This window comes from ANME-2 cluster archaeon (assembly GCA_019429385.1).
Lineage (GTDB): Archaea > Halobacteriota > Methanosarcinia > Methanosarcinales > Methanocomedenaceae > Methanocomedens_B.
Genome location: JAHYIS010000007.1, coordinates 1 through 57,671 on the forward strand (window position 1 = coordinate 1; position 57,671 = coordinate 57,671).

Sequence of the window (57,671 nt, forward strand, 5' to 3'; positions counted from 1 at the left end):
TCACGCTTAAGATCATAATAGGTTAGTTTTTCTTCCTTGCTTAACCAGGATAAAATAGACCTTACTTTCACAATCTCGTTCATCATACCCATCGGGAATGCACCCGAACCAACTGCCGGATCAACGATTTTTATATCTTTCAATAAATTGTCAATTTTGTCCCGGTTATTTTTAATAGAAACAGGGATGTATTTTTCATCAGCAACAGAATCAATGGTCAATTGCTGCGCATAATCCCCGTACTGGATAAATGTTTCAATATCAGTAACAGGAATATCCGTATTTGTTTCAAGATAATTGATCAGACTCTGCTGGCACATATAATGAACGATTTCCCTTGGCGTATAAAATGCGCCCCTGGACTTCCTGTCAGTTACATCCAGCAGGTTCTCAAACACTTTACCCAGCATTTCAGGGTCAACAGCCACCTCTTTATCTAACGGTTCGTCCTCTTTGACAGTGAAATTGAACCTGTCAAACGTATCCAGGATTTTTTCAAAAATAGAATTTTCCAACGGTATTTTGACGTTAACCCAGTCATAATCATTGATCGGCTCAAACAGACCGCCATTTAAAAAGGGAATCTTGCAGTTCAACTTGCTATAAAAATTATCATCATATTCTCTTGATAATGCTTCATAGAATAAAGGTTCAAGTATGTCATTAAAGAAATTTTCATACGGGACTATCTCTTTATTGAACAATTTACTGACGAACTTCTTAGGACCTTCTCCCCATTCCTCAAATTTGCCAGACTCTTTATCCTTGCCAACCCCGAGCCAGCCTTTTTTCTGGAGGAAATAAATAAAAACGATTTGACCTAACAACTTTTTTGAAAAATCTATCGTTGAAATACTCTTCTCATCAAATTCCACTCTCACATCAGGATCATTATCGATGATATCATCCAGCGATCCCTTTAATTCTAAAAATAATTCTTTATACGTCAAGAAGAATTCCTTGGTGACGTTATCAATACTGAAAGCATCTTCAATCTCATCAATTGAAGGGTTTTTATCTTCTTCAGTTATCAGGTCCAAAAATTGTCTTCTGCATGTGTGATTGGGTTCATTCACACCCACAAGATAAGAGTACCTTTTAGCAGGTGTCAGGTCTTCAACTGGCTTAATCTTTCCAGATTCTTCCCTCTCAAGGTGGTAATCCAATTTCACAAAAGAAAAACGCCAATCTTCCGGATCATCTCCGTAGAAAGCCACCAGTGCAGCATCTTTATGGTTATTACCTAAATATTTTGCAACAATATTTCTCTGCTTAGTCCTGGCTTTATCCTTGTAGACGGTTTCCTTTTTGAGTTTAACAACAAGCACATCAATTGCCTTTTTTGAATTATCTATGTAATTCCCCATGCGTTGATAGGAATCAATATAATTTAAATAATCCTTACTGACATGCAAGCTAACAGGTGCTATTTCAATTTTATTGAATATTTCTTTAATAAATTTTTTGAATCTAGCCTCGTCAAAATTGGTATTAAACGTTTCATCCAATAAATTCTCTGCACGTTGTTTATCCATATTATTCCCCTTTATGCAAATACTCTGAAAGAATCACTTCTCTTTTTCCTCTTGTATCAGCCGAACTGGTAACAAATGCTGACTGGAAGAACTCATCAGGAATGCCGGATTTAATTTTTGCATAAATTTTGAAAGGATTTATTTCATTCTTTGTTTCATCGATTATCTTTTTGATTGTCGCCTTTGGCAAACTTCCATCACGCAAAAGAGATAATACATCCCTGAGATAATCATTTTCTATACCAGTAAACTCTGGACTATCCTCGATAGCACGGATTGTTTTAATGAGTTTGGCTTTATTCCCCTTGCTTCCTGCTGGCTTAAGCGATTCAGATTCTTTTATGAATACATCTGCAAACTCCTTTTTGTTTAACTCAAGATGGTTATAAAATTCAGGCTCGATTTTTTCCCGTTTTGTATCAATACCAGCTTCAAATATTTCAGCAGCCTTTTCAAAATCAATTTCTTCCGAGCAGATTCCAGAAACATTCCCTGTGGTTTTAAAAATCTTCCTGACCTTTCCTTTTCTAAGAAAGGTCACAGTAGACGTATAATCCTCAATATATTTCTTTGCACTTCTTGCTTTTTTCGGGAGCTTCTTTATTTTATTAAACAACTCCTTATCAGTATCCCTGAGTTTTCTCAAAAATGTCAGGTGCCTGAGTTCAGGGTCGTCTTCATCCTCTCCAATAATAGACTCCCTGGAAGTTAATCGCTTATACAGGTCATGAGATTTTATCTCTTCATCAGTCAACAATCTTGCATCATTGCCAAGCATCTCAATGAAAGCCTCGATTTTCGCTTCGGCTGCTTCCTGTAAACTGATATTTTCATTAATAGGCCCTGCCGGGAAGAAATTATACGTATATATCCTATCAAATTTCGAATCCACACGATTTATACGTCCAACTCTTTGCATCATCCGTGTGGGATTCCATGGAATATCATAATTTATGACAACATTTGAACGATGCAGATTAACACCCTCAGCTAAAATCTCAGTTGAAATCACGATGCGTATATCATCCTTTTGATTCCTTGCATTTGCATCAAAATTATCAATGACCTCTGTTCTTTCAGCCGGTGACGAAAAACTGGAAAATGCCCTCACTTTGTTGTCAAATACAGGATTTAGCATCTCTTCAAGGTAGTGCGCCGTTTCCTTTGATTCAGTAAAAACAATCAATTTATTATTCGCCAGAACAGAATCGCTTTTCAATAGTTCGATAAATGTCTCAAGTTTAGGGTCATTTTTTACTTTACTCCATAAACCCTGAATTTTCTTCAAAGCCTTTAAATCATCCTTTAAGTCCACAATAAATTCATCGTAAAAATTATCGGATGCATATGTTGTGGCTTTATCTTCATCTATTAACTTCTGGATAGATTCGTCATCATCATTGTCCAGATATTCAAATATCTTGTTTATGTGCTTTTTGCTGACATACACATTCCCTTTTTGGTATTGCTCTATGAATTTTTCATATGAATAAATGAATCTCGAAATAGATTTATTAAACGCAAATATACTACTTTCCAGTCTTTTTAACAATAAAACCCTCATAAAAGCTTGCATGTTACGCTGTGAAATTTCCTCTATATTTGTAAGGCTCTTTTTGAGATATAGTATCGGAGTGTATCTTGCATATTTAAACTGATTGACAATTATATCAACAGTATCAGTAAAAATACTTTCCAGTTCCTCATCAAAATTGTATAAAATTGGCTCAGGGTCACCAACCTCAGGGAACGATAACTTCTGTTTCTTCAAATCCGCTCCATAATTTTCCATAATGGCAGACCTCGTGCGCCTAACCATTAAATCTTTAAGAACATTTTTCCGAATATCTTCTGCATTTTCCCTAACTACTGAAAGATATTCTTCTTTATCATGTTGCCTGTCAAGCCCATTTAACTTACTTTGCAGTCCCTTAAAATACCTCTCTAAATCCTTTACTTTTGGACTTCGTAGAGTGGATTTATGTGCATCCTGGAATAATTTGATCTGGCTTAAAATGTCAAATGGAGTATTATTAAGAGGTGTTGCAGAAACTAAAATCACCCTTTTACCTCTGCAAATTTGAGCTAATTTCTCATAAGATTGAGTTGATTCGTTCCTGAAACTGTGGGCTTCATCTATTATTACATTTTTATATTTCTCAGTCCCTCTCTTGGTAATATCCTCAAGTTTTCCCCGTGATTCGATATACGCCTGCCGAATTCCAAAATCTTCAAAAACATTTGTCCATGACCCTGGATTATCCCTGTCAACCAAAACAGGTGGTGCAATTACTATTGTTCTGCCATCTAACTGCTGGGCTAACATTGTGGCAATAAATGTTTTACCAAGACCTACAACATCAGAGATGAATACTCCGCCGAATTCTTCGAGCTTCAGTTTCGCATCCTGTACAGCATCTCTCTGATATTCTAAATCCATAAAATTCGGTGGACGGTAAAAATCCTTTACATCTTCTAAATCTAGATTTATTCGTTCTTCGAGATATTCATAAAGGAATTTTAGATATAACTCATAAGGCGTAATTTCATCGTTTAACCACGTTTTTGCCTTAATAGTCTCAACATATTCATCAGAAACATCAACTGATTTATCCCACAACTTATTGAATTGGTCTAATGCAAATTTATGATCCGAACGATTCTTCAATTCAACATTAAATTCCAGATTATTCCTCAATCCTGATTCGGTAAAATTGCTTGACCCCGTAATCACTCTTCCAGTATCACGATCTCCCTCTTTGAAGGTCATTATATAGAGCTTTGAATGTATTTTTTCAGCCGGATATACTCGAATCTCTAATTTGCCAGATGTAATCCATTCAATGAATTTAGATGCGCCATCTGCCACTTCAATTGTATCATCAGAATCTTCCAGTTCTGTTATGACTTTGTTTGAAAAATCCTCTTTTGTTTCTTTATGCGATAATTGTAATTCCGTTTGAACTGAATGTTTTGATTCCTGGATTAAATTATAAGTTTCCTTGTTGGTGCTGATACCAATTAATATTCTGATTTTCTCAGTATTTTCTAATGACTTGTATATTGAATGAAATCCACTTGTATAGAAATATCCAACCAGACAATCAAAATACTGGGAATCTTTAATAAGAGCGGCAAATCTATCTACCAACTTATTATTTTCCTCGTTTGTAATGAATGTTAAATCGGTAGTCATAATAAACCAACATTTTTTAACAATTTAACTCAGGTTTAAAATTGGTTTCCATTTATCAGACTATTTCTTCCTATATATGTTCAATCCGATTTTGATATCTTCCTTATCAGGAATAAGTTAGTTACCTTCAGTCGATGCAATAATTATAGTTTTGCCAGAAGATGATGGGCCAAACTCTTTCGACAAATCAACTTTAATAGTTAATATGTCTCCATCTTGTGTCATTTCAACATTCTTCATATCGTAGCACATCTCCCTATATTTTTCAACTAAATAGTCATCAATTTCGTCAGAACATCTCAGAAAAGAATAACCATTTTCTAAGACTATTATTATCTTGAAAGGTTGAATTGGTTTAAATGTTTTGTTATAATCCCAATATATAATTTATGCAGTGGTTAAAACCACAAAGAAAGCAAAGCCAAATTAGCAAAATCCTTTGCGATGAACCAAATAATGAAACCTGCCCCCATCCCTTCTTCAACTCTCATGCCGCCCCTTAGTCTTCACTTTACAGGGTGCCCCTCCCGGTATGTTCCGCCTGCCCTTGTGGTGTGAGGGCTGGCAGGCGCTTTTCGCTTATTCCTGCGGGCTTTGGGTGCCAGATATGAATATGTCCATGGTATATACAAAATTTCTGCATAATATTTAAAACAAAACAATTTTATTGAATCACAATTTATAGTAGTACAATAAATGAGGTGCCGAAAATGGCAGAGTTTTTAACGACTACCGGAATATCCTATAATCTTGAAAAATTAATTAAAAATTCAGAAGAAAAACTTTTTTTAATTAGTCCTTATCTACAAATAGCAGACAGTCTCAAACATCTAATAACAGAGAGAGATTTACGAAAAATCGACATAAGAGTGGTTTATAGGAAGGATAATAAAATAAATGCCGAAGATATGAGTTTCTTGCAAGAATTAACTAGTGTTAAAATTTCGGCTCATGAAAATCTTCACGCAAAATGTTATTTAAATGAAAATACAGCAATTATAGCTTCCATGAACCTGTATCAATATTCCCAGCAAAATAATCGTGAAATGGGTATTCAAGTTGAGAAAGAAACGGAACCTGAATTATATAATGATATTTTCAAAGAGGTAATGACAATTATACAAACAAGTCAGGAACCGGAATTTTCAGTGAAAAAATTGAAAACAGGAAAACCTGCAGTTTCCAACAACGTCCCTATAAAAAATAAACAATCACAAAATGATAGAGGTTTTTGTATTCGCTGTGGAAATGACTTAAAACTTAATCATGAAAAACCTCTTTGTTACAATTGTTTCAACATTTGGAAAGAATATAGTAATCCAAATTATAAAGAGAAATTTTGCCATGCTTGTGGAACTAAATATAACAGTACTGTTGAAAAACCTATTTGCATTGACTGCTATAAGAAATTGGCAAAATAATAATTGGAACATATTCAATTTCTAAATCATGTTAACATAGCAGTATGATCTTATCCTCATTCCTCCCTTCTTCCCCTTTCCTGCTGCCCCTTTTGGTTCACTTATGCAGGGTGCCCCTCCCGCTCTGCTCAGCCTGCCCTTGTGGTGTGAGGGCTGGCAGGCGCTTTTCGCTTATTCCTGCGGGCTTTGGGTGCGAAGTGGGGAGGGATGCCTGGGTGGAGGGTTGCAAGGTGGGGGGCTCGAAACTAAATTTCGAATTTACACTTCCAACCTTCGTTCTATTCACTACACTGATTTAAGTCTAAAACCAAGTATTTCGTATGATTTGGCACAGATCATCATTAAATGACAAATGGTTTTCCTGAAAATAAAGGAGTTTGAAGTGTCAAAATTGTTTACAATAAAAATCAGAATCATCAAATTCCATATCATTAGCGATATTAATAAAACCCATTTTGCATTTCTTAGCAAAATCTCTATCATCAAGGAAGAATTCAATTGGTTTTATATATTCAAGATTTGTCATCAATTCATGAAATATCCGTCCATCATTTGTGTCCTTAAAATGAATATCAGCAAGTGATCTTTTCACAATATTGAGCCTTTTATGATTTAATAACAATATTTCAAAGCCAGGATGGATCTCTTCGATTTTGAAAATGATCGAATTTGATAAATTTAATGACAGTTCTGATAAAAAATCAGGTAGATCGTCTATTTCATTGTCTTTAAAAAAAATTGAGATTTCATGATATACCAGATTTAGAAAATTAGATAGCCCTGGTTTTGCAGCTTTTAAGTTTTTGAACTGCTCTATTAAAAAAGCCTGGGAATCCAATGTACTGATACTGGAGCTCTGATAAATATCAGGTAGAAATCTGATAATATCAACCATAACTTCATTTATTTTATTTCTCAGTACGTTATGTGATTCCATAATTGCTGAATGACATAAATACAATTGTTCATTCCGTTTATCATCCATCAAAGCTATAGATGTTTCATGAAGTCGATCATTTGTATTAATTATTCCTAAAATGATATTAGTATCAAAAGAAAAATTCATTTTAAGCCTCTAAGACTTCAAAAACAGCATTATAATTTCTTGGAATTAATTCGTCATTAAAATTAGATAAGCTCAAATTAGTTACATCATCCTGAAGATCTTGAAAAGAAATCTTTCCCCTGTGAAAAGCCTCGATTCTAAGCAATGAAACATTAATCATTATCCAGATATCAACATCATCTACCTTTTTTAAGGATTTCTTTATTAATTCATGAATGTTAAAAAAGTATTGATATAGGACTAATAACTGATTGGTATTTTCAGCCTTGTCCCATATTTTAAATTTAATCTCTTCCCTAATGGATGAAATTCTTCCATTTAGTTTTCTTAAAGTTATTCTAAAAAGTTCCGTTTGCTGTCGAGGTTCTAAGTTTGTTGAAAACGATTTTAGTTTCTTGAAACTTTCATTGAAATCCTGGAGAATAGCAATTTGATCTTCTAGTTTATTTTCGATAGTTCCTAAGTCGTCTTCATAAATATTAATTGAAATAATATCTGTTAAAGCTTCCAATAATTTTTCTCTTGTTTCAAAGTCCAATTTCAAAATTTGGTCTAATTCCTTTTGAATCTGATAAAGTCTATGCATTGATCTTAGATAATCAACTGTGCCAATTACTGGTCGCATAACTAATGTAATACTCTCAAATATATCGGATGAAAAAACATCCAGAATATAGTTAATAGATTTAAATTGGCTGTTAGACGAATAATGAGCGTTCATGATAATATAATCCTATTAATGACTTAAATCCATTTATAATCTAGCTTATTTAAGTTTATTGTAAAGCTTCAAATGATGCCTGAAATGAAAAATCATCATTAACATTGTTGATGTCTTCAGCCCCCATCCCTTCTTCAACTCTCATGCCGCCCCTTAGTCTTCACTTTACAGGGTGCCCGTCCTGATCATCTCCGCTCGCCCTTGTGGTGAGGGGGGCTGGCAGGGGCTCGAATCGCATTAAAAAGCAGGCGTTTGGTGGGCTATTCAACTGACCCTGCCACCGCTGCCCTTCAAGGCGGCATGGTGGCAGCCAACATTATTGATACACAAATATCTGCATAATTGGAGTTGGAACATCTTTATAACATTTAGTGTTAATAGAATAATCAAAGTTAATCAAAATCTAACCAAGGTGATACTATTGGAAAGCATCGAAGCAATCAAAAAGCATTTGGATTACATGTCCCATGAAATTGTTGAAATGAAGAAGCTAATAGTTGGCCTGGAATCAGATAAACAAAAATCCAATAGAGCATGGGATGATTTAATGAGTGCATCAGACCAAATATCGGAAAAATGGATTGAAGTCTCAGCTGCAGATGAAATAAGATCACAACGAGAAAAGACGTGGTGAATCTGTGAATATTTGTCTGGATAGTTCTGTTATTGTAGCAGCATTAAGAAAGCAAGAAGTCCATCATGAAGCTGCTAGAAATTTATTGGAAAGTATTAAAGATGGAGAACATATTGCTATAGAACCTTACATTGTTTTAATTGAAATTGTTGCTGCCATAAAACGAAGAACAGGTTCAACAGAACTTGCCAACAGAGTGAAAAATGATTTTTTGGCTATAGACACCATAAATTTTATGGACCTTGAATCAACCAGGGCAAGTCATGCATCTGAAATTGCAGTGAATCTTGGGGTAAGGGGAATGGATGCTATTGTTATACAAATAGCAAAAGAGTTTAATGTCCCCCTCATTACATTGGACAAAGAAATGATCGAAAAGGCTAAATCCTTCGTCGATATCAGTGCTGTAGAAGATTTGTGAATTAGCTACGATTTGATTAAAACTATTGGGGAGACACTAAATTTTAGCCCTCTCTGTGCATCTGTCATATCAATGATTATTATTTAACATATCCATCCCCATCCTTTTTCAGTTCTCCTTCCGCCCCCTCGGTTTCACTTTTTAGGGTGCCCCCTCCCGCTCTGCTCAACCTGCCCTTGTGGTGATGGGTGCTGGCAGGCGCTTTTCGATTCTTCCTGCGGGCTTTTGGGTGCGAAGTCGGACTGATACTTAGGTGAGTGTTTGTAGGTATGGATTCTGTTGAAAACAATTATTAACAATTAAAGCATCCATTTAAATGAGGTAAAATATGGGTAATGTTAAGGACGAAGTAATAAAAATGATACATACAATGCCAAATGGTGTTTCAGTAGATGATATAATGGCTGAGTTATATTTTCGTCAAAAAGTGGATGCTGGTTTATATGCTCTTGATAGAGATCAAGGTATTGAACACGAGATAGTAAAAGAAAAACTTACTAAATGGCTAGAATAATCTGGTCTCCTAATGCATCAGATGATTTGGAGTCTATCTGTGAATTTATTGCGATAGATTCTGAGTACTATGCTCGATCGTTCGCAAAAGGAATTATTAAGGCTATAGAAAGACTCATTGTATTTCCTGAATCAGGTAGAATCGTCCCGGAATATAATTTGAATAATATTCGTGAAATAATTTATCAGAATTATCGAATTGTCTATAGGATCAAGTCAGATATTATTGAAATTGTAACTATAGTCCATGGTGCAAGATTGTTAGACCACTTTTAAGTTATCCTTTTTTGACTCGTTGAGCCAAATTTGTATATTTACACACTCCTTCCGCCCCTTCATCTTCACTTTACAGGGTGCCCCACTCGTTATGTTCCTCCTGTCCCTGTGATAAGGGTGCTAGTAGGCGCTTTTCGATTCTTCCTGCGGACTTTGGGTGCGAAGTGGGGATGGATGCTTTTGTGGGGGGTTGGAGGGGGGGCTCGATTTGCATTAAAAAGCAGGCATTTGGTGGGCTATTCAACTGACCCTGCCACCGCTGCCCTTCAGGGCGGCATGGTGGCAGCCAGCCGTGTTGATTCATATTGCCTGGGGTTTGGAGAGGCAAGAATATGAAACCGGATGCAGACTATGGATGTGATTCCTGTCGCACCTTGTTGGTTTACTCATACAGGGTACCCGACCTTTATCCGGCATATTGGAATAGGATATGTGGATTGAACATGTTTCCTTCAAAAAATGGCCAGATCACCGAACAAAAAGCAACGTATTCAGCATCCTCACATTACTTGTGCGTAAAATAAGCCACAACCCCACCATCAGCACTATCTATCCTCACATACCCGTACCGTTCGAACTGCACCACCCTGTCAACCTCAGTGGCAATACCAGCCTCGCCAATCCCTTCAACCTCACCATCAGGCGTCAGCACCTTCACAGGTATCCCGTCCACGGGAGCCCAGTGGATAATGCGGCCGCCCCCCTTCTTTACGGTCTCGATATCATGTCCTGCAAATTCGGCCGTGCCCTCGCCAGTGATCCTGATATTATACAGCTCTTTCAACCTGAACAGGTCACCCGGTTTTGCATTCCCGATATCCTGGTTGCATACCAGCACGCTGTGCTTCACCGTAATTTCCCTGGTACCCCTGGCCACAGTCGGGTGCAGCGAAGGTTTCACAACAGTGGGTTGTGTACCCGAGAGCTCAAGTTTCACCGGCTCCCACACAAAGAAATACCGGTTTGCGTCAGCATCGATCAACTTGCGGTTCTCGGCATACAGGTTATCCAGGCTCAGGCTCACATCGGTCTCGCCCACACCCATATCAACGAAGAACTTGCGCAGAGCTTCCGGCCTGAACCCACGGCGGCGAATGGCCCGAAGCGTCGGCAGCCGAGGGTCATCCCAGCCAGAATACTCGCCTGCCTCAATAGCCGCACGCAGTCCGCTGGTACTGAACTTGCCGAACTCGTGCATCTTCACACGGCCCCAGTGGGACGTGCGGGGATAGGTCCAGCCCAGGTAATCATAAACATACTTCTGCCGCAGCTCGCTGTCCATCAGGTCCTTGCCCCTGATGATATGGGTCATACCCAGCACGTGGTCTTCGATGGCCCCTTCAAAATCCAGCAAAGGCCAGACCACATACCTGTCACCCACTTCCGGGCGGGGATGCGGTGTCCTGATCACCCGGAATGCACCCCAGTCACGCAACGCGGGGTCCTTGTGCTTGATATCTGTCTTTATGCGCAACACCCCCGCCCGTTCCTCGTATTCACCAGCCAGCATCCGTTTCCATTCACGCAGGTGGTGTTCAGGCGCCGTGTCCCTGTGCGGGCATGCCTGTTTTGCATCCTTCAGCTGCTTGAACTCATCCTGGGTACAGGTACACACATAAGCATGCCCGGCCTTGATGAGCGTTTCTGCATATTCGTAATAGATAGGAAGCCTGTCCGATGCCATGACCACCTCATCCGGGTTGGCACCCAGCCATCTGCAATCTTCCAGGTACCAGTCATAGGCTTCCAGCATAGGCCGCTTGGTCACGGGGTCGGTGTCATCGAACCTGATAATGAACTTGCCCCCATATTTCTTCACGTACTCGCTATTGACCACGATACCACGGGTACTCCCAAGGGTGGGCGGACCGTTGGGGTTGGGCGCGAACCTCATAACTACGCCTCCTTTTGCATCCGGGAGTTCCTTTAACCCCTTATCCGGCTCCTTGCGCAGCGAAAGTTCAACTATTAACTCGGGAGCCATTGTTTCCAGTTCAGTCTGCCACTGTTCCAACGATCCGCTGGCAATATCTTTTAGTGCTTCGCCCAACAGGGGGCCTATTTCCTTAGCCCTCTGGCGCAGTTCGGGATGTTCCCCCATCAATTTGCCCATAACCGCACCCTGCTGCGGAGCTTTGCCGTATTTTACGGCATTCTGCAAAGCATATTTCTTAACGAGAATTTCAATATCTGCTTCCATATACCGTTCAAGATGTACTGGTAGCACATAATTATTTGCAAAAATTACCTGCCCTTTACAAAAGCATCCGCTGCCGCATACCCTGCCTTGACGGAGCCGTTCATGCTGCGCTCGGGATAATTTGCTTCCGAGAACATCCCGGCAAGGTACAGCCCATCGAGACTGGTCTTATACGGCAGTATCCTCTCAGCATACCCGGTTTCATACACGGGTGCGGTTCGGGCATCCCGGCCCAGTTCCCACCACAGTACAGCAGAGCGGTCAAACCCGGGATACATGCTCTCAAGACCATCCATGAACATCTTCATCACTTCAGCTTCGTCCAGTGCATACAGCGGGTCCTCGCGGTCCTGGAAGTATGACGCAATATAGAGCAGATGCTCACCTCCGTAATCCGATGCTGGCATGAAATTCGTATGCTCGATAAGTGCTCCGAACGGGACATTAGCCTTGATGTTGAGCCAATAGGTACCATCTGTCATCAACGGCTTTGACATACCAAGCAGGGCACAGCACGTACCCTGGTAATGAATGGCTGTGGGGTCAAAATCAAGTACATATGGTGCGAACATGGATGCAAGTGCCATGGGAGGTACCGTGGAGATCACCGTATCACACGACAAACTGCCTGCATTGAGCCGTACACCCGAAATCCGCCCCTCATCCAGCACTATCTGCTCCACACCATTACCCGTAATTATCCGCCCGCCTTTTTGGTGTATCGATTCTGCCAGTGCACTTATCAGATGCTGGAATCCATCCCTGATATACCCCAGTCTCTCCCCCTCAGCACCCCGGTTCGAGCGAATCTTGACCCTGCCGACCAGCCAGGCCGCACTGACCACGGCTGCGCTTGACCCGAACTTGCTGTTCAACAGCGGCTGGAAGAAATTGTTGAAAACTCCTTTCCCTGCTGTCTTGATTATCCACTCACCGGCCGTGATGGTATCGTATGACCTGACATCCTTGACAAGTTTGGTCCTCATCACCAGCAGCCCCAGCCTGAAAATATCCACGAACGACATAGGCGGGAATTTCAGGATCTCAAGGGGAGTGTTCATTGGATATGCCCTACCACCCCAGTAATAACCAGTGGTACCTTTTACCCACTTGATCCGTCCTGATAGCCCCAGTTCTGATATCAATTCCTTCAATTCGGTATCGCTGGAAAAAAAATGGTGGTAATATTTCTCTATATGATAACCAGCCACATGGTAGCTCTGTACCATCCCGCCCAGTTCACGGTCTTTCTCAACCACCGTAACGTCATGTTCATCACAAAGCCGGTAAGCTGCTGCAAGTCCGGCCAGTCCGCCGCCGATAATGACTATCTTGCTCATAGTTTTTAAATCCCCTTCATCGTATTATCTATAGAACAACACCACACCGTATTCACTTTGCGGTCTGTTCATCCAACGGTACAGTATGAAGTAATAATTAATATCCTCTGTCGAGTACCAGTACCATGCCATTTTGGCACTGTCAAGACGCTGGTATCTATCGCTTACTACCTGGTCCACATAATCTGCATCCGTATCATGGACGATGATGATGGGCGCGTCCAGTACCGGGTCAGTTTCCAGGTCTACTCTCCACTTTACATTTTTGTAGTGACGTAACTGCCATAATAACTGGGTCTCCATTTCCACATCCGTGACCTGTATCTCAGTGTAAAACCCTTTGTGCTGCTTTGCAGTCTCATGCAGGGTTGTAAGAAATTCCTGGTATTTCTGGGGCGGCTGGCTGGCCTGTATCAATGGCTCGGCTGGGTCTGAATAATTCTTATAGTTCAGGTTATAACTGGTATAGAGGAATAATGATGATGTGGATACCAGTATGACCACCAGGACCGCCTCAGCCCATCTTGGCCGGTGTTTAAGGGAAGGTACGATCTCACCAAGGTATGCGCCAGCTATCAATATTGCCGGAAGTAAGGGATGCAGTATCAACCAGGGTACTTTCTCACCTATATAGGCATAGGCTGCAAGGTTGACAGCCAGGAAATAGACAAGGAAGGCCATAATGGGATTTTCCCTGTTCTTTATGAACCGTACGGTATATTCTATGCTCCCTAAAAATGCGAACATGGCTATCGGAAGCTCGTACAGGAACAACAGCGGGAGATAATAATACGGCGGACCGCCGATACGCTCTACTTTATGCATCTCATACCAGTGAGAGAAAGCAGTGAATACCGCATCTTTTACTGCTTCAAAGTCCTTAAAAAAATAGGAATAAAAAACAACGTACATTGAAAGGAACACTACTACGAACAGACCGACATCCAGCAGGAACCTGAACATGTTCTTCTCAATGAATGCAATCGTGTCATGTTTCAAATGTCGGGTGCGAAATCCCTGCCATAGCCTGTACAATACATATATTCCAGCCGGAAAACCCAGCAGTGCCAGGGTAACATATGCATTCTCCTTGGCAGTGACCGAAAATGCCAGTGCGGCAGAGCCCAATGCCACATATATCAGCCTGTCGGGATTATTTCTTTGCTCAAGATATTTTGCCGCGCTCAGAATGGCTGTCAGCGTAAAGAAGGTGATGAATATATCATTGCGGTAGAACCGGGAATAGTACAGAAAGGAAGGTGAAAATGCAAAGAATGCAGCTGTAATAAGCCAGCCCGGGCGGCCCAGATAATGCCTGAAAGGATAAACCAAAAGCACCATACCCACGCCGGTCAGGGCAGGGACCAGCCTTGCTGCGAATTCAGTATCACCCATGATGTTGAACACAACCACAGTAAGGTAATAAAGAAAAGGTCCATGGAATACCGGATTATAGGTATAACTACCGCCGGTGAATAATTTGTACGCAAACGAGCCAACTGCGGCCTCATCATGGTGGAAAGGGCGTACATCGAGCTGGTACAGGCGGATGATCGTCGCTGTTATTACTATTGCACAGAAGATGAGGAGGTCAGGGTGGTTAAAAAATGGTCTTTTGCTTCTTGTTTCTGCCTCTATCATATGGTCTATGATTTTGCTGGATGGTATTTAAGCATATTCAAACATACCCATATTTTTATTATTAATACGAAATAGACATTGGCGACAGGTAATTACAATTGATTACATAAATTATAAATAGATGTAAGATGTGGTTACATTTTGAGTTGAGGTCTGAACCATGAATAAGACATTACTGAAAATTCTCCTGGTTATGTTCTTTGCGGCACTTTTTTCTGGTTGTATTCAGCCCGATGCCGAAGACGCGCCTGCAGGAACCATGATCCTTTCCACGACAACCTCTACATGTGATACCGGTTTGCTGGATGTATTGAATGCACGATTTGAAGAGGAAAATAATGTCAAAGTACTGACATTGTGCCAGGGTACAGGCAAGGCTATTGCCACAGGCGAGATGGGGGCAGCCGATGTGGTGCTGGTCCATGCACCGTCATCTGAACTGGAAGCCATAAAGCGGGGAAGTTTCATAGACCGCCAGTTTGTTATGTACAACTATTTCGTGATCATCGGCCCGGCCTCTGACCCGGCCAATGTGACGCACGCCACATCTGCCACCGATGCTTTTACCAGGATTGCTGATGCACAGGCTCCGTTCATTTCCCGGGGCGACAATTCAGGCACCCACGCAAAGGAACTGGGACTGTGGAACGAAATACATATCACGCCGCAGGGTGTCTGGTACCAGTCAGTAGGTAAGGGCATGGGCGACACTATTATTACGGCTGATATCAAGCAGGGGTATACCCTGTCGGACAGGGGCACCTACCTGGCCATGAAGGATAAAATTAACCTTGTGGCCCTCTTTGAGAACGACCAGGAATTCCTGTACAATCCATACCATGTCATGGCAGTCAGTCCTGAAAAGTTCCCTGATGTGAACTACGGTATGGCACTGAACTATATTGAATTCCTTACCTCAGGCGAGGGGCAGGGTTTGATACAGGACTTTGGATTGGAGGAATACGGCCAGCCGCTGTTCATACCTGCACACAATATAGATGAAGATGTTTGATACATGAACAGCACCGAATTTATTATCCAGGGGATTATCACAGCAATCGAACTGATCGCAGGAATGGACCCCTATATTTTGAGCATAGCAGGGGTATCATTGAAGGTATCAGGAACTGCCACCTTCTTGGCTGCCATGACAGCCATCCCCCTGTCATTCATCATTTCCCACAGGGAGTTTTGGGGCAAACAGACATTGCTCACCCTCATAAATACTGGCATGGGCCTGCCGTCGGTGTTCGTGGGACTGTTCGTATTCATCATGCTGGTACCTGCCGGCCCGCTGGGATTCCTGAAACTTATATTCACCCCGGAGGCCATGATCATTGCCCAGTACATCCTGGTCACACCCATCATCACCGGTATCTCCCTGGCAGCGATAAATGCCGTGCCTCCCGCCATCCGTGAGAATGCATATACCCTGGGAGGCAGTCACAGGGACATTGCCGTTGTCGTGCTTAAGGAAGCAAAGTTTGGTATCGTAACATCTGTACTTGCAGGTTTTGGGAGGGCCATCGCAGAGGTGGGTGCTATTCTCATCGTAGGCGGCAATATCGCCTATACGGGCAGTGTGGGGGGCATTGGTGAAGGACTGTCCTATACCAGGACGCTGACCACTGCCATCACATCCGAGACCAGCAGTGGCGATATATCAGTTGCTATCGCGCTGGGATTGATATTGATCACTATTAACCTGTCTGTCAATGCTGCAGCCAGCATGCTGCAAAGAAGGGGGGAAGTTAGTGGTACTGCTTGAGATTACCGGATTGAGGAAGACCTTTGGGGAGAAACAGGTACTCAGGGACATCAACCTGGAAGTGGAAAGGGGTGAGATATTCGCCATGATGGGTCCGAGCGGAACAGGCAAGACCACATTGCTGAGGATACTGGACCTGCTTGAAAAGCCGGATACCGGCCATATCAAACTGGACGGGATGGTCATGAACGGGGGACAGAATAATAACCGTACCGCAGCAAGGCAGCGGATATCTATGGTGTTCCAGTCTCCGGCCCTGTTCAATGATACCGTATATAACAATGTGGCATACAGCCTGAAGGTACGCGGGATGGATAACCATACCATTGAGCACAAGGTCAGCCAGAGCCTTGCCCTGGTGGGACTTGAAGGTTACGGGAACCGAAAGGCTAAGACACTCTCCGGCGGCGAGGAACAGCGCATAGCGTTTGCAAGGGCCGTGGTGTTCGGGCCTGACCTGCTGCTGCTGGACGAGCCCACAGCTAACCTGGACCCTGCCAATGTGGCAAAGATAGAGGAGGTTATCAGGACCATTAACCGCGAACTGGATACGACTATCATCATCGCCACTCATCATATGAACCAGGTACGGCGGCTGGCTGACAGGGTGGGGATGCTGCTGGAGGGGGAGTTGATAGAGACGGGCCGCGTGGAAGATGTGTTCGCGGGGGCGGCTGATGACCGGACACGGGCCTTTATAGAAGGGGAGATGGTGTGTTGAAGGGTGGGATTATGCTGAAATGAAGGATTTTTTGTTGGTTTGAATAAGCATAAAACAGTTTCAAAGCAATAAATCGTTTTGTTTATGTATACGAAGACAATGTACTGTCAGTACGGTAATAGTTATTGCTATCCGCGCTCATTCTCATGCTCCTGAAAGGCGATAGATTTCTAGAGCACCCTTAAAATCCAAAAATTCGGCGCCCTAAAAGCATTTGAACTAAACAAAGAAAGTAGATGACCATATGATAGAATGCAAAAATATAGATGAAGTTAGGGTAAATATAGACGTAATTGATCGAGAGATAGTAAAGTTGCTATCTGAAAGAAGCAAATATGTTAGACAGGCTGCAAAATTTAAGAAAAATACTGATGATGTACAAGCTCCAAAACGTGTAGAAGAAGTTATAGCAAAAGTAAGAAATCTTGCTTTGGAATATGGATTAAACCCTGAAATAATTGAGCAGATATATCGCACAATGATTGCATGCTTTATTGAGTTTGAAATGAAAGAGCATAGAAAATAAATTATCCTGGAAACCGATGAGTCAAGATAATAGGCATAAGGAATTTAAATATATACTTTAATAAAGAACAACATGCGATTTAAGGTAGTTATAGAAGAAGATGAAGAAGTCGGTGGTTATGTAGTTAGTTGTCCGAGCCTTCCAGGCTGTTTTTCACAGGGGGATACTATTGAAAAAGCCTTAGAAAATATAAAAGAAGCTATACAGGCATGCCTCGAGTCTCTTGCTGAAGATGAAATTCAATCGTATTTGACCAAACCCTCAACCCAAGTAATTGATATGGTTGCCTAATGCCAAAACTTCCAATAATTTCAGGAATAGAAGCTATTAAAGCATTTTCCAATGCGGGTTGGATTCCTCACCGACAAGTAGGGAGTCATGTTGTTCTAAGAAAAGAAGGATCCAAAGTTACGTTATCTGTCCCAAAACACAAGGAACTAAAGCCAGGTCTGTTGAGGCACTTAATTAAAGCTGCCGGGCTTACAGTTGAAGAATTTGAAAAATTGTTGTGATAAGTAATCCTGCGCCTGAATCGAAATATCTAGACCCATCGAGCCGATAGAAATGCTGAAGCCTTGAGCATCCACGCTAGGATGCTTCGCACCTTCCAGTGCAGAGTCCGTGACTTGGCGTGCCTTGAAGCACAGGAAACTCCCCTCATCCTATAATCCCGGTAACCATTAAGGTTCCACAAACCATTAACAGATAAGCAGCATGTTAGAAACCATTCCGCTTTACGCCAGTTTATTTTTCACCAGTTTCCTTGCTTCCACCATCTTTCCCCTTGGTTCAGAAGGGTTGGTAGTCTACCTTATCACGCAAGGCCACAACTTCGGGATCGTTGTTGGTACCGCTTCAATAGGAAATTATCTTGGTGCCTGCACCACGTATCTGCTGGGCTGGGTGGGGCGTGAAAAATATCTTGAAAAATACCTGCGAATGAAGCACAGTGAACTGGAACGAGGTGAATACATATTCGAAAAGTATGGCCCTCCAATATTATTGTTCACATGGGTACCGCTTGTCGGGGATGCCATAGCGGCAATGGGCGGTATCTTCAAGCTTAATTTTGCCGTCTTTTCAATATATGTATTCATAGGAAAATGTATGCGATATGTAGCTGTAGCATATCTGGCCGGATTGATATGAATCAAGTATCAGCCTCACGCCCCGTTGAGCGTAAACTCCTCCACCCACTCGAACCCGAACTCCTCCATATAATCACAGCACGCTTTCTCGAACTCCCTGCGCTTTTGTGTGAGTTTAACAGTATCACATTCAGGATTATCCCTTTCAGGCATACTGGATGGTATATCCCGGTCAGGAGATAAGATTAATTGAACCCTGCCCCCATACGAGAGGTCATGACAAAAGTACTCTTCCTGTGCGTGGGCAACTCCTGCCGCAGCCAGATGGCAGAAGGATTCGCACGCCATTATGGCTCAGATATCCTGGAAGCCCACAGTGCCGGCACCATGGCTGCATCTTTTGTAGCACCCAAATCAATAGAGGTCATGGCCGAGAAAGGAATCGATATCTCGCACCAGAGCCCAAAACAACTTGATCCGGCCAACCTGCCGGACTATGACATTCTCATATCCATGGGTTGCGGGGTCCAGGACACCTGCCCGGCCGATAACCTCAAGGACTTCACAGACTGGGGGCTGGATGACCCTATGGGACAGCCTGTTGAGAAGTACAGGGAAGTGAGGGATGAGATTGAAAAGCTGGTACTGGGATTGCTGGAAAAATGGGAGCCTGGCCTGAAATAATGAAAAGGTACGTTTTACCCGTGATAATACGTGGGCTCATCAGGCTTCTTTTCTTCCTGTTTGCCTTTGAAATTAATAGCCGGCAGCGGCACAGCAGGCGGCAGGCCCAGTGTCTTTGACATGGTCAAAGCCAGGGGTGCCAGATTGCTCACCATGGTATTGGCAATCTCATTTTGCACATTGGTCGGTGCAGATCCGCCGGTCCACTCTTTGTGCATCGCTTCCAGGTCACCCTCCTGGTAATAATCCGTGCTGCCTTCAAACCTGATATAACCGATATTCGGATTCAGGTAATTGATGGACATGGCATACTCCAGTTTTATGACCTGCTTTTTGCCAAACGGAGTGTTCTGCTCTACCAGCAAGGGATTTCTTATGTTGATATCAAAATTAATATTAATACTCTTGTGCTGCCTGGCACTTTCAGCACCGGCAAAAGATTTTGATTCTATCTGATTTACCTGAAAACCTATTATCATGCTTTTTCACCATACTAAAAATAAAGGGTAAGAATAATAAAGATTGGGTTACCACCCCAATCCTGTATCAATTTTTGGTCTGAAAAGACCTGCGGTATAAAAAACCGCCATAAAATCCCTAGTTGGTCAATACTATCTCTATGCTGATATCCTTGGGAACCTGTATACGCATGAGTTGCCGCAAGGCCCGCTCGTCTGCATCCAGATCAATAAGCCGCTTGTGTACCCTCATCTCCCAGTGGTCCCAGGTGGAAGTACCTTCTCCATCCGGACTCTTCAGAGTTGGTACCATCAGTTTCTTCGTAGGCATTGGTATTGGACCTGATATATTCACACCGGTCTTTATTGCAATACTTTTGACCTGTTCACATACATTATCCAGGGTTGACGGGATTGTCCCGGTTAATCGAATCCTTGCTTTTTGTGCCATTAATGAATCTCCAAAACATAAAAAAAGAGACGGGTGAGGCCTTATGGCCTCGCCTTAATACTAATGACCATACCAGCTGCAACGGTCTGTCCCATATCACGGATAGCGAAACGTCCCAACTGTGGAATTTCCTTCACATTCTCAATGACCAGTGGCCTGGTGGGCTTTACGGTCACGATAGCTGCATCACCAGCTTTGATGAAAGTGGGGTTCACTTCCTTCACTTCACCGGTCTTGGGGTCCAGTTTCTTGTCAATTGATATCAAGGTACATGCAGTCTGTGCCGTATGACAGTGGAACACAGGTGTGTAGCCAATTGAAATGGCAGACGGATGCTGCAATACAACGATCTGTGCAGTAAACTCTTCAGCCACGGTAGGTGGTTTGGATGCGGGTCCGCATACATCGCCCCTTCTTACATCATTCTTTCCAATACCCCTCACGTTCCAGCCGATATTATCGCCGGGCTTGGCCTGGGGCTGTTCTTCATGATGCATTTCAATGGACTTGACCTCACCTGTAGCACCGCTTGGACTAAAAGTGACAGAATCGCCTTTCTTCATAATACCGGTCTCGACACGACCTACCGGTACAGTACCGATACCGCTGATAGTATAAGCGTCCTGCACTGGGATACGCAGTGGCAGGGTTGTTGGCATCTCAGGTTCCTTCAGCCCGTTAAGTGCTTCCAGGATTGTTACTCCTTTATACCATTTGGTATTCTCGCTGTGGGTTGCAATATTGTCACCCTTGATCGCAGATGTTGGAATGAAGTGCATATCGGCAGGTTTGAATCCTACCATCTTAAGAAGCACGCTGACATCTTCCTTTGCCTTGTTGTATTTTGCTTCATCGTAGTTGACCTCATCCATCTTGTTGATCGCAATGACCAGCTGGGTGATACCCAGTGTCCTGGACAGGAACACGTGCTCTTTGGTCTGTGCCTGTACACTGTCCTTGCCGGAAACCACAAGAATCGCAGCATCTGCCTGTGATGCACCTGTGATCATGTTCTTGACAAAGTCACGGTGACCGGGACAATCCACGACGGTAAAATAATACTTATCAGTATCAAATCGCTGATGTGCGATATCAATGGTGATACCCCTTTCACGCTCTTCTTTAAGGGAGTCCATGACCCATGCAAAAGCAAAGGATTCCTTACCTTTTGCTTTGGCTTCTTCTCTATACTTTTCAATGACATGTGGCGCTACAGCGCCTGTATCGTACATCAGTCTGCCTACAAGGGTTGATTTCCCGTGATCGATATGACCGATGACTGCCAGATTCAAATGTGGTTTCGCTGCCATCTTTAATCCTCCAAACTATTGATTTTAATATAACTGAATTTTTGTCTCACTATATCTTTTACTGCTTTTAAACTTTGTGTCGTTGTAGGCTGATATATGTTCTTTCAACACCAACTTACAAACCCACGAAATCGCTGGGTTTTGGCATTTCAGCCTTTAATCCTTTCCGCTGCCGTATCTTAGTTACTACATCCTTTAATAAACTCATTGGAAGCGGTTCGAATCCGGCAAATTCCGTACTCCATGATGCCCGCCCTTCAGTTGCAGAGCGGATATCACCGGCAAATCCGAACAGTTCAGCCACCGGAGCCTTGCTTTCAATAATAGTCATGTCCCCTTCCTGGGTCATGTTACTGATAACACCTCTGCGTCCCTGTATCTCTGAAGTAGCGCCGCCCATATTGTTCTGCGGTGTCTGGATAAAGACCTGCTGGTAAGGTTCAAGCAGTGTATCATCTGCCGATAACATGGCTGCCTGTATTGCAGAGCGAACTGCAGGAATAACCTGTGCAGGACCCCTGTGCACTGCATCTTCATGGAGTTTTGCATCCACCAGTTTAATCTTTATTGCCTGACAGGGCTCCCTGCTAAGGGGTCCGCCTACCATAACCTCTTCAAAACCATCAATTACCAATTCCATGGTCTCGTTCAGGTACTGGATACCTTTGGTCATATCGATCAGGATATTCGTTTCATACATTGAAACAATACCTTTTGCTTCATCCTTATCGAAACCTACTCCCATGAACTTTTCACGCCGTTCCACTTCGGGCATACGCATTGATACCTCCCCCGATTTGATAAGGCTCACGACGTCATTGGAAAGGGGTTCAATCTCAATATAGAACCGATTATGCCGGTTTGGACTCTTACCTTCCACCGGACCTGCATGTTTCTGCACGGTCTCCCTGTACACCACAATGGGTGGACTGGTGATGATCTCCACACCTTTATCCCGTTCTATCCTGTGGGCAATGACCTCAAGATGGAGCTCGCCCATACCTGACATCAGGTGTTCTCCAGTCTCTTCATTGATAGTGATCTTAAGGGTATTGTCCTCTTTGGCCACCTGCCTGAGCACTTCTACCAGTTTTGGCAGGTCCTTCATATGCTTAGCTTCAACAGCAACAGTAACCACAGGTTCGCTGGCATGCTTGATGGACTCGAACGGGAGCATATCAGATTTGCTTGAAACGGTCGCACCCACATAAGCATCTTTCAGACCAGTAACGGCTGCGATGTTTCCTCCCGGTATCTTCTCAACTTCAAGTCGCTCCGGACCCATAAATATACCCACCTGCTGCAACCTGTTGGTCTTAGATGAGCCGGAAACGTACAGTTCCATACCTCTTTTCAGGGTACCGCTGAACAGTCTGCCTGTTGCGACCTCACCTGCGTGAGGGTCCATTGAGATATTAGTGACCATTAATGCCACGTCACCATCCTTATTGGCAGACATCATATCCTTGAATTCCGTGGACTCCTTATTACCGTGCCATATCACATTCACCCTGTCCTTCTGGGCTACCAGTGGATTGGGAAGGAACCTGATTACCGTATCATTCAATACTTCATGAAGGGGGCATTTCAGTGCCAGTTCCTTCATGTTTCCTTCTTTGCAGTAATTAAATACATCAACGAACCCTACTCCGGATTTTTTCATGTACGGTACACTGATGGCCCAGTTATACAGGGCAGAACCGAACACAACAGTACCCTCTGCAGCATCCATGCGCCATCCTGCTTTGTATTTCTGTTCGTTCATACCCTTTATAAGCTTGTTCACATGGTCAATGACCTTACCCAGCCGGATCTGCATCTCCTGGGCGTCTACCTGGAGTTCGTTTATCAGTCTGTCAACCTTGTTAACGAACAGCACGGGCTTTACATGTTCTTTTAGCGCCTGCCTGAGCACGGTCTCGGTCTGGGGCATAGTGCCTTCCACCGCATCCACTACAACCACGGCACCGTCCACGGCCCTCATGGCCCTGGTCACATCACCGCCAAAGTCCACGTGACCAGGTGTATCAATAAGATTAATAAGATATTCATCGCCCTCGAATTCATGTACCATGGATACACAGGCGGAGTCAATGGTTATGCCTCTCTCCTGTTCTTCTGCATCAGAATCAGTGAACAACTGTTTACCTGCCAGTTCCATTGAAATCATCCCGGCACCGGCAAGGATATTATCTGTAAGTGTAGTTTTACCGTGGTCAATATGTGCCACGATACCGATATTCCGGATATGTTCCGGGTCATTCATGAGCACGGTCACGCGCTCAACCATCTTTTTCCTTCGTCCCATCTCAATTTCCTCTGAAAAGTCTTAACATTTGAATAAATAAGAAAAATTTCACATACTTTCAATATGATTGTCTTAAAAAGCAATTGCGGCATACCTGAAATATGCCGCAGTATATCATCTACCGTGCAGCCTTTGCAACCCGTTCCTTTCCTTCCTTCTTATTGATGGAATAGGACTTGACATCGTAATTCGCTGCTGCAATTATCTCATTTGCCAGTGTCTCTTCAATGGAACGCCGGCTCTTAAAAGCTGACTTTTGTGCACCCTGGGCGATAAGTTTCAATGCAATATCCACCCTGCGCTGTGGAGCACTGTCCACTGCCTTTGGTACGGCAATACCCCCATATTTCAACCTTACCGTTTCTTCCCTGGGCCCGGCATTGATTACAGCATTGACCAATACCTGAATGGGATTACTCTTTGTCTTTTTATTGATAATATCAAAGGCACCGCCTACAATCTTGTACGTGGTCATTTTCTTGCCAGTGTTTTGCTCGCTCAACATCAACTTATTAATGAGCCTTTCCACAATGTGCTGGTTCGATTTGTTGAACTGCTGCCTGGCATGTTTTCCACCGGAATAAGGCAAAATAACAGGGGTAGTATTGATATATCTCTGGAGACTGATATCATTAACCTCCACTTCAGTTGAATCCCATTTACCAAATAATTTGTACATATATCTACCTCATTGGTTTTTCCTTACGGTTCATAACCATCTGTTTGAGTGGCACATTATTCACAGCAATCACTTTGAACCGGACACCGGGAATATCACCCATTGCACCGCCCATCCGACCGCCAATGCGCTCCACGGTAACCTCATCATGTTCATCGATAAAACTGATAGCGCCATCCCCCGGACAAAAAGCAGTAACCTGTCGCCCGTTCTTGATCAACTGTATCCTGACACATTTGCGTATTGCTGAGTTGGGCTGTTTTGCTTCAACACCCACTTTCTCAAGCACTATACCTCGTCCCATGGGTGCCCCTCCCATAGGGTCTGCTTTCACATTGAGCCGCAGTGCACGTCTAAAGTATGTCCGATCACTCCATCTGAAGTTTTCCCTGTCATTTTTCAATTTGCGAGCGGCGTATTTTCCATTTCCCATCTATGTTACTTCCTATAATATTCTAATATTGTATAATCCTATATATTATTGTCAAATGTATGTGGGCTACTTGATTGTAACATCATCTATATCATGATGTCGCTTAGCGAGTAACTTGACTTTCTCAATGTTACGTCCATTCCGTCCTATGGCAAGACCTTTCTCTTTGGTGCTTACTTCTACATAAGCTATGCGTCTGTCACCTTTATAGCCAATCTTCACATCACTGACATTAGCAGGCTGCAGGAGACCTTTGATGAACGTCTTGGGGTCATCGCTGTATTCCACCACTTCAACATGGCGGCCGATGTTCTTAACTACCCGATTGATATGTTCCCCATTTTTTCCGATGGCAATACCCATGTCACCTGGTTTTACGACAAAAATAACCCTGTTGTTCTCATCATCAACAAGACAATCCCTGGCAGTAGCTCCGGTCGTATTTTCGAACAGGGCTATATACCGTATTCCATCAGTGTTGATCTTGACTTCGCTCAAAAAAACCCCTTATCTTATGCTTTCAATACTGCCATAATATCTGATTCGCCCGACTCAACAACAGCCATTGCCACAATAGCAAAAGGCTTACTAAGCGTAGTTCCCAGTTCAACTCCCATTCCCGGGAAGTCAATGATCGGGACTTTCCCTGTTACCATCTTTCTCACTTCTTCAGGACAATTAGATGCAAGTACCACAGCCTTTGCCTGGTTACTTTCAACTGCCTTTTGTGTCCGTTTGGAACCGATAATTACCGTTCCGGTCTGTACAGCACTCCTGAGTACTTTGTTAAGGTCTACTTCCATAAATATCATCTCATTTCAATTTTTTCTTCCTACAGGATTTCATCGTTTAAGTCCTTTTTGTCGCCATGAGTTTGATGTGCCCGGTACCCAGCTTGATAGGCTGGCCTACTATGACGTTCTCTGTAACACCTTTGAGTTCATCCACATCTCCGCGCAGACCTGCATCCAACAGATGGCTCACAGTCACTTCGAAGGCAGCACGGGCAAGTACACTTGCCTTTTCTCCGGAAATACCATGTCTACCGATAGCTTTTACTTCACCATCGACAGTCATAATATCTGACACCAGCATGATATGCCTCACATCAACGGTCAAACCCTGTTCACGCAGGGTATCAGTGGCTTCCTTTATGATACTGTTGCGTGCAGCTTCAATGCCAAATACCTCGAATATCTCATTGACATTATTGGTACTGGTACGCGTGGTATCTATTCCATCGAATGCAAGTACCTGCTTCAGTGCCGAACCTTCAGTGTACAGCACATACTCACCAATAATATCATCTTTGCTTATGACCACTCGGTTGATTGCCTTGACACCCTTTATTATCACATTTTCCAGATTCTTGCTCAACTGCAAAAGTTCCCGGTAAGATTCATTTTCCGGCTTGATAATGAGAACATTATTCTCCGTTAAAACGGTCACACCTAATTCATCTTCCAGCTTTTCTGCAATCTCCCCGGCTGTCAGACCTCTCTGGATAATGGCCTTGTCATTGAGCTCAACTTCCAATAACATATCAGTGAGGTCAGTAGACAGACTGCCTACATGACTGATATGAGTGGCCTCGATATCCCATGCAAGTTTGCGGGCCATGTCACGGTCCTTGGCATACTCTTCAGTCAGGTATATGGTCATCATAGGCGTGGAAGGATTCTTCCTTGCATCCACAATCTCTATCAATCTTGGCAGACCAAGTGTAACGTTGATCTCAGCCACACCTGCATAGTGGAACGTTCTCATGGTCATCTGTGTACCGGGCTCACCGATACTCTGGGCTGATACTACACCTGCTGCTTCACAGGGTTCGATACGCGCATAATCATAACTTTCCCGTGCACGTTCTATAATATCTTCAAGCTGCTTCTTGGTCACATCAACCTTTTGCAGGTCATTTCTCAAGGCATCCACCAGGTTCTGGGGCAGTAGCAGGTTCTCAGTCATTTCATCAATGGTCTTTTTACTGACTGCCATTTATTCCACCTCCTTCCCGATGACATCCTCGATTATCCTTCGCATGGTCTGGGGTTTACTGTAATCGCTCTTCATGGGGTCCACACCGTCTTCTCCGTATTTGAACTGAACGACCATTCCCCTGGTATCCCTCACAGTACCGTCATACTGGACCTCAAGGTCCTGCAAGGCATTGACCAGCCTGCGCTGGAGATAACCACTTTGTGATGTCCTGACAGCCGTATCCACCAGTCCTTCCCTGCCACCAATGGCGTGGAAGAAGTATTCGGTAGGGGATAAGCCCTTTTTATAACTGCTCTTCACAAACCCGTGAGCAGCTGCACCGAGGTCACCATGATTGAAATTAGATAGGGTCCTGCCTGCATAACCACGGCGTATTCGCTCGCCTCTCACTGCCTGCTGGCCAACGCATCCTGCCATCTGGGTAAGGTTCAACATAGAACCCCTGGCCCCGGACACCGCCATAACCACAGCAGTATTATCAAGACCAAGATATTTACCCGCAATATCACCGGTAGCATCCCTTGCCTTACCCAATTCCTGCATTATCTTCAGTTCGAGTGTTTCTGCTACTGTCCTGCCAGGCAGAGGTTCCAGATTGTCTTCATTAAAAGCAATGATAAGGTCCATAACTCTTTTTTCGGCTTCCTCGAGCAGTTCAGATATCTGTGCGCTTGCTTCGTCCGGTATGTCTTCGTCATTGATACCGAAACTGAATCCAAAATGCATGATACTCCTGATAGCAAGCCTTGTCATATCATCAATGAACTGGAGAGCAACTGCCGGGCTGTAATCCTTAACAATACGGTCAAGTATCAAACCTTTGAACGCGCCTATAGCCTTTTCATCGATAGTGCCGCTGAGCAGTTGACCGTTCCTTATTGTCACGTAAGCATCACGGTTACATTCCTCTTTCTTACAGGTATCACAGTTCTCGCACAATAATGCTTTATAGGTCATGTTCAACCCGTCAGGCAGAATCTGGCTGAATACCTGTTTTCCTGTCCAGTAAGGTTTGCCGCCCTCTTCACCAGACGGCTCCACAATCTCTGTGACCCGTGATTTCCTTAACATTTCAAGGAAATCGTTCTTATCTAACCGTTTATCACCCTTGGTAAGCATGTACAAACCTGATATGTGGTCATGTATACCGCCAATAATTGGACCACCGAAACGGGGTGACAGGATGTTTTCCTGAACATGGATGAGCATCTTTGCTTCAGCTCTTGCCTCTTCGGTCTGGAGCACATGCATGTTCATCTCATCACCATCAAAATCGGCATTATATGGTGGACATACTGCAGGGTTCAGCCGGAACGTTTTATGTGGCAGCACCTTGACCTCATGAGCCATAATGCTCATCCTGTGCAGTGAAGGCTGCCTGTTGAACAGAATGGTATCTCCATCCTTCAACTGCCTGTCAACCTTCCATCCCACTTCAAGTGTTTCTGCTAATTCCTCGCAGTTCTTGTCTGTGACCTTGAGCCTGCGATTATCATCGCGTATCACATAATTCGCACCCGGATGATTGTCAGGACCTCTTCTGATATATTCACGTATTTCATTGAGATTACGTTTGGTCACATTGACAGGTATGCTCAATTCCATAGCCATAGATAATGGCACACCAACCTCACTTATACTCAGGTTAGGGTCAGGGGATATTACCGTCCTTGCACTGAAATTGACCCTTTTTCCTGAAAGACTGCCCCTGAACCTGCCTTCCTTACCTTTAAGTCGCTGTGACAGTGTTTTTAAAGGTCTGCCTGAACGGTGCCTTGCAGGGGGTACGCCAGAAACAGCGTTATCTATGAACGTGGTTACATGATATTGAAGAAGTTCCCACAGGTCTTCAATAATGAGCTGAGGCGCACCTGCTTCGCGGTTCTCCTGGAAACGCTGGTTGATCCTGATAATATCCACCAGTTTATGGGTAAGGTCATCCTCACTCCTTTGTCCTGACTCCAGAGTAATACTGGGGCGCATGGTCACAGGTGGTACGGGAAGCACCGTCATAATAGTCCATTCGGGCCTGGCTTTAGTGGGGTCTATACCCATGACCTCTATATCGTCGTTCGATATCTTTTCGAACCTGGCTCTGATATCGGACGGCATGAGCTTATGTTCATGAGTCCCATCCTTTTCTATATAAGTGGTGGGTTTTTCTACCTTCACTTCAAGTTGCTGGACACCGCAGTACTGGCAAACCTTAGGCTTTCTTGCCTCCTTGAAAGCTTCATTGGTAATGTCCTCAATAGGCTGTCCAATCTTCTTTAGCATCCGTATTTGCTCAAGATATTGTTTTTTCTGGTTTGAATCCAGAAGAAGCGCCCCGCAATCCCTGCACGTGGCCCTTAATATCTTGCGTATCAGTTTTGTAAATCCTACATGTATCACAGGTGCAATGAGCTCCACATGCCCAAAATGACCAGGACATTCACCTGCCCTGCCACCGCATGTCTTGCATCGAAGTCCCGGGTCAATGACACCCATCTTTGGGTCCATGAGACCCATCTCAATGGGAAAACCGTCATCATCATAGGTATCTGCTGTGATAACCCTGGTGACGCTCATCTTTCTGTATTCTTTGGGTGAAATAAGCCCGAACCGTATCTCTTTAATTCTTTTTGGAACTGTTGACATTATTAATACCCCCTACACTGCATCCTCAAGTACCATCCTGGGAGCTACACCCAGTGATTTTATCTCGTCCAGCAGCAACTTGAAGGCATAACTCATCTCCACCTTGAATATACCTATCTCGGCACCGCAGTTGGGACAGAATGTTACATTTCGTCTCTTGTCATTGGTAGCGATCATTCCGCATGTCGAGCAGACAAGTTGTTCTACTTTATCCGATTCGTCCAGTAACCGTTCCTTCAAGGCAAGGGATGCACCATGCCCGATGAGCACGTCCCGCTCCATCTCACCGAATCTCAGACCGCCTTCCCTGGCCCGCCCTTCAGTAGGCTGCCTGGTAAGCACCTGGACTGGACCCCTGCTCCTGGCATGTATCTTGGATGCTACCATGTGGTAGAGTTTCTGGTACAGGATAGCACCTACGAACACGTCGGCTTCGATGCGCTTACCTGTGATACCATCGTAGAACACTTCCTTGCCGGTATGAGAATAACCTGCACGTTTCAGGGCCAGTCTCAGGTCCTCCTCGGATTCACCGGAAAATGGAGTGCCGTTGACGCGCCTGCCTTCAAGACTGCCAACTTTTCCTCCTATCATTTCCAGAACATGGGCAACAGTCATCCTTGACGGAATGGCATGGGGATTGATTATGAGGTCTGGTACCATACCCGATTCATTGAAAGGCATATCATCAAAAGGCATGATAAGTCCAATAACACCTTTCTGCCCGTGCCTGGATGCAAACTTATCGCCCAGTTCAGGAATCCTCTGATCCCTTATCTTCACTTTTGTCAACCTGGCACCGTTCTCGCTCTCTGTAAGAATGACAGAGTCCACGATGCCCTGTTCATTAGAACGCATAGTAACACTTGACTCGCGCCTCTGCTGGCGACTCAGGCCCAGTTCCGTAGGTTCTTCAAGGAACCGGGGTGGGCTGGTCTTACCGACGAGCACATCATTGTGACCCACCACGATCTCGGGATTTACTATCCCATCCTCATCCAGCTGGGAATACACTTCCGGACCGCGTGCACCCCTCACTTCCTGGTCAGGTATTTCGAACTTATCCTCCTGGCCGCCCGGGTAACGTCTTTCTTCTCCGTCCATGGTCCTGAAGAAATGGCTCCTTCCCAGGCCACGCTCTATACTACCTTTATTGATGACCAGGGCATCCTCAATATTATACCCTTCATAGGAAAGTACTGCCACGATAAAATTCTGGCCTGCCGGTCTGTCATCAAAACCGATCACATCACATGTCTGGGTATGCACCAGCGCTTTTTGCGGGTAATGCAGCAAATGTCCCCTGGTATCCGGCCTGAGTTTCATATTTACCATGGGTACGCCAAGGCACTGCTTTACCATACCTGCACCCATGGTGCATCTTGGCGATGCATTATGCTCAGGGAAAGGTATCATTCCGGTACAGATACCCAGTATCAGGGCAGGGTCTAACTCAAGATGGGTATGCTCCGGGGTCAGGTCGGCCTCATCCACTGCAATGAACACGTTTTCTTCTTCTTCAGCATCGATATATTCTATCAGCCCCATCTTAATGAGGTCTTCAAATACAATCTCATTGTTTTTCAACTGTGAGACGTGCTCTTCCCTCATCAATGGTTTTCCTTTCTCCACTATGATGCAAGGTCTGCGTGCTCTGCCGTTATCACTATTTATGATTATTTCATTGGTTGTGGGATAGTGTGCTACATTTACCTGTTTTGGTATGGTACCTGAACGGCGCATCTGCCTGATATTGTCAACCAGTTCATCAGGTCTGCCATGGTAACCCAGCAATTCCCCATTTAAAAAAACTCTTGTTCTATTCAAACGAATCGCCCCCTTCGTCATTACTACTGTATTCAAGGGATTGTTCTATCGCCTCAAGTTCTGTGGCATAGGTCCCGGGTGCCTCTTCCAAACTCATGATATGCATAACTATCGGTTCAACGCCAAGGTTGTACATGGTCTGTTTTAATGCCTTGAAATCATACACTTCTGTGGATATCTCCACCATCTGGGCAAAGTTCTTCACAAGCCCGCAATTTGGTCCTTCCGGGGTCTCTGATGGACAGATACGTCCCCACTGGGTGGGGTGCAGGTCCCTGGCCTCGAAATGAGGTTGTGCTCTGGACAGGGGAGATATCACGCGGCGCAGATGTGAGAGAGTGGCCATGTAATCGATACGGTCCAGTAACTGTGACACACCAGCCCTGCCGCCAACCCAATTGCCGGTAGCAAGTGGATGTGCCAGCCGTTCTGTAAGGACATCTGCCCTGACCACGGTAATTACATTGAGGTCACGGTTTCGCATATTGGCCCTCTCAAGCTGGTACTTGACATCACGTGCCAGCCTGTTGAACGAAACCCTGAACAGGTCTTCCATAAGGTCGCCGCTCAGTTTGAGACGCTTATTAGAATAATGGTCCTTGTCGTCTGGCTGGCGCCTGCCCAGTGCCAGTTCAAAACAGGACTCAGCCATCCTTGCCAGGTATTGTGCTTTCACTGGCCGGTGAGCGGGATCATTACCAAGATGGGGTAACAAATATCGATCAATAACATAATTTGCCCGCTTTATCTGGTATTCTCTTGTCTGCCCGGCAGCCACCCGGCTACCTACCTTTTCTATGGCTTCCCCAATAGTGTGTACTTCAGCTTCTTCAAGGTTTTCAAGCATGAACTTGATTACTTCAGGATTGTCAGAGACCATGTTTACAATATCCTCATCGGTCTCGACACCCATTGACCGCATCAACGTGATAAAAGAAAGACGCCCGGAAATGGCAGGGAAACTTACCTCGACAATAGACTTCCGGCCACGTTCAACAACTACCAGTGCCCTGTACCCGCGGCGTTCACTGAATACTTTGGCAACCTCTATCCGGTCTCCATAGCGTTCTTCGAACTCGGTGAATATCTTGTTTGGTGCAAGGTCTTCCAGTGTCATCAGTACCCGCTCAGTACCGTTGATTATGAAATATCCGCCCGGGTCCAATGGGTCCTCACCAAAAGTGATCATTTCCTTAGGAGATATCTCGGAAAGATTGCAGCCTTTGCTCATCAGCATCATAGGAAGCTGACCAATTACCGCTTCAACCAGGTCGTTTTCAGTTTCACCTTTCACGATAGTCATTTCAAGGAACAGCGGGGCAGAATACGTGATGTTCCTGAGGCGGGCATCGTTAGGATATAATAGGTCCTGTGCACCATCGGCTTCTTTCACCGTGGGCTTTCCGACCCTTATCTCTCCAAGCCTGACATAAGTATCCTCGATGTCAGTTTCAATAGTTGCCTGTTCGTTTATGACTTTTTGCAGTCCATAGTCAAGAAAATCATTGAATGAATCAATATGATGTCTGACTATGTTATCTCTTGTAAAGTAAGCTCTGGACAATACTTGTCTATCCAACACGGATTTGCACCTTCCTGATTTTTAGCAGAATAAAATTTAATTCAATTATTCACAGTTTATTCAATTACCAGTCTGTAAACAACAGCCTCTCCTGCTGTAGGGCTGTTCCTGATTACCTTGATAACATCTCCAATTTCAGCGCCGATCTCCACAATAACCGGATCTGAAATCTTTATTTTTGGTAATTGCTCTTTGTCCACATCATATTCTTTCAGGACTTTGTTAACTTCATTGTCCGGTATTAAAATATGCTGCGGTACCATATTATGACCAATTAGACTGAATTCTTTGATATTTTTCATTTCAACATCCGTCCCCGGGTAATTATAAGAAGCGGGCTCGGAGGGATTTGAACCCCCGACCATCTGGTATCTTCCAATGCATGGGAATATCCATGCACCTTAAAAGCCAGGTGCTCTGCCTGTCTGAGCTACGAGCCCTCTTAATTATAGCACCAGCTAATCTTCCACCTAAACCTGTACGAAAATATTGCAATGAAAATTTTTTACAGTCCAATTCTTCACCGATTTGTATACTAGGGAGACTTTGCTGATGTGACGCGCTTGTAATGTAATCATTACATTTAAAGGTTTCTTTCTAATCACTATATTTGTGTACCTTTTTACCCCACGTTACGTTCTATTAAGTTAATTGTATGGCTATCCGACTTAAATCTTCCTTCTTCATTGATATCCGGTCTCTTGTTGTATATGATCATTCACACGAGGGTACAGTTGGTTCATTAGGAGATGAAGATTCATCTGAAGGTACGCTTTGTTCATCTGGAGATGAAGATTCATCTGAAGGTACGCTTTGTTCATCTGGAGATGAAGATCCATCTGGTGGTATGCTTTGTTCGTTTGAAGATGCCGATTGTCCTCCCTCAGCCTTGCCACCGGTCTCAAAGGCTTCCCTTTTTTTCTTTTTCGTATAATAGCTCAGCGGATGCCCTATCTCCCTGCACAGTATATCCTTGCCCATGCAATTTCCATATGTGATCATAGTGGAACAGGATGGCGGTTTATAGGATGTACCCGTGCCACCCGCAATATGTTCAACCTGGTACCGTGTCATCTCTTCTTTGAAATCAGGCGATACGCCAAATAACTGGATTATCTGGTCCACTGAAAGTCCGATATTAAGTAAGAACGAAGTCAGTGCAAATCTGGCAGAATGTGCAAGATTTACACCGCCCTGGGCACCTGCCAATAAATGTTTTATGCAGGGTGGGAAACTTCCCGGTTCCATCTCACCGAAACCCTCCTCACCCAGCTCTTTCTTGCTCTGTTCCAGGCAGGTCCTGACCTCGACAAGATATTCTTTAAGAGCCAGGCAGAAACTTTCTGGCACGGCAAGGGGCAGGGAGTTGAAAATACGTATCCTGATACCTTCCTGCAGTAAACGTGCATATTCTTCTTTTGTGATGTTGACATAACCTGACCTGAGCCTGCGGTTCACCAGTTTCCAGCTAAGTGCCCGCATCCCGGCAGCACCCCTGATATAATCGGTGAAATGTATCCGGAACCTTTTCTCGGCAATACTGGCATTAATGTTGAAATCCCCTCCAATCTCCAGCAATGTTTCGTAATCGTCTTCTTTTTGCATTCTGGTATTGGCAAACTTAGCCTCTGCAAGAGCATACCGCCGTGTTAAAAAAGCATCATCTATGCATGATACCAGTATCCTGGCGATGGGATAGGAGAGCAGTTCGACAACATCGGGTTTGTTGCTGTCCTCTTCGATCGCCCCGGTAATAGACTGGATGACCCTTGACCTGGCCCGGCTGCGAGGCATACCGTAAGCTTTGGATTTTATAATATCATCTATGGATGAGTCCATCTGGGCAACATATGCTGCTGCCTGGGTAAGAAATGGATAATATGATAGTTTTGCTACATCCATTATGTATAGGATAAATTAGTCCGACTCTATCCTGGGTGCAAGCAGGTAATTCACATCACCGCTACCACCTGCGATCTTGAAATTGATCTTGACAGGGAAGTCTTTGCCCAGTTCAAGTGTGACCTCATTGGCCTTTCCGGCTGATTTTACCATATCTGACAGGTAGTCAAGAGAAAAAAGTGAGTGTGCAACCCCTGATTTCATACCGATAAGCTGGTCCTTTTGCATATCAAGGCGCATCCGGTCCGAATCACCTTCTGCTTCAAGGTAGAATATCTCACCGTCCACGCCCATACTTATATGGTCTGACACTTTTTCTGCAGCCTTGACGGCACGTTTCATGTCATTACCTGTTAATGTGATCGAAGCGGGAAGGTCCAGCTGGGGTATTTTTGGTTCCTTTCGTATGGATGAAGGGTCAAGAAGGGCGATTTTATAGGTCAGGCCGCTCATCCGTATCACCAGTTTATGGGACTCTTCTTCCAGTTCCAGTTCAACGGTCTCTGCCTTTTCTGCCATACCCATAATATCGTTGAGCCGGTTCAGGTCCACACCCAGTTCGCCGTCTGTGGCCGTGAATTGCTCAAAGGCACTGGATTTCATGGTCAGGGATACCATTGCCACATTGGCAGGGTCCACAGCCCGTATGGTCAGGCCATCCGGAGTCAGGTTTAGTTTAGCTTCATCAACAATACTTGAAACGGCTTCGATGGTTTCTTTGAGTTTTTCAGATTCTATAATTGCCTTGAACATGCACTGCCTCCGTCCCTGATAAGGGAAACATGTAGAATATATGGGTGCAGTATGTGGTTATGAGTTATAAAAATTTCTAATAAATCGGAATTACAGTCGCAATTTATTGCTCTGTGGATTCAGGAGGGCATCGATACAATCGAAACCCATAATAACAAACCGAAACATGATGAAAAGCATGAATAATGTGTTATGTCCCGTGTGCGGCCGTCCCAGCGAGCAACAAATCGATGGCAGATGCAAGGACTGTTTCCTTAGAACCATTACCCTGGCCAGCATTCCACAGGTGGTTCGTACAATTATCTGTCCTGTATGTGCAGCTGTGAAAAAAGGTAAGCGTTGGGAAAAACGCGAGAGGGAAATTGAAGACCTGATACATGAGGGCATCGAACAGGCACTGAACATTGACCCTCAAGCCCATGATGTAAGCACGTCAATTACTCTTTCCAGCAGCAACCCTGCTATCTACCGGGCACATATCACGATCAAAGCCGACATGAAAGGTGTTCAAGCCCAATCGCAACTATATACTGAAGTCCGTATCTCAAAGGAGACCTGTGATGCCTGCAGCCGCATGGCTGGCGGGTACTACGAGGCAGTGATACAGATACGGGCAGAAGGACGTTTCCCTGATAAGGATGAGAAACAGCAGATGTTGGAACTGGTTGAGGAAATTGTTGACCGGCAGTACATGCGGGGAGACACGTTATCATTTATCACCAATATCCAGGAACTGCCGGAAGGGACAGATGTATACCTGGGTTCCAATAATACTGCGCGCCAGGCAGTTCGCACAGCAGTGGAACGGTTCGGATGCAGGTATTCAGAATCCCCTTCGTTGGCAGGGAAGAAAGACGGCAAGGACATCTACAGGATAACATACAGCCTCAGGCTGCCAAGGTTAGTACCTGGAGATATAATCAAGGTCGGCGAGAATATGGTACTGGTCAAGCGCAGTGGAAAAATGACTACCGGAATGTACCTGGAATCTGGGCTGGAGTTCTCTGAGCACACTGACAGGTTGAAAGATGCACATAAAGTATCTGGTGTGAAGGAAGCGGGTAATGCTGTTGTGGTCTCGGTTGAACAGGATACGGTACAGGTAATGCATCCCTCCACGTTCAAACAGGTGACGATAAAAAAACCTGCGCATTTCACCGGTACGGGCGGTGAAGATGTCAGGGTCATTCCCATAGAGGACAGGATATTCATTTTGCCCTGATAACAAAATAGAGGGAACTATGAAAGCATTAATGGTTCCAAAAGGACAGGGTGAAACCCTCAGGAAACAACTGCTCAAGGCCGGGTACATGGATACCATGCGCAAGTTAAAGGTACGGGGGTACGACCTGGAGATCCCTGTGACCGATACTATCCCGCCAGAATTTTCCCTATTCCCGTGCATACAACAGGAAGAACCTGAATATTATGAAAACGCATGCGCCCTTCAAGACCTGATGAAAATGTATCTGGGGGAGGATGAACTGAAACTGCTGCCAGGGGGATGGCAGATACTCGGTGATGTCGTTATTGTCGCATTGCACCCTGACCTGTATCCGGTCCGGTCTACGTTCGGTGATGTGCTGCTTACCATGTACCCCTATTGCAGGAGCGTGTACCTTAACAAAGGCATTGAAGGAGAATTACGGCTTCCAAACCGTGAACTTATATCCATGCGGGATGGGGTGGATGCTCCGGCGCTGGCAATCCATACCGAGAACGGTTGCCGGTTCAAACTGGATGTCACGAAGGTCATGTTCTGCAAGGGTAACTTTAATGAAAGGACTCGGATGGGGAACCTTGGCAGGGGGGAAGTGGTGGTGGATATGTTTGCAGGCATCGGATATTTCACCATCCAGATGGCAGTGCATTCAAGGCCTGCGAGAATCATTGCCATTGAACTGAACCCTGAATCATACCAGTTCCTTGTTGAGAATACCAGGCTGAACCATGTGGAAGACATTGTGGAACCGATACTGGGTGATTGTGCAAAAAAGACACCTGTATCAGTGGCAGACCGTGTGGTCATGGGTTATGCAGGAAATACGCACCATTACCTGCCACAGGCGATCAGGGCCCTGAAAAACGGTGGTGTTCTGCATTACCATGAGATAGTGCCAGAAAAACTGATGCCTGACAGAAGCTTTGAACGCATCCATAACAAAGCACGTGAGCAGGGACGAAAGGCTGAGATACTTAACTGGCACAGGGTTAAGAAATATTCACCTGGTGTCTGGCATGTTGTGGTGGATGCCAGGATAGATGGGGGATAATAAAAGTGTGTATTCAGGGGTCATCGGTTTAAAGTAATAGACTGCTGGATGTGGAGATTCATTTCTTTTCCCACTTTTCCAGTTGCATGACTTTAGACAGGGTAGAACCTTTGATAATTTCATCTCTTATACGGCTCTCATTTTTTTCCACTTCCAGGGCACGGCGGGCAAGTTCATAAGCGCGTTCCCGGGGTACTACCACCACGCCATTGTCATCGCCCACTATGTAGTCGCCGGGGCGCACGGTCTGGCCGCCACACTGTATTTCGGCATTTATCTCGCCAAAACCTTTTGGTTCACCGGCATTGGGTACAATTGCACGGGCGAAGATGGGAAACTCCAGTTTCCTGATATCATCCACATCACGTACCGCACCGTCGATGACCACTCCGGCAATACGGCGGTTCATGCAACTCAGGGTAGCCAGTTCACCCCAGGGGGCTATGCGTTCACTGCCGCCGTTATATATTACTATCACGTCACCCTCCCCGGCAACATCGATGGCCTCCACGGCTTTGGCCCAGTCCCCTTCGAAGGTCTGCACCGTAACAGCCGGTCCCACCATCTTCAAGCCAGGATGTATGGGGATGAGCCCGTGCATGGCACCTTTGCGGTGCATGGCATCGCTGATATTGGGAGTGGATACCCCCATTAAAAGCTGCCTGGTCTGTGCCACTAGATCATGTTTAATCACAGGGGATAAGGATGGCGAATCCATGCCATCACGTATCTTCTGTGCAGAGTTGGTCACATTGGATGTGCGGGTAATATTACCTCCCACGATCACAATATCGGCACCTTCCGCCACAGCCTGGCCGACAGACCCTGCATCCAGGCCGCCTGCCACTGCAATGGGAATGTGTATCCTGTCCCTCATTTCCCTGAGTACTTCAATGGGGTCCTGACCCATCATCTGCATATCTATGCCTACATGGATATTGATGATATCCACACCAAGTACTTCAAGTTCCATGGCCCGCTCTACCGGTTCTGCCACTGATATGAGGTCGCACATGAGCCTGACACCATACTTGTTTGCTGCTTTCCTGGCATCAGCTATAGTGGAATCGTCGGCACTGCCCAGCAAAATAACTATATCGGCACCTGATTTCGCTGCCATTTCCACCTCGAGTGCGCCGGTGTCCATGGTCTTCATGTCGGCCAGGATGGTATGGCCCGGAAAATTACTTTTCAATGCCCTGACCGCATACATGCCCTCGCTTTTGATGAGGGGTGTGCCGGCCTCTATCCAGTCCACACCGCCCTCTACGGCTTCGTAGGCTATCCGGATGGCACGGTCCAGTTCGAGCAGGTCAAGGGCTACCTGCAATATGGGGGCGGGATTGCTCATAGATAGTAGATATTACTGATTAACCAAAACTCTATTTGTCACAGACCCTGTGGTGACAAACACTTATCAATATCAGTTATTTGTGCAGTACTTTCTCAATGATGTCCCCGATTAGCACGCCAACGATGAACGTGATAGTTACTATTAACATCAATATGACGAACACGAACGAACCTGCCAGACCGGCAATGAGTCCCCCTCCAATTCCCGCTGCAATGCCTTCTGTCAATCCGCCGACCACAAGAGCTATTATTCCCACAATAATACCCAATATTAGCCCAATCTTCAGTCCCTTGAACAGGATATGCAGGTAATCTTGAGCACCTTTGTTGGCAATACCGTACACTATCCCTATCAACAGAATTAACAAACTAAGAGTAAATTCCATGGTATGCTCACCTCAATACTATCGTTCAATAATAATGTTCATAGTACTTTTCAATTATCGATCGATTATTGTTCAATTAACTTCCAATTACTATCGATACTATTCTATTGACACCACTTATATATTCTATCACTTCACATCGCGGTGGTAAGACTGGACCGACCTGACGCCGATACGTTTCTCTCTTGCAGCCCTGATACCTTTTGCTGCTGCAAGTGCGGCTGCAGTGGTGGTGTGGTAGGGGATGTTGTACTTGATAGCAGATTTTCGGATGTAGCTGTCATCATAGGCCCCCTCCTTGCCTACTGGAGTGTTCAGGACGAACTGTATCTCACCGTTGTGCATTGCATCGACAATATTTGGCCTGCCTTCATGCAATTTCTTGATACCCTCGCATTCAATACCATTCTCCTTCAGGAAAGAAGCTGTACCATCTGTGGAAATTATCCTGAAACCCATGCTGGCCAGTTCCTTTGCAACAGGCAGAGCCCGTTTGTGGTCACTGGATGCAACGGTTATCAGTGCAGTACCTTCCAGTGGCAACGAAGAACCGGCTGCAACCTGGGACTTGAAGAAAGCGATCTCAAAGGAATCCGCCATACCCAGGACTTCACCCGTTGAGCGCATCTCAGGCCCGAGCACAGGGTCTACCTCAGGGAACATGTTGAAAGGGAACACGGTCTCTTTGACACCGAAGTGCGGATATGTACGCGGATGTGTATCAATATCTGCCAGTTTCTCACCCAGCATGACCCGGGTAGCAATTCGTGCCATAGATATTCCTGTGACCTTGGATACAAGAGGCACTGTCCTGGATGCCCGCGGGTTAGCTTCCAGGATGTAAACCTTGCCGTCCTTGATGGCATACTGGATGTTCATGAGCCCGATAACCTTTAATTCGGTTGCGATACGTCGCGTGTATTCCATGAGGGTGTCCATCTGTTCACCAGGTATCCCGACGGGAGGCAGCACACACGCGCTGTCACCTGAATGGATCCCTGCCTGTTCGATATGCTCCATGATGGAAGGGATGAAAACATCCGTGCCATCAGATATGGCATCCACTTCGCACTCCAGTGCATCTTCAAGGAACTTGTCAATGAGCATAGGAGCCTCTGGTGTGATCTCAATTGCGCCGGCAACGTATTTTTTCAGCATCTCATCATCATAAACAATTTCCATACCACGGCCGCCAAGCACGTAGGAAGGACGGACAATAAGCGGGTAGCCGATACGATGTGCAACGTCCAGTGCCCCTTCCAGTGAAGTGGCAGTACCGGGTTCGGGCATGGGAATCTCAAGTTTCCGGATAATGCCTGCAAACTGCTCGCGGTCCTCTGCAAGGTCGATACTCTTTACTGATGTACCAAGTATTTTCACGCCCGATGCTTCGAGTTCCCTTGCAATGTTCAGGGGCGTCTGGCCACCAAACTGCACGATGGCACCGTCCGGTTTTTCTTTTTTATAGATGCTCAGGACATCCTCGACCGTAACCGGCTCAAAGTACAGTTTGTCCGAAGTATCGTAGTCTGTGGATACTGTTTCAGGATTGCAGTTGACCATAATGGACTCGTAGCCAAGGTCACGCAGGGTGAAGGCGGCGTGTACGCAGGTGTAATCGAATTCGATACCCTGCCCTATCCTGTTCGGACCACCGCCGATTATCATGATCTTCTTTCGGTCAGATACCGGCACTTCATCACCTTCATTGTAGGTAGAGTAATAGTAAGCTGCATTCTCAGTACCGCTGACCGGTACGATGTTCCAGGACTGGTGCAATCCAAGGGATAGGCGTTGATTGCGAATCGCCTGCTCTGGTACGCTGAGGATCCGGCCCAGGTACTTATCTGAGAAACCATCCTTCTTGGCCTTGATGAGCAGGTCATCCGGCAGTTTGCCGCCTTTGTGTTCAAGCACCTCTTCTTCCCGTTCCACCAGTTCCTTCATCTGCTCTATGAACCAGGGTTTGATATGGGTCATCCTGACCAGCTCATCCACTGGCATTCCCTTTCGCAAAGCTTCGTACATGATGAACTGGCGCTCTGAAGAAGGCTCTACCAGACGTTTTCGTAACTCGTCAAGTGAAAGCTCGTGGAAGTTCCTGGCAAATCCCAGACCGTAACGCCCGATCTCAAGCGAGCGAATGGCTTTCTGGAACGCTTCCTTGTAGTTCTTGCCAATGCTCATAGCCTCGCCGACTGCGCGCATCTGGGTGCCCAGTTTATCTATCGAACCGGGGAATTTCTCAAATGCCCAGCGAGCGAACTTGATGACCACGTAATCGCCTGATGGCGTGTACTTTTCAAGCGTGCCGTCACGCCAGTAGGGGATATCCTCGAGCAACAGGCCGCCTGCCAGTTTTGCAGACACTAACGCGATAGGGAATCCGGTGGCTTTGGAGGCAAGTGCTGATGAGCGCGATGTGCGCGGGTTTATCTCAATGACGACCACGCGGTCAGTATTGGGGTCATGGGCGAACTGGACGTTGGTGCCCCCGATAATACCGATGGCATCCACGATGCGGTAGGAATAATCCTGCAGGCGCGCCTGGAGCGTTTTGTCAATGGTAAGCATGGGTGCACTACAGAAGCTGTCGCCTGTGTGCACGCCCATGGCATCGATGTTCTCGATGAAACAGACCGTTATCTTGTTGCCTTTTGCGTCCCTTACGACCTCAAGTTCAAGCTCCTCCCACCCGAGTACTGATTCTTCCACAAGTATCTGGCCGATGAGGCTGGCAGAAATACCCCTGGCGGCAATGGAACGTAACTCGTCCACGTTGTATGCAAACCCGCCACCGGTCCCGCCCATGGTGTAAGCGGGCCGGATGACCACAGGGTAGCCGATATCCTTTGCGATCCTCTCTGCTTCTTCAACACTGAACGTGGTCTCACTGCGCGCGGTCTCAACCCCGACGCTATCCATTGTTTCCTTGAAAGTGGTCCGGTCCTCGCCACGCTTTATGGCATCGATCTGCACTCCTATAATCTCTACGCCGTATTTTTCCAGAATACCTTTCTCATGAAGTTCAGTAGACAGGTTAAGAGCTTTCTGGCCACCCAGGTTCGGCAACAGGGCGTCAGGCCGCTCTTTGTCGATGATCTTTTCCAGGGTTTCGATGTTGAGCGGCTCGATGTAAGTTGTGTCTGCCATCTCGGGGTCGGTCATGATTGTGGCAGGATTGGAATTTACCAGAACAATCTCAAACCCTAGCTGGCGCAGTGCTTTGCAGGCCTGTGTGCCGGAATAATCGAATTCAGCGGCCTGGCCGATAACGATGGGGCCTGATCCTATAATAAGTACTTTGTGAATATCCTCTCGTTTGGGCATCTTCTCACCTTCTCTTGGATAGGTATTATGGCTTAATACTCTTTTGATGCGGAATTTTATTGGCCGATGATGGGATAATAATCTGAGTATCTATTACTCTTTTTCGATTTGAGCAGTGACCATGGACTATCGACATAAAACATCCTTATAAAATCCCGCTGAAATAATGTCCTGTAGAGTATGTACTCCCACAATGCCCAATGGTTCCCTTATCAATAGCTTTTCGATAACTTTGCGTCACCTTTCCCGTCGTTTTTCCATCATACGTTTTTGCTTCTATCCTCAGGCAGCTGACACCTGCTTCAATTAATTCAGGGATATGACCTAACATGCATAATTCACGGGAGTTCATGACATAGCTGCGTTTTTGTTCATCAGTTCTTACAGGATAGGTAAAACCCTTTTCATCTTCCAGGATAGCCTCATGCACCCTATCGTCCGGGAACAATTCTCCCAACAGGTCATGTTCCAGAACCATTATCGGGAAAAAGCCATGTACAATACATTCAACCTGACCATAGGGCGCCATTTGTCTTATTTCATCCAGAGTAAGTTCAGGTGAAAGTGTCACTCTCCTGCAGTACTCAAGATAATGTGTCATTGTCAGCCTGTTAAAGACATTGAAGGAATAGTCAATTACCAGGGATTTAACATTGGAATGGTGAAGACGATAGAGGGCACCCGGGTTTGCTACGAGATATCCATCCGGGTTCCGATGATGTGAGAAATCATCTGAACGATTCAATTCATCTGACCGTTTCAATTCATCTGACCGTTTCAATTCACTTAAATCATTCAATTTATCAAATGTATCCAGTTCGTCCATTTTTTTATCAATTCGTGGTATGCTGAGATACACGTCCACTCCTTTGAGCTTACCATACTCAATGGCTGTCCGGTAATGTTCTGGTGTGAGTTTGCTGCCGGAAAAATTCTCGCCACCGAAAAATACTACATCTGCACCACCGTCAACAGCTGCTATAAAGGATTCCAGAGAACAGGTATTTACTGATAGCTGGGGTTTTGTCTTTGTCTGAATTTCCCTGGTATCAAGAATAATCTCTGGTTTGTTACACTTGCGTTTCCATTTTCTTGTAAGCTCATGTTCAAGCTTTGTTACAGCAGACCTGCGTAGAGTATTCAGCTGGGAAATGGGAATGAAAATATCATTGTCGAACTCGAACACAATATTTTCCGGCTCAAAGAATGTATTGCCAAGTTTCTTCAAATGCTGGATTATAGCATCTTCTGATAGGGGGGAACCAATCGCTTTTTCGGGAACATCTCCATTCTGGATGACCTGGTTCACCCCGTCTGTAATGCAAAGCGTCAACGGTTTACCACGTTTTGCCGTGAAGGACATATTGACAGGAATCTTTCTCCCTGTATCTTTCATTCTCAACGATTCCATGAGCCTGAAGTCATATGTCTTGAAAACCGTCTCATTACTGTAGACGAGCTTTTCCATGGGTATCTTGACGGTGGCACAGGCCGGAGTCGTCTCTACACTCTGGTTATTGATATACATGCTTCTGACAGTGGTTCCTGTGCCACGGCCCTGGGTGCCGATTCCATCACCTATCCTCAATGGCTGCTCAATATCTATATAGACAAATTTTCTGTCCCTGTCGTATTTGACCACGTTCCCGAGGTACGTTCCCTGGTTATGCGGCTGTTTCCTGCTCATCAGAGTACCGCCAGGATTCCCGAAAAAATACCCCTGTGTGAACCCGCGGTTAAAAAGCTGGAGCAATGTGTGCTGCTCATCATACGATACCTGGAAATCCGCAGGATTTTCAAGATATCTCTCAATAAGACCCCGGTAGATCCGTACGACACCTGCCACGTATTCCGGTTGTTTCAACCTGCCCTCGATCTTGAATGAATCGATACCTGATTCTATCAGATTCCCGATCCTTTCGCTTATATTAAGGTCCCTGGGACTCAGAAGATGCCCTTTAGCTCCGTCAATGGTGTATTTCCTCCGGCATGGCTGGGTACAGTATCCACGGTTCCCGCTTTTATCCCCTATCATGCTGCTGAACAAACACTGACCTGAATACGAGATGCACAGCGCACCGTGAATGAAGACTTCAATCTCGGTGCTGGTCTGTGATCGTATCGCCCGTATCTCATCAAGGGAAAGCTCCCTGGCAAGTACCACGCGTTTTACTCCCATGTCCTCAAGAAATTGTACTCCCTCTGAATTGTGGATGGTCATCTGTGTACTGGCATGGACAGGCAGTTGCACAAGCTGGTCCTTTAACAATTTCAGGATACCCATATCCTGCACTATGACCGCATCTGCACCGGCATTGCATAGGAATTGTACATATTCGCTTATCCGTTTGAATTCGGTATCCTTGACAAGGGTGTTGACTGTGACATAAGCTTTTGCTTTGTTGACATGGGTGTAATCAATAGCCCATTTGAGTTCTTCAAGCGTTAGACCGGCATCATGCCGTGCGCTAAAAGTCTCCCCGCCAAAATATACGGCATCGGCTCCATTACCAATTGCTGCGATAAGGGCATCTTTGCTCCCGGCCGGTGCCAATAGTTCGGGTTTGTGCATGAGGGCTTATAATAATGTGGAGCGTTAAATAGGTGATGGGATATGACCATATTCATACCGGATGATGAAAGAAACCCGGGTTCATATCGGGTGATGGAAGGAAAACCGGATTCATACCGGAAGATTGGGTCAGTATTTTTGGGAGGAGCGGATGAAACAGGATGGTCCTGATTCACCTGTTGTATTACCGGGAAATGGTTATTATGTCCCTTGCACCAGCTTTTCTGCCTGTTCCAGCATCCCGTCAATAATTTCCAGCCCATCCTGCCAGAAACCCGGGTCATCGAGTCGTATCCCGAAACCCTCAAGCAATTTCACCGGTGTGTCCTTCCCGCCTGAGGCAAGCAGTTCCCGATATTTCGGAACGAATCCCTCTCCTTCTTCCATGAACTGTTTGTACAGGGAAAGGACCAGTAATTCCCCGAATGCGTACGCATATACATAGCCCGGCGCCTCAAGGAAATGTGGGATATAACTCCACCACACATGATAATTCCCGGTGAGCGTGACCGTATCCCCGAACATCTCCTTCTGGGTATGTATCCACAATTCTCCGAACCGTTCTGAGGAGAGCTCACCAACATCGCGCCTCTCATTATGGATGACATCCTCAAAGCGGTTCATGGCGACCTGACGGAACACCGTGGCAAATATCTGCTCAAGTTTATTCGTAAGCAAGGTCAATTTTTCATCCCTCGTCTTTGCCTTCTCCATCAGCGAGCGAAACACCAGCATCTCCCCGAAGACCGATGCCGTCTCTGCCATGGGAAGGGGTGTATGGCTGTTCAGGAATCCCTGGTGTTTACCAGCGAGATACTGGTGGACGCCATGGCCAAGCTCATGACCCATGGTTTCAACATCACGTTTATCTCCCAGGTAATTGAGCATAACATAGGGATGGAGCTCGGGTATGCAGGGGTCAGAGAAGGCGCCTCCCCTCTTACCCGGCATAACGGGTGCATGTATCCAATTGCCGTCAAAGAATTGTTGGGCGATATCCTTCATTTCGGGGGAGAAATCGTGGTAAGCCTTGAGGACTATCTCCCTGGCTTCATTCCAGGGTACGGTCCTTTCAGGGGATGTGGGTAATGGCGCGTACCTGTCGTAATCGAACAGCTCATCGTACCCGAGCAGGGCTTTTTTCAGACGGTAGTATCTCCGGGGGATGTCATACCTGGCTGTCACCGCATCCACCAGTGCCGTTACGATCGTTTCATCCAGTTCATTGTCAAGGTTCATGGAACTGATCCATTCAGGGTACTTCCTCAGCCTGTCCAGGATCATCTTGTCGGCCAGGATGTTGTTGAATATGTGGGTCAGTATGTGAAGCTGTGAGGATAGTCCCTCTGTAAGTTCATCTGATGCCTGTTTTCTTATCTCCCTGTCAGGATTGTAAAGGTCTGAGAGGACTTCTTCTTCAGCGCGTCCTGTTTTCCCGAATTTCATCTGGGAGAGGACCTTTTCAAAGAGCTTGTTCCAGCTGCTCGTTCCGATCGGTGAGAGCTCTGCCAGGAGTTTCTCTTCAATTTCTGTTAGCTGGTGAGGACGATATTTCCTGAGCTTTTCAAGGTAGTGCCGGTATTTCCGGATCAACGGGTCATCGAGAAATGTTCGGGCCTTGTCATCCTGCAGTGAAGCCCATTCCAGGTCAAAGAACAGTATCTCCTTCTGGACCCATGCGAAGATCTCCTGGACCTTCTGCAGGAATGCGCCTGCCCGGTCATCATCCGTGCGTGTGGTAAAATTGAGGTACGCGAATGTGCTGATGCGTACTGATCTTTGATAGATGTCTTCCATCTCGGTCACGGCATCGAGCAGTTCATTCGGGGAAATACCGTCGAGTTTTCCTTTATAGTGTGTTGAAAATGCTGTGACCCTTTTTTTGATAGAGTCGATGTCTGTTTCGATCTTTTCATCATTCTGGTCCTGATACAGGTGGGTAAGGTCCCACAGGATATCTTCGCTCCCCAGTTTATCTTTCATGCTGAGTAGAATTGAAATGAGGACTATTAATCTTATCGAGTGAGTACAGCCAGGACTGGAAATAAGTACGATTTCACGGCCGCCCGGATGGTGCATACATTCTGGTAGCTATCTCAGTAGCGGGGATAGGGGATAAGGGATAAGGGATAGGGATAGGGATAGGGATAGGGATAGGGATAGGGACAGGGAATTCTCGGATGGTGATACAGTTGACGCAGGACACAGCTTGATCCCTCCCCTATGATAATCATTGATACATGGTCGGGAAAAGACCGGCACTTGTAACAATATTTAAATAATCATTATCTCATCATAAGAAATGAAAGCAGTGATAGTCTTAAACAGGAGTGGAATTGATGAGTAAAATGATTGATGATTTCAAGAATACATGGTTACTTATAATCCGATCGCCTGAGGATTTTTTTGCGCAGATGCCTGCAAAAGGTGGTTATACAGACCCGGTTAAATTTGCAGCTATCAATTACCTGATAGCGGGCTTAAGCTCGATGATAATACATTCTCTTTTTTTTTACTTGGTTACGGCCTTGACCGGAAACTTAACTCTAGATTTTATTTCACTGGCAATGGGTTCGGCGCGTTTTTTCATGATAGTTATTATTTGCTTCATGGGTCTTTTTATTGGTGGGGGTATTCTCCATATCTTTTTTAGAGTATCAGGAGGAACAGGTACCTATGAAAGTACGGTCCGGATTATTGCGTATTCAAGTGCAGCTATGGCATTTGGTGGTATTCCGTTCGTGGCCATCCTTGCAGGTCTCTACCTGATATACCTCGTTGTAGTAGGTGGCACCCAGGTCCATAAGGTTACCCCGGTGAGCTCTGTGATCGCAGTTTTGATAACCGGTGTGGTCTTTTCAGTCCTTTTGATAATGCTTGTTGTTGGAATTGCTTTCTTCCTGTACAGTTCAGGTGGATTGTACGGTAATTCATCGGTCATGAGCCAGTACGATTATCGGATCGCTTTGAACACGGATTCAACACTGGAAAACCTGACGTTCTACCTGCCACTTCCCGTATCCATGAACGTGTCGAGAATGGGTGAGGAGGCAATGATCCAAAATACGGGAAACCCTGGCTGGGAACTCAGCATGATAGGGACCGGGCATGGAACCATGTTGGAGTTAACTGCAAACGAGCTTGAACCTGAATTACATCAGTTGTTCGAGGTAAAGCCACCTCTTCCGGGTCAAACAGGGGACAGACCTGCCGGAGAGGTTGCTTCGTTTACAAGAGGAACGATAGAGATTTCTGTTTCGATGGAGGCAGATTCTCTTATCTACACACAGGACGCTGCTGGCAAGGAACCTGTCCTCTCCCCGAAATATAATATGGAACTGTCTGATTATAATGCACCGTATCCTTCAGGCGGGATTCCTCCGAACACATGGAATTATGACAGTTTCATCTATGCGGATTATTCAGCCGCTCCAAACGCCAATGTTGAAATTTGCATAACGATGGAGGGACATAATGAATGGTGGACTGGCGGCTGGACGTATAATGGATACAGGGATAGTATATGCACTACCATCACGGGAGAACAGCATGGCTGGATTCCTGTTACGGGACAGCTTGTCGAGAGGGAAGGGCATTACGACTGATGGTATTGGAAGGAGTGGGGGGGAGTTGCAAATCGGTTGAATTGGAATAATAACCGTTGACAACCCGCGATTATTCGAAAAGGACTGTGCTTCAGGATCAATGTTACAAGAAAATCCTCCCTGCGGTCGGATTAACTTGAGTACAAAAAGAAGACCGTTTCAATTCGTGTTGGTGAATATAATAAAACCACGGATGAACGCAGATTTTCAGGCAGCGTATCCGCGTTCATTTGCGTTCATCTGCGGTTAATTTGAAAGCACCAACATGTAATGTAACGACCTCACAAAAAGGTATACGTTATGTACTAAAATAAAACATTCAATTCAATTTAATTTTTATTGAAAAATACAGAGGAACAATTTTATATGTGAGGATGGCATCTCAATATTTCCATATCCCCCCATACAACGGAGACCCACACATGATGATCCAGAAACCCAGAGGAACCAGGGACTTCCTCCCAGACGAGAACCGCAAGCGCAGATACATTGAAACCAAACTCCGCCAAACCGCCAAACGGTGGGGCTACAACGAAATCAAGACCCCCACCTTCGAGCAGATAGAATTATTCACGGTCAAATCTGGTGAAGGCATCCTGGGTGAGCTCTACAATTTCAAGGACAAAGGCGACCGTGAGATGGCACTTCGTCCCGAACTTACCGCACCTGTGGTCAGGATGTACGTCAATGAACTCCAGCGCGCACCAAAACCCGTCAAACTTTATTATTTTGATAACTGCTTCAGGTACGAGCGGCCCCAAAAGGGGAGGTTCAGGGAATTCTGGCAATTCGGCGCCGAGCTCATAGGAAGCCCCAGGCCAGAGGCTGATGCAGAAGTCATATCCCTGGCCTGCCGGATGCTCAAAGATGCGGGCGTGGACGGCGAGCTCAATGTCGGGCACCTTGGCATTATCAGGACCCTGTTCACCGGACTGGATGCAACGACCCAGGGCCAGATCATGCGGCTCGTTGATAAAAAGGACGATAATGGCCTGGAAGATTACCTGGAAGCCATCAACGCCGATATCGGGATGCGGGAGAAACTCTTCGAACTCATAGGCCTGACCGGCAGCGGTGCCGTGGAAGAGGCAAAACGGCTGCTGGGCAATATCGAGGAACTGGATACTTTCCAGAGGCTACTGGACCTGCTTGATATCCACGGCCTGGACTATACCGTCAATTTCGGCATTGCCAGGGGACTTGACTACTATACCGGCATGGTCTTTGAGATTTACAGCAGCGGCCTTGGAGCACAGAACCAGGTATGCGGCGGCGGGTCTTACCGGCTCGCACACCTGTTCGGGGGCAAGGACATTGAATCCACCGGGTTTGCGCTCGGATTTGACAGGGTCATGGAAGTATGTACCGTCCAGCCTCCCGAGGAGAAAAGGGTTGTCGTGGTCTGCTTTGATGAGACCCGCAAGGAAGGCATGAAAATCGCCCGGACCCTGCGCCAACACATGATAGTTGATATCGATGTCATGGGCAGGAGTTTTGCAGCCCAGCTGAAATTTGCCAATAATGTACATGCCGGATGGGCTGTTATCATTGGCGAAGATGAAGTCGCAAAGGGTAAGGTGACCCTGAAAAATATGGGCTCCGGGAACCAGGAAATACTGGACCCTGATGAACTGGTGAGACGACTTACATCGTAACCTTACAGGATAATTGAACAATTACTGAATAAGATCCAGGGGCAGTGCACCGCTATGTACCGCAGTGGCCACCAGGACACCTTCCAGTCCAACATCCCTCAATAGATTGATATCATCCTTGCCCCTGACACCACCGCCAAGCAGGATGTTATGGTCGCTGTGGTCCACCATCTGCTCCAGGAAACCGGTGTTGATACCACTGGATGTACCCACCTTGCTCAATTCCAGTATTATCAGGTCATTGATGTCATAATTGTTCAACATCTGTATCAGTTCGAGAGGTGGCAGATTGAATGCCGGTTCACGGGTCAATATCCGGCCCCCCTTGATATCGATGCTCATATTAATGGACCTGGGATAAAAACCCGTAGCACTCTCAAGCAATTCATGAGTGGCGGTTTCCGTGCCAAGCACAATGGAATCAGCCAGCTGGTGACCAAGATGGACATCATCCAGGGAAGATGCACCAAGGTCGAGCATGGTCTTGCTCTTCCAGCCTATCTGTTTTACGACCTCGTCATTGTTCCCGCGGTTGCCCAGCCGGTTCAGGTCAGCAATATAGACCTCGCCGGGCACCAGTTCATTTATAATATCGAGGGGGTCTGATGATTCACAGACTTTGCTAAAAGTATGGATGGGGCCGTAATTTTCCCGTTCTCCTTTAACGGCATGCACGACCTGCCCGTCCAGAATGTCAAGTACGAATATTACGCGAAACATGAATATTGATTTAAATTTTGGTGTTGAAGTTTATTATGCCGATACTCACTGCCATTAAGGTTTTTTGTAATATATAAAGTATGACATAATGAATCCAGGGTGGTCAAAATAACAACATATATATTACGATAGCGCAGTAACACATTTCAAGGATATAGAGGTAATAGAACATGAAACTACTGGTCAGCCCCATCAATATTGAAGAAGCAAAAGCTGCAGCTAACGGAGGGGCAGATATCATCGATGTCAAGAACCCGAAAGAAGGTAGTCTGGGCGCTAACTTCCCCTGGGTCATCAGGTCAGTGAAAGAGGCCTTGAACTCGATAAGACCCATCAGTGCCACCATCGGTGACCTGAATTATAAACCCGGAACCGCATCCCTTGCAGCTCTTGGTGCCGCAGTGTCCGGCGCAGATTACATCAAAGTAGGATTATACGACATCCAGACCAGGGAACAGGCTTTAGACATGGCCGAGAACGTGGTAAGGTCAGTAAAAGACTATGATCCGGCAAAGAAAGTGGTCATATCCGGCTATTCTGATTATAAACGTATCAATTCCATACCTGTCAGTGAACTGCCTTCTATCTGTGCACAAAGTGGCGCAGATGTGGTCATGATGGATACGGGTATCAAGGACGGACGCTCTACCTTTGAGTTCATGACCCATGATGAACTGTCCGCTTTCATTCATTCGGCACATGACCTTGGGATTGAAACCGCGATCGCTGGCACCATAAAATTCGAGGATATGGATGCCCTGAACCAGCTCGGTCCTGACATCATCGGAGTGCGGGGATGCGTGTGCGGAGGCGACCGTACGTCTTCTATCCAGCAGGGCCTGGTGGAAGAACTCAAGGCCATAATGGCATAACAGAATCCTGTGGTTCCAACTACAAATTATTTTTAGACTGTATGCCCAGTTCAACAAGCAGGGATTCAGGTACCATTCCTTCTTGTGTAAAACCCGCTGCATCGTAGTATTCATCCAGCATGGCATCCAGTTCTGCGCCCGTTACAGGCTGTTCTCCCTGTGTGGTCACCCGTGCGGGCAGGGTATCATGTCTCCTGTCAAAACCTTCCCTGTTATTGAAAGCCCGTGTCAGCACAGCTACCCGCCTGCCTAACAGATCGAACTCGCTCCGGTCCATAGTAAACCCGGTGGCTGCCGCAAAGAGTTCATGGAGCTCGTCCAGGCCGGCAGCATAGGTGATGAACTTGCAGATACCAGCTGAATCATAGATGGCATTACGCTGCTGACCGTCCCAGACCATCTTGCCTTTACCTGCCGTTACCATAGGGTCAAGCCGCCCGCCCCTGCCAAGCACTTCTTTTCCATAGGTCCAGGGACGCAGGTGACAGGCGCCGCGGTCCGATACAGCGTATGCCAGGGCCTGCCCTTTGGCGGTCCGGGGCAGGTATGCAGGGATCTCCAACCCTTTGACGTTCATTGCGAAATCAACTGAACCCTGCCCGATACCAAGAGCCGCATCCCTGGTACCATGGGCTGCAAAAGCCAGCGGACCGTCACCTCTGCCCATCATATGGATAGCCTCGATCAGCGCATCACTATTCCCGAACATCAACTCCAGTCCGCCGGTATCCTCTTTCCTGATCAGGCCCCGTTCATAGCATTCCATCAAGAAAGCGATGGTACTGCCAGTACTCATGCTGTCCAGCCCGTATGTATCACAAAGATGCTCTGCTGCTGTTACCACTACCGGGTCATCGATACCGCAGTTGGAACCCAGCAGGGTGATCGACTCGAATTCCGGGCCGTCATGTGTCAGACCGCGATATTGTCCTTCCTGCACCACTGCCAGGTGGCTGCACTGTATGGCACAGCCCGGGCAGGGACGGCGCCGGGCTCCTCCATCCCACAACTGGTCTTTGATTGCGAACCCATCCAGCCGTTCACACAGAACGTCATCCCGTCCACTCGTGTAGTTTCGCGTGCTCCAACCTCCGGTCTCGTTCACCACTTCAACCAGTTCAGCCGTGCCCATCTTTCTGAGATTACCCACACCGCTGCTGTTCCTGACCTTACCGTTTATCCTCTCCCTCACTGACCTGAAAGTGACAGGGTCGGAAGGTTCATAGTTCCCGTGCCCGGTGACCACAACTGCTTTCAAGCGCTTGCTGCCCATGACCGCACCCAATCCCCCGCGAGCAGCTGTGCGGTTCTCTGCAAATACCCCAGCCAGTTTTGCCATGCGCTCCCCTGCGGGTCCGATGCTCAACACCCTGGCCTCGCGGTCAGGAGAATGACGTGCTTTCAACTCTGCCTGGACCGCAAAAGTATCCATACCCCACAGGTCGGTAGCATCCAGTATCTCCACCCGGTCATCAATGATATTGATATATACAGGCGACTGCGACCTGCCCATGATGAGCAGCCCCATGTACCCTGCATACCGCAACTCAGGCCCCCACCAGCCATTGCAGTGACTGTCGTTCCAGGTGCCTGTGAGCGGGCTTTTGGCACACACCGAAAAGTTGACGCCGTTTGTCACGGGAGCGCCCGTCAGGGGGCCGTTCATGATAGCCAGCAGGTTATCGGGTGACAGGGCATCGCAACCGGGCGGGTTCTCATTGTAGAGATAGTGGGCTGCCAGGCCCTTACCGCCCATGAACGTGCGGAGCAGTGTCCGGGGGATAGGTTCTCTGTTTGTTTTACCTGAATCCAGGTCGATGCGCAGGAGATTGTCGGGGTGGTTCATGATTATAGTCTCACCGTAAGATATTTGTTTATAAACCATATAGTATAATTAACGAGCTAATACTTTTGGAGTGAATAGCATGAGAATATTTAGTATTATTATAATCTTAATGATATTAGTTTCATTTCTGGCACCGGTGGCCGCAACATCACCTGACGATAACATGGTCAGGGTATTGATAGGGTTCAAGGACAAAAACGATGCAGCACTGGTAGAAAGCTACGGCGGAAAGGTCAATGCACAGTTTGATATTATCCCGGCAATTGCCGCAGAGGTGCCCGTACAGGCACTATACGGGCTGTCCCACAACCCAAAAATAGATATCATTGAGCCTGATGCCGTAGCCCATGCCATGGGACAGGTCACGCCATGGGGTATAGACAGGGTACAGGCACCCCAGACACATGCCAATGGCATTACGGGTATGGGTGTAAATGTAGCTATCATTGATACCGGTATAGATTATAACCATCCGGACCTGGCATCCAATTACATGGGCGGGTATGATTACGTCAACCTTGATACCGACCCGTTTGATGACGCAGGGCACGGTACCCACGTGGCTGGAACAGTAGCGGCAATTAACAATGATTTTGGCGTTATAGGCGTATCTCCCGAGGTCAATATTTATGCCCTGAAAGTGCTCGATGCCAGCGGCAGCGGCTCATACAGCAATATAATCAGCGCAATTGACTGGGCTCGCACCCATAATATCGATGTAGCTTCGATGAGCCTGGGTGGTGGATTCAACTCCCGCTTGCTCAGCAGGGCATGCGACAACGCATATAAGAGCGGAGTGCTGCTGGTTGCCGCAGCCGGGAACGAGGCCGGAACGGTATCTTATCCAGCCGCATATAGTTCGGTCATTGCCGTCTCCGCAACAGACCAGAACAACAATGTCGCCTGGTTCTCAAACTTTGGCACACAGGTTGAACTGGCAGCGCCGGGAGTTAACATTAACTCTACAACAATGAACGGTGGTTACAGCGGCGATACCTGGAGCGGTACCAGCATGGCCACACCCCATGTGACCGGCGTAGCTGCACTCGTACTTACCACATCCGTTATTGATACAGGATATGACACAAACAATAACGGCCAGTGGGACACTGACGAGGTCAGGCAAAGAATGCGTGATACATCAACCGACCTCGGAACGACCGGCAAGGACCTATACTTTGGGTACGGTCTTGTCAATGCCCTTGCCGCAACCGATGTGGTCGTACCAGACCCTGGCCCCACTCCTGAACCAACACCAGATCCTACACCAACTCCAACTGGCAGTGAAATGCACATAGCTGACATATCCTTATCTCTCGATACCAGGTCTGCAGGCAGGAATATATTTACCTGGGCTGATGCCACCGTGACCATCGCAGATAGTGGAGATAATCCGGTCCAGGGTGCACAGGTCAGCGGGGTCTGGAGCGGAGTTACATCTGATATCGATACCGGTGCCACGGCAGCCGATGGGACTGTGACGTTATACTCGGACAGTGCAAAGCGACTGGTCGAAGGCACATTTACCTTTACCGTGACCAGGGTCGTGCTACCTGGTTGGGATTACAACACATCGGCGAATGTGGTCAATAGCGGAAGCATAGCCCTTTGAAAAGAATCTGGCGTCTCTCAGGCGGGGCGCCACACCATTTTATTCATTCAACCTGATACGTCACTTCAATATCCTGCCTGAACACAATATTCAAATCAGAATTCAACTGTACCTTTGCCTTCTCAATATCATTATTCAACCTTGCCAGATCCCTTCTCTCCGTTTCCAACTCCTGTCCGGTTGAATCGATCATACCCTGCGTATCGCAAACCACCTTTTCAATGTGGCTCTTTTCCCTGTATACTTCAAGCCCTTCCAGTTCCGACGATATCTGTTCAAGTTCTAAAGAATATGACATTCGTTCTTCTTTCATGGACCGAACAAGGTCTGGACCAGCTAATTTATCTATCTGGTCAAGGGTCTTTTTTATATTTTGCTGCTTAAGACCCAGGCTTCCATCCTCTATCATCACTTTCAGTTCTGCGAGGAAAGGATTGATGTCCTCATCAAGAGCCTGTGCAGGTTTATTTTTCAATAGTCCAAGCATCTTCCTGCTGTCAGATGACAGGGTATGCCTGCCACTCTCATCCTGTTTTTCCATTCTGGAAAGAGCTTTGGAAAGAGGTGCAAACAGGTCTGATAATTGTGAATCAATACTCTGTATCTTGCTTTTTAGCATGGACACCCGGGCTTCCAGTTCATTTGCATGAACTGATGCTTTACTTTCTTCCAGGTCCTTTAACGTTAGAGCTGCATCTTTCTTATCGCTTCTTAATGAACGGCACCTGTTCTCAAGGTCAATGATATGTGCTTTCCTGGACTCTATTCCTGAATTGGTATCCTGTATCTGCCTGATCAGCGCATGCAGTCTGTCATATGCCTCAAGCTTATCTCTTTCTTCATTGATGGGGGCGACCAGTTCTTCCAGCAATCCCTGGAACCGTTTCAGGTTAGCCAGAATATCCCGGTACGCTTCTGGAAAAATCGCTTTCACATATTGCTGGCTTCTAATAGCGTTCTCAAGAGATGTGTTCAAAAGGGCCTTTGTATCGGTATAAAATTCAAAAGCTTTTCCAGGGTCAGTATCTTCAGGTACTATAGTCCTGTCCTTGATGATATTCAGGTTCTTTACCAGGTTATCCCTGTTCGATGCACCTGCTTTTGCTACCCTTTTGAATACTTTCTCCCCGAATTGTGCATTGACCAGTTGAACCTTGCTGTTGTCGAGGTCTTCAAGAGTATCCCGTATCTCTCCATATATGCGCTGGATATGCGACCTCAATTCCCTGAACATCTGGTCCGACTCATTCTCGATCCAGCCAGACAGCTCACTGAACTCGAGTGATATCTGCCGAGGTAATTCCACTTTTTTCCCGAAAAATCTCTTAATCATCTTCAAATATATCCAAAAT

General features: G+C 45.9%; 52 protein-coding genes and 1 tRNA gene. 20 read left to right on the forward strand and 33 right to left on the reverse strand.

The features are described 5' to 3' along the window. A partial coding sequence (locus K0A89_03965; protein ID MBW6517641.1) for a hypothetical protein occupies nt 1-1,535 on the reverse strand: 1,535 nt, incomplete at its 3' end. Between the two features lies 1 nt (nt 1,536). Continuing rightward, complete coding sequence (locus tag K0A89_03970; protein MBW6517642.1) at nt 1,537-4,731, reverse strand: hypothetical protein; 3,195 nt, start codon at nt 4,729-4,731, stop codon at nt 1,537-1,539. Nucleotides 4,732-5,441: 710 nt separating this feature from the next. On the opposite strand from K0A89_03970, the gene K0A89_03975 reads away from it, so the two are divergent. After that, the gene (locus K0A89_03975) at nt 5,442-6,152 is read left to right on the forward strand and encodes a phospholipase D family protein (protein MBW6517643.1); all 711 of its coding nucleotides are present in this window, start codon (nt 5,442-5,444) and stop codon (nt 6,150-6,152) included. Between the two features lie 385 nt (nt 6,153-6,537). Here K0A89_03975 and K0A89_03980 read toward each other — a convergent pair whose 3' ends face one another. Beyond that, a complete protein-coding gene (locus K0A89_03980) occupies nt 6,538-7,137 on the reverse strand; it encodes a hypothetical protein (GenBank protein MBW6517644.1) in 600 nt (199 codons plus the stop codon). 82 nt (nt 7,138-7,219) lie between these two features. Beyond that, nucleotides 7,220-7,939: a hypothetical protein gene (locus tag K0A89_03985; GenBank protein ID MBW6517645.1), complete on the reverse strand. Its 720-nt coding sequence runs from the start codon at nt 7,937-7,939 to the stop codon at nt 7,220-7,222. Nucleotides 7,940-8,360: 421 nt separating this feature from the next. Between K0A89_03985 and K0A89_03990 the strand changes: the two genes are divergently transcribed. Together K0A89_03990 and K0A89_03995 are read left to right on the forward strand one after the other, a co-directional pair. Beyond that, on the forward strand, nt 8,361-8,573 hold the full coding sequence (locus K0A89_03990) for a hypothetical protein (GenBank protein MBW6517646.1): 213 nt from the start codon (nt 8,361-8,363) through the stop codon (nt 8,571-8,573). A gap of 4 nt (nt 8,574-8,577) precedes the next feature. Further along, the gene (locus tag K0A89_03995; GenBank protein ID MBW6517647.1) at nt 8,578-8,994 is read left to right on the forward strand and encodes a type II toxin-antitoxin system VapC family toxin; all 417 of its coding nucleotides are present in this window, start codon (nt 8,578-8,580) and stop codon (nt 8,992-8,994) included. A 79-nt stretch (nt 8,995-9,073) separates the two neighbouring features. Here the strand turns inward: K0A89_03995 and K0A89_04000 are convergent, their stop codons facing one another. Further along, a complete protein-coding gene (locus K0A89_04000; GenBank protein MBW6517648.1) occupies nt 9,074-9,283 on the reverse strand; it encodes a hypothetical protein in 210 nt (69 codons plus the stop codon). A 39-nt stretch (nt 9,284-9,322) separates the two neighbouring features. On the opposite strand from K0A89_04000, the gene K0A89_04005 reads away from it, so the two are divergent. From K0A89_04005 to K0A89_04015, 3 genes are all read left to right on the forward strand, one after another. Further along, on the forward strand, nt 9,323-9,508 hold the full coding sequence (locus K0A89_04005; protein ID MBW6517649.1) for a hypothetical protein: 186 nt from the start codon (nt 9,323-9,325) through the stop codon (nt 9,506-9,508). Next, a complete protein-coding gene (locus K0A89_04010; GenBank protein MBW6517650.1) occupies nt 9,496-9,783 on the forward strand; it encodes a type II toxin-antitoxin system RelE/ParE family toxin in 288 nt (95 codons plus the stop codon). Before K0A89_04005 ends, K0A89_04010 begins: the two co-directional genes overlap by 13 nt. A 174-nt stretch (nt 9,784-9,957) precedes the next feature. Then, complete coding sequence (locus K0A89_04015) at nt 9,958-10,119, forward strand: hypothetical protein (protein MBW6517651.1); 162 nt, start codon at nt 9,958-9,960, stop codon at nt 10,117-10,119. A 169-nt stretch (nt 10,120-10,288) separates the two neighbouring features. Here K0A89_04015 and K0A89_04020 read toward each other — a convergent pair whose 3' ends face one another. The 3 genes from K0A89_04020 to K0A89_04030 are packed head-to-tail and all read right to left on the reverse strand — an operon-like array spanning nt 10,289 to nt 14,964. Next, complete coding sequence (locus K0A89_04020) at nt 10,289-11,983, reverse strand: glutamate--tRNA ligase (GenBank protein MBW6517652.1); 1,695 nt, start codon at nt 11,981-11,983, stop codon at nt 10,289-10,291. A 44-nt stretch (nt 11,984-12,027) separates the two neighbouring features. Next, entirely contained in the window at nt 12,028-13,323 is a 1,296-nt protein-coding gene (locus tag K0A89_04025; protein MBW6517653.1) for an NAD(P)/FAD-dependent oxidoreductase, read from the reverse strand. A gap of 24 nt (nt 13,324-13,347) precedes the next feature. Further along, nucleotides 13,348-14,964: a TIGR03663 family protein gene (locus K0A89_04030; GenBank protein ID MBW6517654.1), complete on the reverse strand. Its 1,617-nt coding sequence runs from the start codon at nt 14,962-14,964 to the stop codon at nt 13,348-13,350. A 160-nt stretch (nt 14,965-15,124) separates the two neighbouring features. On the opposite strand from K0A89_04030, the gene K0A89_04035 reads away from it, so the two are divergent. The 7 genes from K0A89_04035 (at nt 15,125) to K0A89_04065 (ending at nt 19,128) form a co-directional block, all read left to right on the forward strand. Next, complete coding sequence (locus K0A89_04035; GenBank protein MBW6517655.1) at nt 15,125-15,976, forward strand: substrate-binding domain-containing protein; 852 nt, start codon at nt 15,125-15,127, stop codon at nt 15,974-15,976. Nucleotides 15,977-15,979: 3 nt separating this feature from the next. Further along, nucleotides 15,980-16,732 (forward strand): ABC transporter permease, encoded by a 753-nt coding sequence (locus tag K0A89_04040; protein MBW6517656.1) that lies wholly within the window; start codon nt 15,980-15,982, stop codon nt 16,730-16,732. Beyond that, nucleotides 16,719-17,453, forward strand: coding sequence for an ATP-binding cassette domain-containing protein (locus K0A89_04045; protein ID MBW6517657.1), 735 nt, complete (start codon nt 16,719-16,721; stop codon nt 17,451-17,453). Before K0A89_04040 ends, K0A89_04045 begins: the two co-directional genes overlap by 14 nt. Nucleotides 17,454-17,697: 244 nt before the next feature. Then, nucleotides 17,698-17,979, forward strand: a complete 282-nt coding sequence (locus K0A89_04050; GenBank protein ID MBW6517658.1) for a chorismate mutase — start codon at nt 17,698-17,700, stop codon at nt 17,977-17,979. 72 nt (nt 17,980-18,051) lie between these two features. Beyond that, nucleotides 18,052-18,270: a type II toxin-antitoxin system HicB family antitoxin gene (locus K0A89_04055; GenBank protein ID MBW6517659.1), complete on the forward strand. Its 219-nt coding sequence runs from the start codon at nt 18,052-18,054 to the stop codon at nt 18,268-18,270. Further along, nucleotides 18,270-18,491 carry a type II toxin-antitoxin system HicA family toxin gene (locus tag K0A89_04060; protein MBW6517660.1) on the forward strand — a complete coding sequence of 74 codons (222 nt, stop codon included), beginning with the start codon at nt 18,270-18,272 and terminating at the stop codon, nt 18,489-18,491. Before K0A89_04055 ends, K0A89_04060 begins: the two co-directional genes overlap by 1 nt. A gap of 202 nt (nt 18,492-18,693) precedes the next feature. Next, nucleotides 18,694-19,128: a DedA family protein gene (locus tag K0A89_04065; protein MBW6517661.1), complete on the forward strand. Its 435-nt coding sequence runs from the start codon at nt 18,694-18,696 to the stop codon at nt 19,126-19,128. Between the two features lie 14 nt (nt 19,129-19,142). Here the strand turns inward: K0A89_04065 and K0A89_04070 are convergent, their stop codons facing one another. Then, a complete protein-coding gene (locus K0A89_04070; protein MBW6517662.1) occupies nt 19,143-19,280 on the reverse strand; it encodes a hypothetical protein in 138 nt (45 codons plus the stop codon). 36 nt (nt 19,281-19,316) lie between these two features. Between K0A89_04070 and K0A89_04075 the strand changes: the two genes are divergently transcribed. Beyond that, on the forward strand, nt 19,317-19,751 hold the full coding sequence (locus tag K0A89_04075) for an arsenate reductase ArsC (protein MBW6517663.1): 435 nt from the start codon (nt 19,317-19,319) through the stop codon (nt 19,749-19,751). 14 nt (nt 19,752-19,765) lie between these two features. Here K0A89_04075 and K0A89_04080 read toward each other — a convergent pair whose 3' ends face one another. The 16 genes from K0A89_04080 to K0A89_04155 all read right to left on the reverse strand — a co-directional run bounded on the left by K0A89_04080 (nt 19,766) and on the right by K0A89_04155 (nt 36,095). Continuing rightward, the gene (locus tag K0A89_04080) at nt 19,766-20,230 is read right to left on the reverse strand and encodes a hypothetical protein (GenBank protein MBW6517664.1); all 465 of its coding nucleotides are present in this window, start codon (nt 20,228-20,230) and stop codon (nt 19,766-19,768) included. A gap of 118 nt (nt 20,231-20,348) precedes the next feature. After that, nucleotides 20,349-20,660, reverse strand: coding sequence for a 30S ribosomal protein S10 (rpsJ, locus tag K0A89_04085; GenBank protein ID MBW6517665.1), 312 nt, complete (start codon nt 20,658-20,660; stop codon nt 20,349-20,351). Between the two features lie 41 nt (nt 20,661-20,701). Next, the gene (tuf, locus tag K0A89_04090) at nt 20,702-21,970 is read right to left on the reverse strand and encodes a translation elongation factor EF-1 subunit alpha (protein ID MBW6517666.1); all 1,269 of its coding nucleotides are present in this window, start codon (nt 21,968-21,970) and stop codon (nt 20,702-20,704) included. Between the two features lie 115 nt (nt 21,971-22,085). Continuing rightward, complete coding sequence (locus K0A89_04095; GenBank protein MBW6517667.1) at nt 22,086-24,278, reverse strand: elongation factor EF-2; 2,193 nt, start codon at nt 24,276-24,278, stop codon at nt 22,086-22,088. 118 nt (nt 24,279-24,396) lie between these two features. After that, nucleotides 24,397-24,957 carry a 30S ribosomal protein S7 gene (locus K0A89_04100; GenBank protein MBW6517668.1) on the reverse strand — a complete coding sequence of 187 codons (561 nt, stop codon included), beginning with the start codon at nt 24,955-24,957 and terminating at the stop codon, nt 24,397-24,399. A 4-nt stretch (nt 24,958-24,961) separates the two neighbouring features. After that, nucleotides 24,962-25,390, reverse strand: a complete 429-nt coding sequence (locus tag K0A89_04105) for a 30S ribosomal protein S12 (GenBank protein MBW6517669.1) — start codon at nt 25,388-25,390, stop codon at nt 24,962-24,964. A 66-nt stretch (nt 25,391-25,456) separates the two neighbouring features. After that, nucleotides 25,457-25,888 (reverse strand): NusA-like transcription termination signal-binding factor, encoded by a 432-nt coding sequence (locus K0A89_04110; protein ID MBW6517670.1) that lies wholly within the window; start codon nt 25,886-25,888, stop codon nt 25,457-25,459. A 14-nt stretch (nt 25,889-25,902) separates the two neighbouring features. Continuing rightward, the gene (locus tag K0A89_04115) at nt 25,903-26,193 is read right to left on the reverse strand and encodes a 50S ribosomal protein L30e (protein ID MBW6517671.1); all 291 of its coding nucleotides are present in this window, start codon (nt 26,191-26,193) and stop codon (nt 25,903-25,905) included. Nucleotides 26,194-26,239: 46 nt separating this feature from the next. Next, nucleotides 26,240-27,388: a DNA-directed RNA polymerase subunit A'' gene (gene rpoA2, locus K0A89_04120; protein ID MBW6517672.1), complete on the reverse strand. Its 1,149-nt coding sequence runs from the start codon at nt 27,386-27,388 to the stop codon at nt 26,240-26,242. Next, nucleotides 27,389-30,031, reverse strand: a complete 2,643-nt coding sequence (locus K0A89_04125) for a DNA-directed RNA polymerase subunit A' (GenBank protein ID MBW6517673.1) — start codon at nt 30,029-30,031, stop codon at nt 27,389-27,391. 12 nt (nt 30,032-30,043) lie between these two features. After that, nucleotides 30,044-31,858 carry a DNA-directed RNA polymerase subunit B gene (rpoB, locus tag K0A89_04130; protein MBW6517674.1) on the reverse strand — a complete coding sequence of 605 codons (1,815 nt, stop codon included), beginning with the start codon at nt 31,856-31,858 and terminating at the stop codon, nt 30,044-30,046. Further along, complete coding sequence (locus K0A89_04135) at nt 31,851-33,440, reverse strand: DNA-directed RNA polymerase subunit B'' (GenBank protein MBW6517675.1); 1,590 nt, start codon at nt 33,438-33,440, stop codon at nt 31,851-31,853. Before K0A89_04135 ends, rpoB begins: the two co-directional genes overlap by 8 nt. Nucleotides 33,441-33,496: 56 nt before the next feature. Further along, the gene (locus K0A89_04140; protein ID MBW6517676.1) at nt 33,497-33,733 is read right to left on the reverse strand and encodes a DNA-directed RNA polymerase subunit H; all 237 of its coding nucleotides are present in this window, start codon (nt 33,731-33,733) and stop codon (nt 33,497-33,499) included. Nucleotides 33,734-33,774: 41 nt separating this feature from the next. Beyond that, nucleotides 33,775-33,880 (reverse strand) — tRNA-Lys (locus K0A89_04145). A 274-nt stretch (nt 33,881-34,154) separates the two neighbouring features. Further along, nucleotides 34,155-35,342 (reverse strand): DNA primase regulatory subunit PriL, encoded by a 1,188-nt coding sequence (gene priL / locus K0A89_04150; GenBank protein MBW6517677.1) that lies wholly within the window; start codon nt 35,340-35,342, stop codon nt 34,155-34,157. 15 nt (nt 35,343-35,357) lie between these two features. After that, nucleotides 35,358-36,095 (reverse strand): DNA polymerase sliding clamp, encoded by a 738-nt coding sequence (locus K0A89_04155; protein ID MBW6517678.1) that lies wholly within the window; start codon nt 36,093-36,095, stop codon nt 35,358-35,360. 178 nt (nt 36,096-36,273) lie between these two features. Here K0A89_04155 and K0A89_04160 point away from each other — a divergent pair, with 178 nt between their 5' ends. Continuing rightward, nucleotides 36,274-37,317 (forward strand): hypothetical protein, encoded by a 1,044-nt coding sequence (locus K0A89_04160; protein ID MBW6517679.1) that lies wholly within the window; start codon nt 36,274-36,276, stop codon nt 37,315-37,317. Between the two features lie 19 nt (nt 37,318-37,336). Further along, nucleotides 37,337-38,368: a class I SAM-dependent methyltransferase family protein gene (locus K0A89_04165; protein ID MBW6517680.1), complete on the forward strand. Its 1,032-nt coding sequence runs from the start codon at nt 37,337-37,339 to the stop codon at nt 38,366-38,368. A gap of 58 nt (nt 38,369-38,426) precedes the next feature. On the opposite strand, the gene K0A89_04170 is transcribed toward K0A89_04165, so the two are convergent. The 5 genes from K0A89_04170 to K0A89_04190 form a co-directional block, all read right to left on the reverse strand. Next, entirely contained in the window at nt 38,427-39,719 is a 1,293-nt protein-coding gene (locus tag K0A89_04170) for a bifunctional hexulose-6-phosphate synthase/ribonuclease regulator (protein ID MBW6517681.1), read from the reverse strand. 76 nt (nt 39,720-39,795) lie between these two features. After that, on the reverse strand, nt 39,796-40,107 hold the full coding sequence (locus tag K0A89_04175) for a hypothetical protein (protein ID MBW6517682.1): 312 nt from the start codon (nt 40,105-40,107) through the stop codon (nt 39,796-39,798). 129 nt (nt 40,108-40,236) lie between these two features. Next, nucleotides 40,237-43,437, reverse strand: coding sequence for a carbamoyl-phosphate synthase large subunit (carB, locus tag K0A89_04180; GenBank protein MBW6517683.1), 3,201 nt, complete (start codon nt 43,435-43,437; stop codon nt 40,237-40,239). Nucleotides 43,438-43,582: 145 nt separating this feature from the next. Next, on the reverse strand, nt 43,583-46,009 hold the full coding sequence (locus tag K0A89_04185) for a U32 family peptidase (protein ID MBW6517684.1): 2,427 nt from the start codon (nt 46,007-46,009) through the stop codon (nt 43,583-43,585). 201 nt (nt 46,010-46,210) lie between these two features. Further along, nucleotides 46,211-47,992 carry a M3 family oligoendopeptidase gene (locus K0A89_04190; protein ID MBW6517685.1) on the reverse strand — a complete coding sequence of 594 codons (1,782 nt, stop codon included), beginning with the start codon at nt 47,990-47,992 and terminating at the stop codon, nt 46,211-46,213. A gap of 356 nt (nt 47,993-48,348) precedes the next feature. Here K0A89_04190 and K0A89_04195 point away from each other — a divergent pair, with 356 nt between their 5' ends. Both K0A89_04195 and hisS read left to right on the forward strand, forming a co-directional pair. Continuing rightward, complete coding sequence (locus tag K0A89_04195) at nt 48,349-49,614, forward strand: YIP1 family protein (protein MBW6517686.1); 1,266 nt, start codon at nt 48,349-48,351, stop codon at nt 49,612-49,614. 422 nt (nt 49,615-50,036) lie between these two features. Beyond that, complete coding sequence (gene hisS / locus K0A89_04200; protein MBW6517687.1) at nt 50,037-51,269, forward strand: histidine--tRNA ligase; 1,233 nt, start codon at nt 50,037-50,039, stop codon at nt 51,267-51,269. 21 nt (nt 51,270-51,290) lie between these two features. On the opposite strand, the gene K0A89_04205 is transcribed toward hisS, so the two are convergent. Beyond that, entirely contained in the window at nt 51,291-51,989 is a 699-nt protein-coding gene (locus tag K0A89_04205) for a phosphoribosylformimino-5-aminoimidazole carboxamide ribotide isomerase (protein MBW6517688.1), read from the reverse strand. A gap of 170 nt (nt 51,990-52,159) precedes the next feature. Here K0A89_04205 and K0A89_04210 point away from each other — a divergent pair, with 170 nt between their 5' ends. Beyond that, nucleotides 52,160-52,861 (forward strand): (5-formylfuran-3-yl)methyl phosphate synthase, encoded by a 702-nt coding sequence (locus K0A89_04210; GenBank protein MBW6517689.1) that lies wholly within the window; start codon nt 52,160-52,162, stop codon nt 52,859-52,861. 19 nt (nt 52,862-52,880) lie between these two features. Here K0A89_04210 and K0A89_04215 read toward each other — a convergent pair whose 3' ends face one another. Then, the gene (locus K0A89_04215) at nt 52,881-54,707 is read right to left on the reverse strand and encodes an aldehyde ferredoxin oxidoreductase family protein (GenBank protein ID MBW6517690.1); all 1,827 of its coding nucleotides are present in this window, start codon (nt 54,705-54,707) and stop codon (nt 52,881-52,883) included. Between the two features lie 79 nt (nt 54,708-54,786). Between K0A89_04215 and K0A89_04220 the strand changes: the two genes are divergently transcribed. Then, nucleotides 54,787-56,319 (forward strand): S8 family peptidase, encoded by a 1,533-nt coding sequence (locus K0A89_04220; GenBank protein MBW6517691.1) that lies wholly within the window; start codon nt 54,787-54,789, stop codon nt 56,317-56,319. Between the two features lie 43 nt (nt 56,320-56,362). Here the strand turns inward: K0A89_04220 and K0A89_04225 are convergent, their stop codons facing one another. Then, nucleotides 56,363-57,652, reverse strand: a complete 1,290-nt coding sequence (locus K0A89_04225) for a hypothetical protein (protein MBW6517692.1) — start codon at nt 57,650-57,652, stop codon at nt 56,363-56,365. Between the last annotated feature and the right edge of the window lie 19 nt (nt 57,653-57,671).

Coding starts and splice junctions, on each gene's coding strand:
- K0A89_04015 (MBW6517651.1), top strand. CDS start 9,958: ATGCTTTTGTGGGGGGTTGGAGGGGGGGCTCGATTTGCATTAAAAAGC.
- K0A89_04125 (MBW6517673.1), bottom strand. CDS start 30,031: ATGTCAACAGTTCCAAAAAGAATTAAAGAGATACGGTTCGGGCTTATT.
- K0A89_04040 (MBW6517656.1), top strand. CDS start 15,980: ATGAACAGCACCGAATTTATTATCCAGGGGATTATCACAGCAATCGAA.
- K0A89_04210 (MBW6517689.1), top strand. CDS start 52,160: ATGAAACTACTGGTCAGCCCCATCAATATTGAAGAAGCAAAAGCTGCA.
- tuf (MBW6517666.1), bottom strand. CDS start 21,970: ATGGCAGCGAAACCACATTTGAATCTGGCAGTCATCGGTCATATCGAT.
- K0A89_04095 (MBW6517667.1), bottom strand. CDS start 24,278: ATGGGACGAAGGAAAAAGATGGTTGAGCGCGTGACCGTGCTCATGAAT.
- K0A89_04010 (MBW6517650.1), top strand. CDS start 9,496: ATGGCTAGAATAATCTGGTCTCCTAATGCATCAGATGATTTGGAGTCT.
- rpsJ (MBW6517665.1), bottom strand. CDS start 20,660: ATGGCACAAAAAGCAAGGATTCGATTAACCGGGACAATCCCGTCAACC.
- K0A89_04025 (MBW6517653.1), bottom strand. CDS start 13,323: ATGAGCAAGATAGTCATTATCGGCGGCGGACTGGCCGGACTTGCAGCA.
- K0A89_03980 (MBW6517644.1), bottom strand. CDS start 7,137: ATGGATGATAAACGGAATGAACAATTGTATTTATGTCATTCAGCAATT.
- K0A89_04020 (MBW6517652.1), bottom strand. CDS start 11,983: ATGGAAGCAGATATTGAAATTCTCGTTAAGAAATATGCTTTGCAGAAT.
- K0A89_04065 (MBW6517661.1), top strand. CDS start 18,694: ATGTTAGAAACCATTCCGCTTTACGCCAGTTTATTTTTCACCAGTTTC.
- K0A89_04170 (MBW6517681.1), bottom strand. CDS start 39,719: ATGAGCAATCCCGCCCCCATATTGCAGGTAGCCCTTGACCTGCTCGAA.
- rpoA2 (MBW6517672.1), bottom strand. CDS start 27,388: ATGGCAGTCAGTAAAAAGACCATTGATGAAATGACTGAGAACCTGCTA.
- K0A89_03975 (MBW6517643.1), top strand. CDS start 5,442: ATGGCAGAGTTTTTAACGACTACCGGAATATCCTATAATCTTGAAAAA.
- K0A89_04030 (MBW6517654.1), bottom strand. CDS start 14,964: ATGATAGAGGCAGAAACAAGAAGCAAAAGACCATTTTTTAACCACCCT.
- K0A89_04055 (MBW6517659.1), top strand. CDS start 18,052: ATGCGATTTAAGGTAGTTATAGAAGAAGATGAAGAAGTCGGTGGTTAT.
- K0A89_04070 (MBW6517662.1), bottom strand. CDS start 19,280: ATGCCTGAAAGGGATAATCCTGAATGTGATACTGTTAAACTCACACAA.
- K0A89_04160 (MBW6517679.1), top strand. CDS start 36,274: ATGAATAATGTGTTATGTCCCGTGTGCGGCCGTCCCAGCGAGCAACAA.
- K0A89_03985 (MBW6517645.1), bottom strand. CDS start 7,939: ATGAACGCTCATTATTCGTCTAACAGCCAATTTAAATCTATTAACTAT.
- K0A89_04215 (MBW6517690.1), bottom strand. CDS start 54,707: ATGAACCACCCCGACAATCTCCTGCGCATCGACCTGGATTCAGGTAAA.
- K0A89_04060 (MBW6517660.1), top strand. CDS start 18,270: ATGCCAAAACTTCCAATAATTTCAGGAATAGAAGCTATTAAAGCATTT.
- priL (MBW6517677.1), bottom strand. CDS start 35,342: ATGGATGTAGCAAAACTATCATATTATCCATTTCTTACCCAGGCAGCA.
- K0A89_04100 (MBW6517668.1), bottom strand. CDS start 24,957: ATGTACAAATTATTTGGTAAATGGGATTCAACTGAAGTGGAGGTTAAT.
- K0A89_04195 (MBW6517686.1), top strand. CDS start 48,349: ATGAGTAAAATGATTGATGATTTCAAGAATACATGGTTACTTATAATC.
- K0A89_04165 (MBW6517680.1), top strand. CDS start 37,337: ATGAAAGCATTAATGGTTCCAAAAGGACAGGGTGAAACCCTCAGGAAA.
- K0A89_04190 (MBW6517685.1), bottom strand. CDS start 47,992: ATGAAAGATAAACTGGGGAGCGAAGATATCCTGTGGGACCTTACCCAC.
- K0A89_04050 (MBW6517658.1), top strand. CDS start 17,698: ATGATAGAATGCAAAAATATAGATGAAGTTAGGGTAAATATAGACGTA.
- K0A89_04105 (MBW6517669.1), bottom strand. CDS start 25,390: ATGGGAAATGGAAAATACGCCGCTCGCAAATTGAAAAATGACAGGGAA.
- K0A89_04220 (MBW6517691.1), top strand. CDS start 54,787: ATGAGAATATTTAGTATTATTATAATCTTAATGATATTAGTTTCATTT.
- K0A89_04035 (MBW6517655.1), top strand. CDS start 15,125: ATGAATAAGACATTACTGAAAATTCTCCTGGTTATGTTCTTTGCGGCA.
- K0A89_04005 (MBW6517649.1), top strand. CDS start 9,323: ATGGGTAATGTTAAGGACGAAGTAATAAAAATGATACATACAATGCCA.
- K0A89_03970 (MBW6517642.1), bottom strand. CDS start 4,731: ATGACTACCGATTTAACATTCATTACAAACGAGGAAAATAATAAGTTG.
- K0A89_04205 (MBW6517688.1), bottom strand. CDS start 51,989: ATGTTTCGCGTAATATTCGTACTTGACATTCTGGACGGGCAGGTCGTG.
- K0A89_04080 (MBW6517664.1), bottom strand. CDS start 20,230: ATGATAATAGGTTTTCAGGTAAATCAGATAGAATCAAAATCTTTTGCC.
- K0A89_04115 (MBW6517671.1), bottom strand. CDS start 26,193: ATGGAAGTAGACCTTAACAAAGTACTCAGGAGTGCTGTACAGACCGGA.
- K0A89_04175 (MBW6517682.1), bottom strand. CDS start 40,107: ATGGAATTTACTCTTAGTTTGTTAATTCTGTTGATAGGGATAGTGTAC.
- hisS (MBW6517687.1), top strand. CDS start 50,037: ATGATGATCCAGAAACCCAGAGGAACCAGGGACTTCCTCCCAGACGAG.
- K0A89_04225 (MBW6517692.1), bottom strand. CDS start 57,652: ATGATTAAGAGATTTTTCGGGAAAAAAGTGGAATTACCTCGGCAGATA.
- K0A89_04185 (MBW6517684.1), bottom strand. CDS start 46,009: ATGCACAAACCCGAACTATTGGCACCGGCCGGGAGCAAAGATGCCCTT.
- carB (MBW6517683.1), bottom strand. CDS start 43,437: ATGCCCAAACGAGAGGATATTCACAAAGTACTTATTATAGGATCAGGC.
- K0A89_04155 (MBW6517678.1), bottom strand. CDS start 36,095: ATGTTCAAGGCAATTATAGAATCTGAAAAACTCAAAGAAACCATCGAA.